At 56.8% G+C, this 57338-nt stretch carries 56 protein-coding genes (2 of these 56 cut by a window edge); 27 read left to right on the top strand and 29 right to left on the bottom strand.

Translation table 11 applies throughout. The features are described from left to right. Positions 1-567, top strand: the 3' portion of a protein-coding gene (locus tag ACR0CW_RS06810) for an SH3 domain-containing protein (RefSeq protein ID WP_480787243.1). 111 nt of this gene lie to the left of the window's left edge; the window shows 567 of its 678 coding nt (coding positions 112-678); its start codon lies beyond the left edge, outside the window; it ends in the stop codon at positions 565-567. Here ACR0CW_RS06810 and mfd read toward each other — a convergent pair. Together mfd and ACR0CW_RS06800 are read right to left on the bottom strand one after the other, a co-directional pair. Further along, a complete protein-coding gene (mfd, locus tag ACR0CW_RS06805) occupies positions 564-4019 on the bottom strand; it encodes a transcription-repair coupling factor (protein WP_480787242.1) in 3456 nt (1151 codons plus the stop codon). The genes ACR0CW_RS06810 and mfd overlap by 4 nt on opposite strands. A gap of 18 nt (positions 4020-4037) precedes the next feature. After that, the gene (locus ACR0CW_RS06800; RefSeq protein ID WP_170331078.1) at positions 4038-4565 is read right to left on the bottom strand and encodes a component of SufBCD complex; all 528 of its coding nucleotides are present in this window, start codon (positions 4563-4565) and stop codon (positions 4038-4040) included. 119 nt (positions 4566-4684) lie between these two features. Between ACR0CW_RS06800 and hemB the strand changes: the two genes are divergently transcribed. From hemB to ACR0CW_RS06780, 4 genes are all read left to right on the top strand, one after another. Continuing rightward, complete coding sequence (gene hemB / locus ACR0CW_RS06795; RefSeq protein WP_480787241.1) at positions 4685-5683, top strand: porphobilinogen synthase; 999 nt, start codon at positions 4685-4687, stop codon at positions 5681-5683. A 141-nt stretch (positions 5684-5824) separates the two neighbouring features. Beyond that, a complete protein-coding gene (locus ACR0CW_RS06790; protein WP_480787240.1) occupies positions 5825-6397 on the top strand; it encodes a lipid-binding SYLF domain-containing protein in 573 nt (190 codons plus the stop codon). Between the two features lie 161 nt (positions 6398-6558). Further along, complete coding sequence (locus ACR0CW_RS06785; RefSeq protein ID WP_480787239.1) at positions 6559-9021, top strand: penicillin acylase family protein; 2463 nt, start codon at positions 6559-6561, stop codon at positions 9019-9021. Between the two features lie 111 nt (positions 9022-9132). Next, complete coding sequence (locus ACR0CW_RS06780; protein ID WP_480787238.1) at positions 9133-9528, top strand: SgcJ/EcaC family oxidoreductase; 396 nt, start codon at positions 9133-9135, stop codon at positions 9526-9528. Between the two features lie 18 nt (positions 9529-9546). Here ACR0CW_RS06780 and ACR0CW_RS06775 read toward each other — a convergent pair whose 3' ends face one another. From ACR0CW_RS06775 to trkA, 5 genes are all read right to left on the bottom strand, one after another. Further along, on the bottom strand, positions 9547-9852 hold the full coding sequence (locus ACR0CW_RS06775) for a putative quinol monooxygenase (protein ID WP_480787237.1): 306 nt from the start codon (positions 9850-9852) through the stop codon (positions 9547-9549). 49 nt (positions 9853-9901) lie between these two features. Continuing rightward, positions 9902-11173, bottom strand: a complete 1272-nt coding sequence (hflX, locus tag ACR0CW_RS06770) for a GTPase HflX (protein ID WP_480787236.1) — start codon at positions 11171-11173, stop codon at positions 9902-9904. Beyond that, positions 11173-11412 (bottom strand): RNA chaperone Hfq, encoded by a 240-nt coding sequence (hfq, locus tag ACR0CW_RS06765; RefSeq protein ID WP_010440340.1) that lies wholly within the window; start codon positions 11410-11412, stop codon positions 11173-11175. The genes hflX and hfq overlap by 1 nt, the downstream gene beginning before the upstream one ends. Before the next feature lie 130 nt (positions 11413-11542). Then, complete coding sequence (locus ACR0CW_RS06760; RefSeq protein ID WP_170330675.1) at positions 11543-13081, bottom strand: TrkH family potassium uptake protein; 1539 nt, start codon at positions 13079-13081, stop codon at positions 11543-11545. After that, complete coding sequence (gene trkA, locus ACR0CW_RS06755) at positions 13081-14457, bottom strand: Trk system potassium transporter TrkA (RefSeq protein WP_155147203.1); 1377 nt, start codon at positions 14455-14457, stop codon at positions 13081-13083. Before trkA ends, ACR0CW_RS06760 begins: the two co-directional genes overlap by 1 nt. A 96-nt stretch (positions 14458-14553) precedes the next feature. On the opposite strand from trkA, the gene ACR0CW_RS06750 reads away from it, so the two are divergent. Beyond that, on the top strand, positions 14554-15033 hold the full coding sequence (locus tag ACR0CW_RS06750) for a hypothetical protein (RefSeq protein ID WP_170330677.1): 480 nt from the start codon (positions 14554-14556) through the stop codon (positions 15031-15033). 18 nt (positions 15034-15051) lie between these two features. Here ACR0CW_RS06750 and ACR0CW_RS06745 read toward each other — a convergent pair whose 3' ends face one another. The 7 genes from ACR0CW_RS06745 to dusB form a co-directional block, all read right to left on the bottom strand. After that, a complete protein-coding gene (locus ACR0CW_RS06745) occupies positions 15052-16233 on the bottom strand; it encodes an MFS transporter (RefSeq protein ID WP_480787235.1) in 1182 nt (393 codons plus the stop codon). Positions 16234-16276: 43 nt separating this feature from the next. Next, a complete protein-coding gene (locus tag ACR0CW_RS06740) occupies positions 16277-16909 on the bottom strand; it encodes a helix-turn-helix domain-containing protein (RefSeq protein ID WP_480787234.1) in 633 nt (210 codons plus the stop codon). A gap of 43 nt (positions 16910-16952) precedes the next feature. Further along, positions 16953-18362 carry a nitrogen assimilation response regulator NtrX gene (gene ntrX / locus ACR0CW_RS06735; protein ID WP_155147211.1) on the bottom strand — a complete coding sequence of 470 codons (1410 nt, stop codon included), beginning with the start codon at positions 18360-18362 and terminating at the stop codon, positions 16953-16955. Next, complete coding sequence (locus tag ACR0CW_RS06730; protein WP_480787463.1) at positions 18359-20584, bottom strand: sensor histidine kinase NtrY-like; 2226 nt, start codon at positions 20582-20584, stop codon at positions 18359-18361. The genes ntrX and ACR0CW_RS06730 overlap by 4 nt, the downstream gene beginning before the upstream one ends. Before the next feature lie 162 nt (positions 20585-20746). Then, positions 20747-22114, bottom strand: a complete 1368-nt coding sequence (locus tag ACR0CW_RS06725) for a response regulator (protein ID WP_155147213.1) — start codon at positions 22112-22114, stop codon at positions 20747-20749. Between the two features lie 32 nt (positions 22115-22146). Then, positions 22147-23214, bottom strand: a complete 1068-nt coding sequence (locus tag ACR0CW_RS06720; protein ID WP_480787233.1) for a two-component system sensor histidine kinase NtrB — start codon at positions 23212-23214, stop codon at positions 22147-22149. Continuing rightward, positions 23211-24194, bottom strand: coding sequence for a tRNA dihydrouridine synthase DusB (gene dusB, locus ACR0CW_RS06715; RefSeq protein WP_480787232.1), 984 nt, complete (start codon positions 24192-24194; stop codon positions 23211-23213). The genes ACR0CW_RS06720 and dusB overlap by 4 nt, the downstream gene beginning before the upstream one ends. Before the next feature lie 183 nt (positions 24195-24377). On the opposite strand from dusB, the gene ACR0CW_RS06710 reads away from it, so the two are divergent. The 9 genes from ACR0CW_RS06710 to ACR0CW_RS06670 all read left to right on the top strand — a co-directional run bounded on the left by ACR0CW_RS06710 (position 24378) and on the right by ACR0CW_RS06670 (position 33168). Next, positions 24378-25508 carry a bifunctional 2-C-methyl-D-erythritol 4-phosphate cytidylyltransferase/2-C-methyl-D-erythritol 2,4-cyclodiphosphate synthase gene (locus ACR0CW_RS06710; RefSeq protein ID WP_480787231.1) on the top strand — a complete coding sequence of 377 codons (1131 nt, stop codon included), beginning with the start codon at positions 24378-24380 and terminating at the stop codon, positions 25506-25508. Then, on the top strand, positions 25505-26002 hold the full coding sequence (locus tag ACR0CW_RS06705; RefSeq protein WP_480787230.1) for a phosphatidylglycerophosphatase A family protein: 498 nt from the start codon (positions 25505-25507) through the stop codon (positions 26000-26002). The genes ACR0CW_RS06710 and ACR0CW_RS06705 overlap by 4 nt, the downstream gene beginning before the upstream one ends. After that, the gene (locus ACR0CW_RS06700) at positions 25999-26475 is read left to right on the top strand and encodes a CinA family protein (protein WP_480787229.1); all 477 of its coding nucleotides are present in this window, start codon (positions 25999-26001) and stop codon (positions 26473-26475) included. Before ACR0CW_RS06705 ends, ACR0CW_RS06700 begins: the two co-directional genes overlap by 4 nt. Before the next feature lie 202 nt (positions 26476-26677). After that, entirely contained in the window at positions 26678-27859 is a 1182-nt protein-coding gene (locus ACR0CW_RS06695; RefSeq protein WP_480787228.1) for an ammonium transporter, read from the top strand. Between the two features lie 144 nt (positions 27860-28003). Next, complete coding sequence (locus ACR0CW_RS06690; RefSeq protein WP_480787227.1) at positions 28004-28681, top strand: orotate phosphoribosyltransferase; 678 nt, start codon at positions 28004-28006, stop codon at positions 28679-28681. Positions 28682-28883: 202 nt separating this feature from the next. After that, the gene (locus tag ACR0CW_RS06685; RefSeq protein ID WP_155150612.1) at positions 28884-30374 is read left to right on the top strand and encodes a replicative DNA helicase; all 1491 of its coding nucleotides are present in this window, start codon (positions 28884-28886) and stop codon (positions 30372-30374) included. A gap of 237 nt (positions 30375-30611) precedes the next feature. Next, positions 30612-31646: an alanine racemase gene (alr, locus tag ACR0CW_RS06680; protein ID WP_480787226.1), complete on the top strand. Its 1035-nt coding sequence runs from the start codon at positions 30612-30614 to the stop codon at positions 31644-31646. Further along, positions 31643-32425 (top strand): MlaE family ABC transporter permease, encoded by a 783-nt coding sequence (locus ACR0CW_RS06675; RefSeq protein ID WP_480787225.1) that lies wholly within the window; start codon positions 31643-31645, stop codon positions 32423-32425. The genes alr and ACR0CW_RS06675 overlap by 4 nt, the downstream gene beginning before the upstream one ends. Then, positions 32422-33168, top strand: a complete 747-nt coding sequence (locus ACR0CW_RS06670; protein WP_480740437.1) for an ABC transporter ATP-binding protein — start codon at positions 32422-32424, stop codon at positions 33166-33168. Before ACR0CW_RS06675 ends, ACR0CW_RS06670 begins: the two co-directional genes overlap by 4 nt. Here ACR0CW_RS06670 and ACR0CW_RS06665 read toward each other — a convergent pair. Beyond that, a complete protein-coding gene (locus ACR0CW_RS06665; RefSeq protein WP_480787224.1) occupies positions 33165-33578 on the bottom strand; it encodes a hypothetical protein in 414 nt (137 codons plus the stop codon). The two genes, ACR0CW_RS06670 and ACR0CW_RS06665, sit on opposite strands and share 4 nt — an antisense overlap. A 126-nt stretch (positions 33579-33704) precedes the next feature. On the opposite strand from ACR0CW_RS06665, the gene ACR0CW_RS06660 reads away from it, so the two are divergent. The 7 genes from ACR0CW_RS06660 (at position 33705) to ACR0CW_RS06630 (ending at position 40665) form a co-directional block, all read left to right on the top strand. Beyond that, on the top strand, positions 33705-34157 hold the full coding sequence (locus ACR0CW_RS06660) for a paraquat-inducible protein A (RefSeq protein ID WP_155150627.1): 453 nt from the start codon (positions 33705-33707) through the stop codon (positions 34155-34157). Between the two features lie 289 nt (positions 34158-34446). Further along, complete coding sequence (locus tag ACR0CW_RS06655; RefSeq protein ID WP_480740432.1) at positions 34447-35091, top strand: kinetochore Spc7 family protein; 645 nt, start codon at positions 34447-34449, stop codon at positions 35089-35091. A 132-nt stretch (positions 35092-35223) separates the two neighbouring features. Next, complete coding sequence (gene radA / locus ACR0CW_RS06650) at positions 35224-36588, top strand: DNA repair protein RadA (protein WP_480787223.1); 1365 nt, start codon at positions 35224-35226, stop codon at positions 36586-36588. A gap of 41 nt (positions 36589-36629) precedes the next feature. Beyond that, on the top strand, positions 36630-37250 hold the full coding sequence (locus ACR0CW_RS06645) for a CvpA family protein (RefSeq protein WP_480787222.1): 621 nt from the start codon (positions 36630-36632) through the stop codon (positions 37248-37250). Positions 37251-37915: 665 nt separating this feature from the next. Beyond that, a complete protein-coding gene (purF, locus tag ACR0CW_RS06640) occupies positions 37916-39439 on the top strand; it encodes an amidophosphoribosyltransferase (protein WP_155150639.1) in 1524 nt (507 codons plus the stop codon). Positions 39440-39729: 290 nt separating this feature from the next. Next, positions 39730-39978: a hypothetical protein gene (locus ACR0CW_RS06635; protein ID WP_480740427.1), complete on the top strand. Its 249-nt coding sequence runs from the start codon at positions 39730-39732 to the stop codon at positions 39976-39978. 42 nt (positions 39979-40020) lie between these two features. Continuing rightward, entirely contained in the window at positions 40021-40665 is a 645-nt protein-coding gene (locus tag ACR0CW_RS06630; protein WP_480787221.1) for an SDR family NAD(P)-dependent oxidoreductase, read from the top strand. Positions 40666-40718: 53 nt separating this feature from the next. Here ACR0CW_RS06630 and ACR0CW_RS06625 read toward each other — a convergent pair whose 3' ends face one another. From ACR0CW_RS06625 to ACR0CW_RS06610, 4 genes are all read right to left on the bottom strand, one after another. Next, on the bottom strand, positions 40719-41561 hold the full coding sequence (locus ACR0CW_RS06625; protein ID WP_170330713.1) for an ATP-binding protein: 843 nt from the start codon (positions 41559-41561) through the stop codon (positions 40719-40721). A gap of 117 nt (positions 41562-41678) precedes the next feature. Beyond that, complete coding sequence (gene tatC, locus ACR0CW_RS06620; RefSeq protein WP_480787220.1) at positions 41679-42560, bottom strand: twin-arginine translocase subunit TatC; 882 nt, start codon at positions 42558-42560, stop codon at positions 41679-41681. Continuing rightward, on the bottom strand, positions 42557-43015 hold the full coding sequence (gene tatB, locus ACR0CW_RS06615) for a Sec-independent protein translocase protein TatB (protein WP_155150650.1): 459 nt from the start codon (positions 43013-43015) through the stop codon (positions 42557-42559). Before tatB ends, tatC begins: the two co-directional genes overlap by 4 nt. A 6-nt stretch (positions 43016-43021) precedes the next feature. Next, positions 43022-43237 carry a twin-arginine translocase TatA/TatE family subunit gene (locus ACR0CW_RS06610; RefSeq protein ID WP_155150653.1) on the bottom strand — a complete coding sequence of 72 codons (216 nt, stop codon included), beginning with the start codon at positions 43235-43237 and terminating at the stop codon, positions 43022-43024. A gap of 221 nt (positions 43238-43458) precedes the next feature. Here ACR0CW_RS06610 and ACR0CW_RS06605 point away from each other — a divergent pair, with 221 nt between their 5' ends. Then, positions 43459-43764: a hypothetical protein gene (locus ACR0CW_RS06605; RefSeq protein WP_480787219.1), complete on the top strand. Its 306-nt coding sequence runs from the start codon at positions 43459-43461 to the stop codon at positions 43762-43764. A gap of 30 nt (positions 43765-43794) precedes the next feature. Further along, positions 43795-44466 (top strand): helix-turn-helix transcriptional regulator, encoded by a 672-nt coding sequence (locus ACR0CW_RS06600; protein WP_480787218.1) that lies wholly within the window; start codon positions 43795-43797, stop codon positions 44464-44466. A gap of 61 nt (positions 44467-44527) precedes the next feature. Here ACR0CW_RS06600 and ACR0CW_RS06595 read toward each other — a convergent pair whose 3' ends face one another. The 8 genes from ACR0CW_RS06595 to ACR0CW_RS06560 form a co-directional block, all read right to left on the bottom strand. Further along, positions 44528-45691, bottom strand: coding sequence for a LysM peptidoglycan-binding domain-containing M23 family metallopeptidase (locus tag ACR0CW_RS06595; RefSeq protein WP_170330723.1), 1164 nt, complete (start codon positions 45689-45691; stop codon positions 44528-44530). Between the two features lie 63 nt (positions 45692-45754). Then, the gene (locus tag ACR0CW_RS06590) at positions 45755-46405 is read right to left on the bottom strand and encodes a protein-L-isoaspartate(D-aspartate) O-methyltransferase (RefSeq protein WP_155150663.1); all 651 of its coding nucleotides are present in this window, start codon (positions 46403-46405) and stop codon (positions 45755-45757) included. After that, positions 46402-47184 carry a 5'/3'-nucleotidase SurE gene (gene surE / locus ACR0CW_RS06585; RefSeq protein WP_480787217.1) on the bottom strand — a complete coding sequence of 261 codons (783 nt, stop codon included), beginning with the start codon at positions 47182-47184 and terminating at the stop codon, positions 46402-46404. The genes ACR0CW_RS06590 and surE overlap by 4 nt, the downstream gene beginning before the upstream one ends. 123 nt (positions 47185-47307) lie before the next feature. Further along, on the bottom strand, positions 47308-48393 hold the full coding sequence (locus ACR0CW_RS06580; RefSeq protein ID WP_367646920.1) for an ABC transporter ATP-binding protein: 1086 nt from the start codon (positions 48391-48393) through the stop codon (positions 47308-47310). Between the two features lie 80 nt (positions 48394-48473). After that, the gene (locus ACR0CW_RS06575) at positions 48474-49520 is read right to left on the bottom strand and encodes a methyltransferase domain-containing protein (protein ID WP_480787216.1); all 1047 of its coding nucleotides are present in this window, start codon (positions 49518-49520) and stop codon (positions 48474-48476) included. A 102-nt stretch (positions 49521-49622) separates the two neighbouring features. Continuing rightward, positions 49623-50741, bottom strand: coding sequence for a hypothetical protein (locus ACR0CW_RS06570; RefSeq protein WP_480787215.1), 1119 nt, complete (start codon positions 50739-50741; stop codon positions 49623-49625). Between the two features lie 2 nt (positions 50742-50743). Next, positions 50744-51523, bottom strand: a complete 780-nt coding sequence (locus tag ACR0CW_RS06565) for an SDR family oxidoreductase (protein ID WP_480787214.1) — start codon at positions 51521-51523, stop codon at positions 50744-50746. 75 nt (positions 51524-51598) lie between these two features. Beyond that, on the bottom strand, positions 51599-51961 hold the full coding sequence (locus ACR0CW_RS06560; protein WP_480787213.1) for a SnoaL-like domain-containing protein: 363 nt from the start codon (positions 51959-51961) through the stop codon (positions 51599-51601). A 109-nt stretch (positions 51962-52070) separates the two neighbouring features. Here ACR0CW_RS06560 and ACR0CW_RS06555 point away from each other — a divergent pair, with 109 nt between their 5' ends. The 3 genes from ACR0CW_RS06555 to ACR0CW_RS06545 all read left to right on the top strand — a co-directional run bounded on the left by ACR0CW_RS06555 (position 52071) and on the right by ACR0CW_RS06545 (position 56222). Next, positions 52071-53678, top strand: coding sequence for a peptide chain release factor 3 (locus ACR0CW_RS06555; RefSeq protein WP_480740407.1), 1608 nt, complete (start codon positions 52071-52073; stop codon positions 53676-53678). 64 nt (positions 53679-53742) lie between these two features. Further along, positions 53743-54687, top strand: coding sequence for a glycosyltransferase family 2 protein (locus ACR0CW_RS06550; RefSeq protein WP_480787212.1), 945 nt, complete (start codon positions 53743-53745; stop codon positions 54685-54687). A gap of 185 nt (positions 54688-54872) precedes the next feature. Next, entirely contained in the window at positions 54873-56222 is a 1350-nt protein-coding gene (locus ACR0CW_RS06545; protein ID WP_480787211.1) for a DEAD/DEAH box helicase, read from the top strand. Here the strand turns inward: ACR0CW_RS06545 and ACR0CW_RS06540 are convergent. Both ACR0CW_RS06540 and ACR0CW_RS06535 read right to left on the bottom strand, forming a co-directional pair. Next, on the bottom strand, positions 56219-57121 hold the full coding sequence (locus tag ACR0CW_RS06540) for an EamA family transporter (protein WP_480787210.1): 903 nt from the start codon (positions 57119-57121) through the stop codon (positions 56219-56221). The two genes, ACR0CW_RS06545 and ACR0CW_RS06540, sit on opposite strands and share 4 nt — an antisense overlap. Positions 57122-57142: 21 nt before the next feature. Then, positions 57143-57338: the 3' end of a fatty acid desaturase gene (locus ACR0CW_RS06535; RefSeq protein WP_480787209.1), read on the bottom strand. The gene runs 707 nt beyond the window's last position; the window shows 196 of its 903 coding nt (coding positions 708-903); the start codon falls outside the window, past its right edge; its stop codon occupies positions 57143-57145.

The raw sequence follows: 57338 nt of genomic DNA, 5'->3' as shown, positions 1-57338 counted from the left end.
TTCAGAACCGAGCTGTTGGCCAGTGTCACGGCCCGGGATATCAACCGTGTCGTCGGCTCTAGCTGCCCAGATATCTACCTCAGTCACGGCGGTTCAGGTGGACCTGACGAATTTCAGGCAAACCTGACACTGGATCCTGAAACGCTGGACGAAAGCCTGCGTGATCATGCGGATGAAATCCGGGACGCCTATTGGGCTGCCCTCGAAGACACTCTGTCTCAGCCAGGGTATTTTGATGACCAGGGCGAGTTCTGGATGCCGTATCAGTGGAAACTGACACTCCCCGCCTCGCTTGACCCTTTCGTCGCCTATTACGTCACGGGCGAGAACGTCACATTGCGTCAGGGCCCATCCCGTTCGGACAGCGTGCTTGGCCAGATCAGCCACGAGGTCGTTATCATTCCGGACTATCAAGAGGGCGCGGACTATCAACTGGTGCGCCTGACAGACGGCACACCCGGCTACATGCACAGCGATTTTCTTTGGTCCATGGTCGGCTACCGAGCCGCATTGGTGAAAGCCGAAAACGGAGACTGGCAGCTTTGCACCTTTGTGACGGGTGACTAGGCGCTGGCCTTCTTCTTTTCGGCCACCACCTTCTCGGCCAGATCACGAGCGATGGCAAAGGCGCCCTTGATCTTGTCACTGTCCTTTTTCCAGTCACGGCGCACAACGATCTTGTTGTCCTTGACCTTCGCCAACCCGCGCTGGTTCTGGATGAACTCGACCAACCCCTGAGGCGAGGCAAATTTATCGTTGTGGAACTGAATTGTCGCGCCTTTCGGTCCACCGTCAAGCTTGGCGATCCCGGCCCGTTTGCACATGGCCTTGATGCGGACGACCAGCATCAGCGTATTCACCTCTTTCGGCAGTGTACCAAAACGGTCGATCAATTCGGCTGCAAACCCTTCCAGTTCCACCTTGGTCGAAAGCGATGACAGGCGTCGATAGAGGCCCAGACGGACATCCAGATCGGGCACATAATCCTCGGGGATCAGGACAGGTACGCCCAGATTGATCTGCGGGGCCCATTGATCGTCAGCATCCGATAACCCTTCCATCTCGCCCGCTTTGATTTTGGCAATCGCCTCTTCCAGCATCGACTGGTAGAGTTCATAGCCGACGTCGCGCATCTGACCGGATTGCTCTTCGCCCAGCAGGTTGCCCGCGCCACGAATATCGAGATCCTGCGAGGCAAGCGTGAACCCGGCGCCCAGCGTATCCAGTGAGCCCAGAACACGCAGGCGTTTTTCGGCCGTTGCCGTGAGTTTCTGGCGCGGTTTAGTGGTCAAATAGGCGTATGCGCGTGTTTTCGAACGCCCTACCCGGCCACGGATCTGATAGAGTTGTGCAAGCCCGAACATATCAGCCCGGTGCACGACCATCGTGTTCGCCGTCGGAATATCCAGTCCGCTTTCCACAATCGTGGTGGCCAGCAGCACATCGTATTTTCCGTCATAGAAGGCATTCATCCTGTCATCGAGTTCGCCCGCAGCCATCTGGCCATGCGCCACGACGTAGGTGAGTTCAGGCAATTGCTCTTTCAGGAATTCCTCGATCTCGGGCAGGTCCGAGATGCGCGGCACCACATAGAAACTCTGCCCGCCGCGATAATGCTCGCGTAGCAGTGCCTCACGGATCGTGACCGCGTCGAATTCACTGACATAGGTGCGGATCGCCAGACGATCGATGGGCGGGGTTCCAATGATCGACAGATCACGCACTCCGGTCAGACTGAGTTGCAGGGTGCGTGGAATGGGTGTCGCGGTCAGCGTCAGAACGTGAATATCGGAACGCAGTTGCTTCAGACGTTCCTTATGCGCAACGCCGAAATGCTGTTCTTCGTCAATGATCAGCAGACCGAGGTTGTTGAAGCGTATCCCCTTCGCCAGCAAAGCGTGCGTACCGATAACAATATCAACAGTTCCACGCGCGAGCCCATCGCGCGTTTGCTGCGCTTCTTTTCCAGATACAAAGCGGGAAAGCTGCCGAACCTCCAGCGGGAAACCCCGGAAGCGTTCCTTGAAACTGGCTGCATGTTGTCGGGCCAGCAGTGTTGTCGGCGCGACGACCGCCACCTGGACACCGGACATCGCTGCTACAAAGGCTGCCCGCATTGCAACCTCGGTTTTGCCAAAGCCTACGTCACCGCAGATCAGGCGATCCATCGGCGCGCCTGAATGTATGTCCTCCATCACCTCGGCGATCGCACGCAGCTGATCGTCGGTTTCCTGATAAGGGAACCGGGCGCTGAACTCCTCCCACGCATGCGGCGGCGGATCCATCACGGGCGCCTTGCGCAATGCACGTTCGGCAGCGATACGGATCAGCTTGTCCGCCATCTCGCGAATGCGCTCTTTCAGTTTCGCTTTCTTGGCCTGCCATGCACCGCCGCCAAGTCTGTCCAACAATCCTTCTTCGTGACCGTATTTCGACAGCAGCTCGATATTCTCGACAGGCAGGTACAGTTTGGACTGCTCGGCATATTCCAACAGCAAGCATTCATGTGCCGCGCCCGCTGCAGTCACGACCTCCATGCCCATGTAACGACCAATACCGTGATCGACATGCACCACCAGATCACCAGGACTGAGCGATTGGGTCTCGGTCAGGAAATTCTCGGCCTTCCGGCGTTTCTTGGGCTGCCGGATCAGGCGATCGCCCAGAACATCTTGCTCGGCGATGACCGTAAGATCAGGCGTCTCGAACCCATGCTCCAGTGCCCAAACTGCCAGATGCAATCCGCGCTTGCCAATCCGCTCGCCGCCTGCGACGGGGATCGCTTCGGCCAGCCCCTCATCCTCGATCAGACCGGTTAAACGCTCGCGTGCACCTTCGGAGTATGAGGCGATCAGAACCGGCCCCTTGTCCAGCTTGTCTTTAATGTGTCCGGCCAGCGCACCAAACAGGCTAATGCTTTCTTGCTGACGTTCGGGGGCAAAGTTGCGCCCGATCCGCCCGCCTGCATCGATCACACCGGGACCGCTGGCTTGGGGCAGCGGGCTGAACTGCATGACACGACGTTCACCGACCGCTGTCTCCCATGCGGCGTCATCAAGATACAGCAAACCCGGAGGAGTTGGTTTGTAAACCGTATCCATCCGCGACCGGCTCTCGAGGGCAAGACGCCGCGTTTGGTATTGGTCTTCAATACTCTCCCAACGTGCCAGCCGCGCCGGGGTAACCTGATCATCCAACGAAATCGTGGCACCGGGCAGATAGTCGAACAATGTCTCGAGCTTTTCGTGAAAGAAGGGCAGCCAGTGTTCCATGCCCTGATGCTTGCGACCGGCACTTACGGCCTCATACAGCGGGTCATCGGTCCCCGCTGCACCAAACTCAATTCGATAGTTCTGACGGAACCTTGTAATCGCGGCATCGTCTAGAATGACCTCGGATACCGGAGCAAGCTCTACGATCTCCAATTTTTCGGTCGTGCGCTGAGACACCGGATCAAATCGGCGGGCCCCATCCAGAACATCGCCAAACAGATCCAACCGGACCGGACCGGTTTCGCCGGGCGGGAATATGTCGATGATCCCACCCCGAACGGCATAATCGCCCGGCTCCATCACCGTCGGGCTTTGTGTGAAACCCATCCGTACCAGGAACTTCCGCAGCGCGTCTTCATCTACGCGTTGGTTTACGCGCGCGGTAAATGCCGCCTCGCGCAGAACATCGCGTGCTGGGATTCGCTGGGTTGCAGCGTTGAGTGTTGTCAGCAGAACGAACTGCTGGGGCATCTGGTGCACCAACGCGGCCAGAGTCGCTACACGCGCCGCCGCAATATCCGGATTCGGAGAGACCCGGTCATATGGTAGACAATCCCACCCCGGGAACACGAACACTGGCATATCCGGTGCAAAGAAAGTCAATGCAGCCCGCATTGCCTCCATCCGCTTGTCATCGCGCGCGACATGACAGACTGGGCCTCCAGAACGAGAGACCTCGTTCAGGACAAGCTGTGCATCATACCCTTCAGGGGCGCCGCCAACTGTTACGTGGTTCGGAGCCTTCATCGCCTCGCCTTTCCGGTTTTACCAACCCAGAACACCTATGGAAAAGTTCTGATACATGCCCCAGAGCGAAGTGACCAGTATGGCAAACATGCCAATGATCTGTGTGTACAGTCTGCTGCGCGTCAGCGCCTTGGAAACGATCTCCAGCGTCATCTCCTGTTGCTGCAGGCGACGCGCCATGGAAACGTTGATCAATGCCACGATCGTCATCGGAAACAGCAACAGAAAAACGGCCTGTGCAAACTCCACGTGATAGTAAAACCCCATCACGGCAAGGCCTGAGAAAACAAAGCTGGTCAAAGCAAAGATAACCGCGCCCGAGATATCCACGATATAGAGTATCCGATTGGCGTTGATCCGAACGATGTCCAATAGGTCGATTTCGGCTTGCCCGCCGATCCGGCGCGCGCGCACAAGCAGATCATAAGGCACCCCCATAACCCAGTGGCTGGCCGAAGACCAAACGACAGCAAGTACAATCCAGAACCACAGATTCGAGAAACTGCGCATGTCGATGATCTCGAAAATCGTAGCGTACCAGTCCAAACCCAGTCCTTTATTCAAAATCCTCAGTGGGTTCTATCGGACTGGCGCGTCCATTGGTACCCTTGAGACCACGGCAAATTCATGCCACCCAATGCGCGATTGTTCAAGGAGAACGCGCCATGAAACCGACCAACGCCCCCTATCCTCTTGCCCGTTTTCGTCGCGCACGTCAGTCCGAGGCGATCCGGGGCCTGGTTCGTGAAAACACGCTGACAGTGGATGATCTGATCTGGCCGGTGTTTGTGCGTGATGGCGAGGGTGTGGAAGAGCCCGTCCCATCAATGCCAGGAGTGATGCGCCGTTCGGTAGACCTGATCGCAAAGGCCGCTGTCGAGGCTCAGACGCTAGGCATTCCCGCAATCTGCATTTTTCCTTACACCGACGCGTCGCTGAAAACCGAAGATTGCGCGGAGGCATGGAATCCCGAAAACCTGTCGAACCGCGCCATCCGCACCATCAAAGAAGCGGCCCCCGACATCGCTGTTATGACAGATGTTGCGCTCGATCCGTACAACATCAACGGTCATGATGGTTATGTTGTTGATGGAGAGATCGTTAACGATCAGACCGTCGAAGCGCTGGTGAAGATGACGCTGGCGCAGGCCGAAGCCGGAGCCGACATTATTGGCCCTTCGGACATGATGGATGGCCGTATCGGCGAAATGCGCCGGGCGCTTGAGAGTGCAGGCCACCAGAATGTGATGATCCTCAGCTATGCAGCCAAATATGCCAGCGCCTTTTATGGACCTTTCCGTGATGCTGTGGGGGCTTCGGGCGCGCTGACCGGCGATAAGAAGACCTACCAGATGGACCCGGCCAACTCGAACGAAGCACTCCGCCTGATCGAACGCGATCTCACCGAGGGTGCCGATATGGTCATGATTAAACCCGGCATGCCATATCTCGACATCTGCCGGCGGGTCAAAGACACGTTCGGCGCACCGACATACGCCTATCAGGTTTCAGGTGAATTCGCGATGATCCGCGCTGCGGCACAGAACGGCTGGATCGACGGAGAAAAGGTCATGTTAGAAAGCCTGCTTGCATTCAAACGCGCTGGCTGTGACGGCATCCTAACCTATTTCGCCCCGGAGGTTGCCAAGATCCTTCAGAGGTAAAACCCCAAACTATCGCAATTTTTCGCCGATTGCGCCGACTTGCCGGGCAGCTTTCCCGTGACATGGAAAGGCAATCGGCGTATTCTTGCACACAAGATCGGGATCACCCGACAAATCAGGCACTCTACAGAGACAGGAAACATGAGCAGTTCCCAATCCCCACGACTTAGCCGTCGCGGCTTTGCTTTTGGCATGGCCAGTCTAACCGTAACCGCAGCTTGCGGAAATGGCGTCGGAAACTCGAACGCAGCCACGATTGACGCTCGCGTCGATGCCACGCTGAATGAAATGTACAGCAAGTACCCCAACACGGTCGAAATCGCCAACAAGGCGAACGGCATGCTGGTCATGCCGCTGATCACCGAGGCTGGTTTCATCTTTGGTGGTGGCTTCGGCCAGGGCGCACTGCGTATTCAGGGCGCAACGGTCGACTACTATTCGGCGGTGAAAGGCACAGCCGGCCTGCAGATCGGCGCGCAGCAATACGCGCATGTTCTGTTCTTCATGACCGAAGATGCGCTTAACGAATTCCGCCGCTCCAGTGGTTGGACCGCGGGCGCTGATATTGGTTATGTCGTTGATGCGACAGGCAGCACACTCTCGACCACCACCACCACGCTGCGTACGCCGGTTGTGGCCGCCATTTTTGGTCAGGCCGGATTGCTATTCGGCGCCACCGTCGAAGGCACCAAATACACACGCATCATCCCCTAAACACGAAACGAGCACCCCCGTGCAGACCTCGTCACACGCAGTTCGGCAGTGGCGAGGTCTTTTTGTTTTCTACTAAGATTCTCGGGCTGTTCCTCTTTCGGTCATGCGCGCCATGATTTAACCTCAGCGCAATCTGAAATGAACGATTTGGTAAGGTGCCGATGGGTCTTGTCTTTCGCTGGCTGATGCGTATTGCCTCGGGTCTTATCCTGTTGTCTCTGGCCGCTATCGGGCTGGCCTATTTTTTGGCCAATCAATCCCTGCCGGATTACAATCAAACTCTTGAGGTTAAAGGGCTTAACGCACCGATTGAAATCGTGCGCGACACCGCCAACGTCCCACATATCCTGGGTGAGAATGACCCCGATGTGTTCTTTGGCCTCGGCTATGCCCATGCACAGGATCGCCTTTGGCAAATGACAGTTTTGCGCCGCACGGCGCAGGGCCGCCTGTCAGAGGTTTTTGGTCAGCGAACAATCCACATCGACAAGCTGTTGCGACGTCTGGACTTGTATGGCCTGGCCCACAGATCAGTCGAGGTTCAGGACGACTACACCAAAGCCGCGCTTCGGGCTTATTCGGCAGGGGTCAACGCACGTCTTGACGAAATAAACGAGATGGCGCTGGGCCGAGGCGCGCCCGAGATGTTCCTTTTCAACGCTCCGGTTTCACCCTGGCAGCCCGGTGACAGCATTGCCGTAATCAAGTTGATGGGGCTGCAACTATCGGGCCATCTTGAGGACGAAGTGCTACGTGCCAGAACTTCGTTGATGCTGAATGATCCGGCTCGACTGGCGGATATCCTTCCAAATGTTCCCGGCCCCGGAATTGCAGCGCTGCCGGAATACGCTTCGTTGTTTCCGGGCTTGCCGCAATATGCAGCCGGAACCCCAATGCCCGACACGCCGCTATCGCCATTTCCCAAACGCGGTTTGGCTGGCGCTTCCAACGCGTGGACGGCGGCACCCTCCAGATCGGCCAGCGGTGGAACACTTTTGGCCAACGACCCGCATCTGGGCTTTACGGCACCCGGCGTCTGGTATCTTGCCCGGCTTGAACTGGCCAAAGGCGGTGTAATCGGTGCAACGATCCCCGGCATACCCGCCGTTATGACTGGTCGCAGCGACCGTCTGGGATGGGGGCTGACATCGTCCTATCTGGATGACCAGGACGTTCACATCGAAAAGCTAAACCCTGAAAATCCGGAAGAATACCTCACACCGGAAGGGTTCAAGAAATTCAGAACACGCCCTTCGATCATTGATATCAAAGGTACCGCCCCGATCACGTTGACCTTGCGGTGGACCGAGAATGGCCCGGTTCTGCCCGGCAGCCACTATAACCTTGAAACGATCACACCTCCGGGTCATGTGGCCTCATTGTCCTGGACTGCACTCAGCCCGCGCGACACATCGATGACCGCATCGATGGCTTTGATGAATGCCGATAATGTCCGTCAGGCAATCTCTGTGGCTGAGGATTTCATCGCACCTTCGCAGAACCTGTCTTTGGTCGATACGAACACCATTGCGATGAAACTGATCGGCGCGATGCCCAAGCGCGATCTCAACAATCAAAGTCGCGGGCGTATTCCAACACCTGGTTGGCTGGCCGAGAATCGTTGGCAGGGCCGCCTGCCCTATGCAGACAACCCGGAATTTGTCGCACCGGCTGGCGGTGTTCTGGGCAACACCAACAACAAGATCATCGACCGCCCATTTCCTGATCATGTGTCCTATGAATGGGGCGATACGCAACGTGTGCATCGGTGGGAGCGTCTGATGCAATCCCGCGAAGTTCACACGCGCGACAGCTTTATCGAAGCGCAGCTTGATACCGTCAGCTTCACTGCTCGCTCTTTGCTACCGCTCATCGGCGCAGACCTTTGGTTCACCGGTGCTTCCGCGCCCGAAGGCACGATCGAACGGCAACGTCAGGTCGCGTTGGGGCTTCTGGCGGAATGGAACGGCGAGATGAATGAACATCTGCCGGAACCTTTGATCTATGCTGCGTGGTTGCGAGCCCTGCAAATACGGTTGATCTCGGACGAGCTCGGTCCGCTGGCCAATGAATACAAGCATGTTGAGCCATTGTTCATCGAGCGTGTTTATCGCGATATCGATGGGGCTTCGGTCTGGTGTGACGTTCGACAAAGCGCGCCAGTGGAAACCTGCACCGATATGGCGCGACTGGCGCTGGACGATGCCCTGATCTGGATTTCCGAACGCTACGGTGGTTCGCTTGAATCTCTGCGCTGGGGCGATGCTCATCAGGCGACGCATGATCATCCGGTACTTGGTTCTGTTCCTGTCCTTCGGTACTTCGTCAACATCCGCCAGTCGACCAGCGGCGGAGACAACACCCTGTTGCGCGGCCGGACATCCGGCACCGGACCGGACCCGTTCCAGAACGTACACGGCGCAGGATATCGCGGCGTTTACGATTTTGCAGACCCGGACAGCTCGGTATTCATTACGGCAACCGGGCAATCCGGCCACTTCCTTTCCCGCTATTACGACGATCAGGCTCAGCTTTGGCGACGTGGTGAGTACATTCCGATGTCGCTCGATCTTGATCTTGCGCGCGCTGCAGCAGTGGGTGTCACCGTCCTCAATCCGCGATAATCCGCGACATGTCGGCAATTCCCCGCCCCCAATCCGGGGCGGCGTGGACGAGTACCCGCGTTTTCGAATAGCATCGACAGCGCTGACGCACCGACATCAAGGGGGAAATTCGTGGGCAGCGTTCGTGATACCCTGAACAATCTGGCACGTGACTATGCTATAGCATGGAGTTCCGGCGACCCTGACGCCGTAGCCGCGTTCTTTGCGCCCGATGGCGAGATCATCATCAACCGAGGTGAACCGCTGCAGGGACGCGCGGCAATCGCCGAGATGGCGCGAGGCTTTCACTCAGATTTCCCCGATCTTGAAGTGCGGTGTGACATGCTGCGCTGGGCTGGCAGCCATGCCATCTTTGTCTGGACCCTTGAGGGGCACCATGCCGAAACCGGAAATCGCGTTGTGACACGCGGCTGGGAGGAATGGGAGCTTGGCCCGGACCATAAAATCCTGTCATCGCTGGGATGGTTCGATGCCGAGGACTATCAACGCCAAATTGACGGGCAGTGACTAACTTGAAAGCCTTATTCAGCCTTCAGTATCTCCGCTCGTGATCGAGTATTCCCGAGGGATACCTTCTGTTACCTTAAACCAATCAGATGCTTTGGTGCGGTTCTGATGTTCCTCGAAAGCCTTCTGGCTTTCAAAGATTTCTGACACATTGAAGCGACCAGTGTGTGCCGCATCCTCGACAACCTCAAATGAGATGCAGCCCCTCTCAGCACGGGTCAAAGAGATATGCTTCGGCAACGCAGCCCGCACCTGTTCCAACCTGTCGCGCGGCACATCCAGAAAGCCGGTCAGAAATACCTTGGCAGTTTCAGCACCCGTCACCGTTCATACCTCCACGCATCGTCGCCGTCGTTGTTCGGTTACAAACCGATCAAAGCCCGCGGAAATGAGCCGCCTGTTTGTCAGTCCATAAAACGGTGATCTCGAATCCGCTTTCCGTTTGCTCTTCCGACCGCACAACATCCTGACGGAATAGCCAGGCACGTTTGTCGCCCTGAGAGAAGTCCAGTGTCAGCTTCTCTTCATGCCGCACGCCTTGCAGCTTGGTCGCAATCTCTGCCAGTAAAGGCTCGACACCTTCGCCGGTCACGGCGGATATCGAGAAAATTTCCGGATCACGGTCAGAACGGGCCAGCGCACCGGCGCGATCCTCATCCGACAGCAAATCGATCTTGTTCCAGACTTCCAACCGCACACGCGTATCATCCACGCCGAGAGAGGTCAGGATGGTTTCAACATCCCTCGCCTGCTCTTCGGTTTCCTCATGATTGATATCACGAACGTGTATGATCAGGTCAGCGCCAAGCACCTCTTCCAAGGTAGCCCGGAAAGCCGCCACCAGCTCGGTCGGCAAGTTGGAAATGAAACCCACCGTATCGGACAGGATAACCTCGGGACCATCGGGCAGTTCAACTCTGCGCATGGTCGGATCGAGCGTGGCAAACAACATGTCCTTGGCCATGACTTCGGCACCGGTCAGGCGGTTGAACAAGGTGGATTTTCCTGCGTTCGTGTATCCGACAAGCGCCACGATTGGATAAGGTACCTTTGCCCGCGCAGCGCGATGCAACGTCCGCGTTTTGACCACCTTCTGCAGCTGGCGCCGGAGGCGGACGAGTTGTTCATCAATTGCGCGACGGTCGGCTTCGATCTGCGTTTCACCCGGACCACCCACAAATCCTAGCCCACCCCGCTGTCGTTCCAAGTGGGTCCAGGCGCGCACCAGTCGCGTTCTCTGGTAGCTCAGGGCTGCCATCTCGACCTGCAGCACACCTTCACGGGTACGCGCACGATCCGAGAAAATCTCCAGGATCAATCCAGTCCGATCGAGAATCTTGACCTTCCAGGCCTTTTCCAGATTGCGCTGCTGAACTGGTGTTACGGGGCCATCAATCAGAACCAGTTCAATCTCATTCTCATAAAACCGTTCACCCAGTTCCTCGATCTTGCCGCTGCCGAACAATAGACCCGGCTGCGCGCGTTGCAGGCGCACAATCTCGGACCCGATCACATCCAGATCGGGCAACGCGGCAGCCAGTGCCACCGCTTCTTCCAGCGCCGGTTCAGGGACACGGCGCTGTTCATCTGATTTGATTTCGGGATGCAGCACCCAAGCCCGGGTGCGCGCCCTATCGTGTTCCATCAAGAGGCGTCTTCGCCCTCATACAGGCTGATCGGCTGCGATGGCATGATTGTCGAAATCGCGTGCTTGTAGACCAACTGCGACTGTCCGTCGCGGCGCAACAATACGCAGAAATTGTCGAACCAGGTGATCACACCCTGCAATTTGACGCCATTGATCAGGAAAATGGTGACCGGGACCTTTGCTTTCCGTACATTATTCAGGAACGCATCCTGAAGATTCTGTCTGTCCGAAGCCATATTTTATTATCTCGCCGTTGTTCTTGCTACGCGCTGCGGACCAACGCGCTCCCTCTGCGTGAGTATGGAGTGGTGCGCAAAGATATTCCAGATGAAAAATCAGGCACTAGGATAAGCCAGTGCAAGCAGATCACCCTCGCCAAAGTGCCGGTGTGATCAACGCGATGATCGCCAGTGTTTCCAAACGCCCAATAACCATCGCCGCGCACAGCGTGAGTTTGGCCCCCGCAGACAGATCAATTAGCCGGATCGGTACATCAGTCGCCAACTCGATCAGGGGTCCGGTTGTACTGAGTGCTGCCACGCTCAGGACCATCGCCTGTTCGAATCCCACGCCCATTGCTGCCAGCAGAACATCAAACAGACCCAGCGTGATCGCGAACATCATCAGGAAGATCCATGCGATGAAGGCACCATCGCTCTGAATCCGACGATTGCCACCCCCTGCACCGCTAACGGATGAGGGATAGATCAGACGGTCAATCTCACGCGCGCCATTCAGATACAACGCATAGACTCGCAATAACTTGACCCCACCAGCAGTGGTCGCCACCCCGCCACCGATCAGCGCAAGACCCATCAGCACCAAGCCGGGCGTTCCCAGCCCCGAAAGTTGCTGGGCATCATTCCAGTTTGCACTTTCAAAGCCAGCAGTGGTGAGGAACGACATGACGGTAAACACCATCCCCCAGATCACAAACAGGGCCTGCCCGGCATCCATCTGGCCACCAATCTCACTCACCCCGGCCAGAACCCGGAAAAACAAAAGCAGCGCGACAGCGATAACAATCATCAGACCAATTCGAAACTCGGGGTCTTTATCAAGTCTTGAATAGCCCGATGCAGCGGTGTCGGTGGAAAACGTCAGTCGCGACAAGGCGAAGAACAGGAACAGAAACAGAATTGCCTCACCAGTGAACCCGGCAGTCGATCCCTCCAGCCCGCCGACCGGAGAAATTCCCGATGTCGCCATGACCGACATCGCATGACAAATTGCTGTAAGCCCCTGCTCTCCTGCGACCAGCAGCAGGATCCAGATCACCGACGTCAGGCCTGCGTAGACAGGTGTTAATGTACGAGTCACACGGATCAGGCGACCGCGCGGATCAACCTTTTCGCTCTGAGCCACGCCCGAGACCGGTCGCCCCGGCTGACCCCGCGCGGTAATCTCGAATCCACCCAATGACAGCGGCGCAAGTATGGCTGCAGCAGATATCCACATCAGCAATCCGCCCAGCCATCCAACCAGTGCTCGCCATAAATGCAGGGGCGCAGTTAGTCGCGTCGGATCAGGGAACATGTCGGCGCCAGTCGTGGTCAGCGCACTGACCATGTCAAAGTAGGCATTCAGATATTTCGTGTTGCCCAGTGCATCATGCAGCGGCACTGCCAAAAACAGAGGCAGAACCGTAAATGATGCAAACAGCACGGCCAATTGTCCCAGCGTACCGCGCCTTGGTTCTCGGTTTGACATCGCCAATCCGATGACCGTGACAAAGAACAGTCCGACAATCCCTGAATAGAAGAACGAGCGTGAGGTGGGATGATCATCCAGGGCCAGCGCATAGATCGCAGGAATCCACATCGCCAGAGACGCAAATCCCCAGATCAGCAGAAACAGCGGCAATCGCCGCATCAATCCGAGCTGCTGTTTGCGCGCGGTCACCATCAGAAGAAATCAATCGAAACCTGCATAAGCCGCTCGACCTCAGGCACGTCCTTGGCCATGGCAAAGATTGCGACGACATCCTTTTCATCAATGCGCAAACTGCCTGTCGGCCTCAGAACTTCATCGCCTTTACGCACAGCTCCCACCAGAACACCTTCGGGGAAGTCAATATCGCGTAGTTTTTGCCCAGCCATAGGTGATGTCGAAAGTACTTCTGCCTCGATCACTTCGGCTTCGGCATCCCCGATGGAATAAACCTGACGCACGCGTCCATGACGGATGTGACGAAGGATCGAGCTGACAGTGGTTGCACGTGGATTGATATAGGCATCAATTCCAAGCGGTCCCATCAACGCCACCATGCTGGGATCATTGATCAGTGCAATCGCCAGAGCGCATCCTTCCGCCTTGGCGCGAACGGCCGCCAGCATATTGGTCCGGTCGTCATCCGTGACCGCCAACATCGCATCGGCCCGTTCTATACCCGCTTCGCTCAGAAGCGCAGCGTCCAGCCCGTCGCCATTCAGGACAATCGTTCGTTCCAACGCCTCAGCAGCCACTTCAGCACATTTACGGTCGCGTTCGACCACTTTGGCCCGGACCCGACTTTCGCGTTCCTCCAAAGTGCGGGCAACCTCGAGCCCCACATTACCGCCGCCGACGATTACGACGCGGTCCTGTTTCTTTTGGGCCTTACCAAAGACCTCCATCGTTCGGTCGACATCTTTGACGTTGGTGAAGACATAGCATTCATCGCCAACAAACAGCTGATCCTCGGATTCAGGGGCAAACAATGACCCTTCACGACGCACGCCCACCACAATCGAACTGAGTGTCGAGAACAGATCTGTCAGCTGCCTCAGCGGTGTATTCACAATCGGGCAGTCTTCGTCCACGCGAATGCCAAGTAACTGTGCCTTACCGTCCATGAAAATTTCGGTATCGAACGCTGATGGCGCGGACAGGCGACGCATCGCGGCAGCCGCAACCTCGCGCTCAGGGCTGATCACCACATCAATCGGCAGATGATCTCGGCGATAAAGATCCGAGTGAATCGCTTCGAGGTAAGATTTGGACCGCAAACGCGCAATCTTACGCTGGATGGAAAACACCGAATGCGCCATCTGGCAGGTGACCATATTCACCTCGTCCGAATGGGTTGCGGCGATGATCATGTCCGCATCGCGCGCACCTGCCTTGTCCAGCACGTCCGGATAGCTGGCGAAGCCTGCGATTCCCTGTACATCCAGCGTTTCTGTCGCGCGACGCACCAGATCGGGATTGTTGTCCACAACCGTTACGTCATTCAACTCGCCCGAAAGGTGCCGTGCAATCTGCCAGCCAACCTGACCAGCACCGCAAATGATGACCTTCATGTTTTTGGCCCTTCTGCCTGAATTCTTTGAATGACAGATGCCCCCAAAACGGTCAATTGAATTGTCATGGACAGACAGGTGAGGCAAGATAAGCATATGAAAACAGTGCTTCGTTTGCTTATCCCCCTGATGGTGCTCGCCTCGTGCGGCCCGCTTTCGCTGTATTATCGCGAAGGTGAATCCGTATCTCGTATGCAAACGGAAACCACGCAATGTCAGGTGCAGGCGCTCAAGGACGCACCGGTAGCAAACCAGATCAGACAGAATCCACCGGTCTATTGGCCCGGCAGAACCTATTGCGATGGAAGAGGCTATTGCTATCGAACACCGGGTTGGTGGCAGCCCGGCAATGTTTACACAGTCGACGTCAACCAAGACTTGCGAAACACGGTCGAAGCACAATGCATGGCACAGAAAGGCTATCGCCCTGTCAGCCTGCCGCCCTGTAAATCTGGGGTGAAATCCAAGGTTGCGCCGGTTCGAACAACCAAGCTACCGCCACTCAGCAGCGCCTCATGTTTCGTGAAATTCGACGACGGTTCATTCCAAATCATCACGCCCGGACAAGCCGGATAGGTTTCCCGGAGTGGTCACTTAGCCCAAAGCGGCCAATGCACGCTTGCGTCGCTGCGCCAGTATGATGTGCAAAATGACTGCAGCTGCATAGAACCCAGCGACCGCAATAAACATTCCCGCCTCATCCACGCGCCAAAGCACCGCCAATAGGACCGGAGTGCCAAGCAGATTGCCCGCATTTCCCATCTGGGCCATCGCGCCATAGCTCAGCGCCTGATCCTCGGCGGCTTCATTCAGCTCTGGAACGGCTGCAAAACTGCCGCCCTGCACTAACCCAAGCACTGCAAACAACGCGATACAGATCAGTGCCAGCGGTGCCCCCACAAACAGGGAAAGAATGGCCACTATGCCCAGTCCAAAACCAAGATTGACCACGGTTACGCAAGAAAAAACTGTCAACAGGATCGGCACCAGCAACCATGACAAAACGATCCCGGCCAGCGGCATCAAGGCTGCGACTGACGCACCCTGCTCTTCTGGCAATCGCCCGGGCAGGATCGCCAGGAGTGATACGAAGGTCAGCGTGTAGAAAAACCATCCGAGTGCAGGGGCTGAGATAAATGGAGAGCGATACGTCCGCAGATGAGCGTCGACAAATGCGGATAGCCCCCAACTCGCGCCTTCCGGCGATCCTATACTTACCTTCAGGCGACATAAGCCAATCAATCCGGCCATCACCAACATGAGAGCACCGTGTAGAGCAAAGTAAGCGGGTAAACCGAACTGATCTACAAATGGCAGCCCGAACCAAGCATTCATCGCGAACGCTACGCCAAAGAAGGTACTCCACAACACCATCGCTACGTTTCGTGCTTTGCCTTGCGTGATCTGGGCGATCAGAGTTGGTGCGGCAACAACAATGGCCAGATGAGACAATCCCTCGACAACTCGGCTAGCCAACATCAACTGAAATCCGGGAAGCGTGGCCTGAACCAATGAGATCGCACCACCGAGCACGAGACCGGCAATCAACAGACGCACGGGCCCGACCCAACCGGTGATAGCCCCCGAAGTTGCACCCAGCACAGCACCCATCAGGCTGATGATCGACAACAGCCACCCAATCGCATCTGCATGTGCGGGATAAAGCAGGCCGACATCAGCAAATGGCACCGCGATCTTGGCGAACTGGGTTGCAGCACCCAGTCCCGCGCACCAAAGCAGAATGACCTGCAGGAATATTCGAAGCGATGGATTCATATGGCAGGTCTACAGCGTCCATCGGGCTGCAGGAACGCATAAATTATGCGCCGCTGATCCGAGCCCCGCTGACCAGCCGAACGGGCGTGCCATCCGATAGGTAAAGGCGCTCCCAAATGATCTGCCCGGCGCTGATCCTGATTTCATCATGCAGCGCTTCGGACGTCAGAAACGCTTTGGGCGCTGGTGTTTGCAGATCCCACCACCCTTCGTCTTTCAGTTCGGCCTCAGCTTGCTGAATTTCGTCTGTAGCGAACTGCCAAAGAGATACCCCTAGCAACGCACGCTGGCTGGTTTTCCAATCATTGGCGCGACTAGCCGAATATGCGAGGCAAATGTGGCTGGCTTCTTCTACCAGATGGATGCAGTCCGAGGAATTCATGACCAGTCGCTTGAGGGCAGCATCTTCCGATCTTGTTGGCCCCAGTGCCGTGAAAACCGCCTGCTGAACATGAGGGGCCGGCGTCTGCTGTCCATTCTCCCATCTCGAAATCGTGGTTTGGTCGACCTCAAGCAAGTCGGCAAGCGCCGACTGTTTCAGCCCGACAGAACGACGAAGCCGTTTGAGACGGCTTCCAAATGCGGGGTAACCCACCGTTTTGGCCATCCCGATCTCTGCCATATTTGCAACCATTGGTACCAAGCCTTTCGAAACGATGCAGGTGGGTGCAGCCATCAATCGAGTTGCACCAAACCTGATCGCGTAAAAGCCCGTCCAGTTACTCTGCTGGCTCGGGCTCATCCATATGCGCGACCCGCGCACCGGATTTGTTCGACGTGACAACACCCAGCGACTTAAGTTTGCGGTGCAGCGCACTGCGCTCCATGCCGACAAAGCTTGCGGTCCGACTGATATTGCCACCAAACCGGTTGATCTGGGTCAGCAGATACTCACGCTCAAATGCCTCGCGCGCCTCACGCAATGGCAGCGTGGCCAATGCACCGGACAGGACAACGCGGCCCGAGTCTTCGGCTTTTTCCTCTTCATTCGGCAATTCGCGTGCCTCAATCGGGCCAGTACCGTCACCAAGGATCAGAACACGCTCGATCAGGTTTTTCAGTTGCCGCACGTTTCCGGGCCAAGTCATCGTCTGCAACAGGGCGACCGCCTCGTCCGACAACTCGCGGATCGGCAGGCCTTGGGTTTCATTGCACATTTCGATGAAATGCTGCGCCAGAACCGGAATATCCTCGCGCCGTTCTTCCAGCGAAGGTACGGCTACCGGTACCACATTCAGACGATGGTACAGCTCTTCCCGGAACCGTTCGGCTGCAATCTCGTCATCAAGATCCCGGTTGGTCGACGAGATGACCCGCAGGTCTACCCGCACCTTGTCGGTTCCACCTACCCGCTGGAACTGCTGATCCACCAATACCCGCAGGATCTTGGATTGCGTTCCCAGCGGCATATCGGCCACTTCGTCAAAGTAGACGACACCGCCATGCGCCTCTTCCAGCAACCCGGATTCTACCCCGCGCTCTGAGGATTCGCGTCCAAACAGAACTTCTTCCATCCGTTCTGGCTCAACACCCGCACAATTCACAGTGACGAACGGAGCATTTGCCCGATTGGAATGCGCATGGATGTATCGCGCAGCAATTTCCTTGCCCGAACCGGCCGGACCGCTCAGCATCACGCGACCATTGGACTTCGTGACTTTGTCCAGCTGGCCCTGCATTGCACGGAACGAGGCCGATTTGCCGATCATGTCCGAGCTGCTGACCTCTTTCCGCTTGAGCGACGCGTTTTCGCGGCGCAGGCGCGAGGTTTCCATCGCGCGGCGGATGACCACCATGAGCTGGTCGATATTAAAAGGCTTTTCGATGAAATCGTAAGCGCCCTGCTTGATCGCAGCGACGGCAATTTCAATGTTGCCATGCCCCGATATGATCACCACCGGCACATCCGGGTTGTCGCGCTTAACTGCCTTGAGAATATCGATCCCGTCCATACGGCTGTCCTTCAGCCAGATATCAAGGATCAGGAGCCCTGGTGGCTCGGAGTTGATGGCGGCCATGCACTCGTCCGAGTTGCCAGCCAGGCGGGTGGAATAGCCTTCGTCCTCCAGAATGTCGGACACCAGTTCGCGAATATCGCGTTCGTCATCTACGATCAGAATGTCGCTCATCTTTGGCCTGCTTTCAGCTTGTTTATATCAATTGCCTGCTTATGTGGCGCGACGGCGGGGGAAATACTGGCCCCCGGCAAACGGATCACGGCCATCGCGCCAAAATGGTCCTGTCCGTCAAATACGGGCGCATCTTCCAACGTCAGCGCACCGCCATGTTCTTCGATAATTTTCTTCACGATGGGCAGGCCCAAACCGGTCCCCTCATCGCGTGTTGTCACATAGGGTTCGAACAACCGAGCCCTGTCTTCAGGTAGACCTATTCCGTTGTCTGCTATGGTGATTATGGTTCCAGCCTCATCGCTGGACACTACGACCTTGATTTGCGGCGCCAGATTATCGGGCGCTCCTTTTTCTTTCAGTGTTCCAATGGCTTCACCGGCATTCTTGATCAGATTCGTCAGCGCCTGATTCAGCATCGTCGCATCGACATCGGCAAGAATGGGCTCTTCAGGCAGATCTGCATCAATCTGAACATCCGGCTGCCCTGCCTGCTGCAATAGAACGGCCTCACGAACCAGATCAACCACATTCGCCTCGTGCCGATCCGGCTCGGGCATCCGTGCGAATTTCGAGAATTCGTCCACGATCCGGCGCAGGTCGTTGGTTTGCCGAACGATGACATCGGTCATCGACTCGAGGCTTTCGCAATCCTCCTCATCAAGCTTGCGAGAGAACTTGCGCTTGATCCTTTCTGCACTCAACTGGATAGGTGTCAGGGGGTTCTTGATCTCATGCGCGATGCGACGGGCAACATCCCCCCACGCGGCCATCCGCTGGGCGCTGACCAGATCGGTCACATCATCAAAGGCCACAACATAGCCTTCCAATCCGCCGTCTTCTCCACGACGTGTTGCCATACGGACCAGTAGATTTTCCAGCTGACCTTTGCGGGTTACTTTCACCTCGCCCTGAACAGCTTCTTGTCCGCCTTCAAGCAGAGATTCAAACAGCGGCAAAAATTCCGGGACGGCGATCCCGATCGCGAGATGCTGCTCACCCCCTGACCAGTCCAGCAAACGTTCAGCCGAACGGTTCACAAACGTAACACAGCCGTCGGGATCGACCCCTACAACACCAGATGTCACCGAGCTGAGCACCGAGTCAAACAAGCGCCTGCGGCGTTCAATCTGCCGCGTATTTTCAAGCAGTGTATCCCGCTGGCCCTTCAACTGGCGGGTCATCTGGTTGAAGTAGCGGCCAAGCATGGCGATCTCGTCGTCATTGGCCTCTTCGATCACCTGAACACTCAGATCGCCTGCCCCCACGCGCTGAGCCGCTGTGGTCAGGCGCCCAACGGGGCGCGACAGGCGTTCGGCAAACCACATGCCCAGCGACATAGCCGCAAGGATCAGGATCAACGCAAATCCAAGGTACAAAAGACCGAACTCGAACAGCACCCTGCCCCGTTCACTCTCAAGTTGCTGGTAGAACTGTGCGGTTTCTTTGGTGTCGTCCAGCAAAGTCAGCAGCTGGCCGTCCACATCGCGACTGACGTAAAGGTACCGGTCGAGGTAGGCTTTCAAAGGAACCAGTGCGCGAAATTCATTGTTCGACCAATCCGCGATAATCAGCAGGCCTTTGTCGTCTGCCTCAACTATCTGTTCAGGCGTCGGGGGTTCGAAATTAAACAGATAGGAACGGTCTCCACGGGACCGAATCTCGCCACTACCGTCGATGACATAAGCCTCACGCAAACCACGCTGGATTTGCGCCTGCCCTTGCGCCAGAACCTCGCGCAGCTCTGCATCTGAAATATAGAAATCCAGCGTTCGTGCATTATCAAGGAATCGAGCAAGCACCGTCGCGTCCTGCGTCAAACCCTGTCGGTGCTCCAGTTCATAGGCCTCGGCAGCCGTCAACGACGAACCCACCACCTGCCTGACGCGATCTGAAAACCAGCCTTCAAGGCCAATGTTCACCGTCAGCCCGGCAAATATTGCCACTGTTACCGTCGGCACCAGCGCAAGCAGCGTAAATGCACCGATAAGACGCAGGTGAAGCCTTGATCCCGCTGATTTTGCGCGCCGCGCGGCGATAAGACTGCCCAATTGCCCTAGAACCAGCGCAGCGACCACCAGCACGTAAACGAGGTCGGCAAGGAGAATCAGACGCAATGTCGGCGCAGTCGCGCCCAGATCGAACGGTCCGATTACGAGGTACGTGGCCAATGCAAGCGCAGGTCCAAGAACCACAAGGCCCAAGGTGCCGAAATTGCGCATCTTTCGGGACTTACGCCACCGATTAATCGATAGAATTGGCCGGTTCTGTGCCCGGGTTGCCACCGTCTGCCCTCATCCTGATGTGCCGCTCTCGCGGCTTACCGCCATATATCGTGGTCCTTGCCGGGTACGAACCCGGATGCCACGGTTTGTGTGGCGATATTACATCAGTTTGCGTCGGCGTGTCACCTGAATATCGAGATCTGTAATCTTTTTGCGCAGCGTATTTCTGTTGATCCCCAGCAAATCGGCACATTTCGCCTGATTTCCGCCAGTTGCCTCAAGTGCAATTTCGATCAGAGGGGCCTCAACCTCGCGCAAAATGCGTTGGTACAAACCCGGCGGGGGAAGAATGTTGCCGTGAAGATCGAAGTAACGCCGCAGATGACGCGCCACCGAAGACGACAGTTTTTCCCGCTCACCGTCCCCCAGAACCGGTTCAGCTTCGGGCTGGCTGCCCAATACCATTTCCACCTCGGCCTGCGAGATTTCGTCAGCGCGGCTAGTCAGGCTGAGCCTGCGAATGGCATTTTCCAACTGACGTACGTTTCCAGGCCACGAGTAGCGGCGCACCAATTCCACAGCCTCAGGACTGAGCCAACGTTTTGTACCGCTCTCACGCTCTTCCCGTGACAGGAAGTGCTCAGCCAGAAGCGTGATGTCATCCACTCGCTCTCGCAGGGATGGAACATGAACCGTGGCCCCACACAAGCGATAGTACAGGTCCTGGCGAACCCGACCGCTTTCCATCGCTTCAGTCAAATCGGTCTGGCTGGTCGCCATAAAACGCGGAACATGATCGCCGGGCGTATCCATCATTCGCACGATACGCGCCTGCACTTCGTCATCGATATCAGCGATCTCATCAATCAACAGCGTCCCGCCACGAACCCGCGCCATCACGCGCGCCGGTCCTTCCAGATCCCGCAAATCAGCTGCCGTTGCAGTTACAAACGGCAATGTACGCCTGTCAGAGAAATCGTGAATAGCACGCGCAATCAGTGATTTACCCGTCCCACTTTCACCAGAAATCATAACTGACAGATCAGTATTCATCACCCGTGCAACCAGACGATACAGCGCCTGCATGACCGGCGTACGGCCAACCAATGGCAGTTCATCAGGGCTGTCTACGCGATCATCGGCTGCTTCGGGATGGGCGCGCTGTTTCTGCTCAAGCGCACGCGCTGTTCGCTTCATCAAATCGGGCAAATCAAACGGCTTGGGCAGATAGTCATAGGCATCTGCCTCAGCCGCTTGAATCGCCGTCATGATCGTGTTTTGGGCCGAGATCACGATAACCGGCAACCCGGGTCGATCCTGAGAGATTTTTGGCAACATCTCCAAACCGTTACCATCTGGCATGACAACGTCCGAGATTACGACATCCCCTTTGCCCTCACCTACCCAACGCATCAGTGTGGTCAGCGAAGATGTTGCATGCACTTTGCACCCCGCCCGCGTCAGGGCCTGTGTCAGAACGGTGCGGATCGTGCGATCATCATCTGCAACCAATACTGTACCATCCATCAGGTGCTCTCCTTTGTTTGCCGATTACGGCTCTATTGTTCGTGACGCGGTGCCCGCCGCAGTGACAGTTTGAAAACGGTTCGGCCCGGAACGGATTCCGCCGAAATCCAACCATCGTGGTCGGAGATGATCTTGCTGACCAATGCGAGACCCAAACCCGTGCCATTTTCTTTGCCTGAAACAAACGGGTCAAAAATATCGCTTATGATATCTTCGGACACGCCCGGTCCATCATCTATGATCTCAATCTGCAATGGCAGCGAGTGCCCCGATCCATCGCTGCGCCGCAAACGGAACGAATGCTCGAAATACGTGCGCAGGCGGATGGTACCACCGCCGGCACCCGCGGCTTCTGAAGCGTTCTTCAGAAGGTTCAGCACAACTTGCAGAAACTGATCCGGATCACCGTAGGCCAATGGCAACGAGGGATCATAATCCTCGATGATCGTCATATCAGCGCCAAATCCCAGCAACGCAGATCGACGTGCGCGGTCCAGAACGTCATGAATGTTAACTGGCTTGAAGTCGGGCCTAGACAGGTTTCCAAATTGCTCAACCTGCTCCAGAAGCTTCACGATCCTACGGCTCTCTTCGACGATAAGATCTGTAAGTTCAAGGTCTTGAGGCGCAATATTCATGCTCAACAACTGAGCCGCACCCGTGATCCCGGCCAAGGGATTCTTGATCTCATGCGCCAGCATCTCGGCCATGCCAATCGCCGATTGCGCCGCGGATTTAACGGTGTTTCCCCGCGTCATCCGCCCGGCCAGTTCCCGGGGAGAAATGATCATGATCATCGAACCGGGATGCCCGACCATCGGTGCGATCTGCAAAGCACATTGCAAAGGTGCGCGATTGCCCGATCCCACATCAACATCATTGACGAAAAGCGGTGTGCCCTGGTCTCGTGCCCTCAGGAACGCCTCCTCCAATGGGGCATCCACTGCGATCTGATCCCAAACCGGATGCCCAACAACGGATTTGCGGGAAGCATTCAGAAAGCCCTCAGCTGACGAGTTCACATCCGCGATGCGATCGTCGCCATCGATGATAAAAGCCGGAACCGGCAGAGAGGCCCAGATTTCCTGATCCGACGTCACGCCGCCACCTCTGCTTTGCAAGACAACGCATCCCCTAGCAGGTGCAATACCTCGTCAGTGTCTCGCGAGGTCAATACAGATCGGCGTAGCGCAGGTAGTGTCCCGGCCCCATCCATGTACCAGCCAAGATGCTTACGTGCGACGCGCAGGCCCAGATCGGTTCCGTAGAACTCTAGCATTGCCTGATAATGCGCGCGGACCATCTCGATCAGATCCTCACCCGACGGAATCTCTGGCGCAGGGCGACCGTAAAGATCGTGACAAATTTGCGCCAAAAGCCATGGCTTTCCTTGTGCGCCACGTCCGACCATCACACCGTCTGCGCCAGAACGGGTCAAAGCGGTGCGGGCCGCTTCGGTATCAATGATGTCTCCATTGGCAATCACCGGGATTGAAACTGCGTCTTTCACCGCTCGGATTGCCTGCCAATCTGCGCGCCCCTTGTAGAATTGACATCTGGTGCGGCCATGAATGGTGACCATGCGAATACCCGCATCCTGGGCCCTACGCGCCACGTCCGGGGCGTTCAGCAGATTGTCATCCCAACCCAGCCGCGTTTTCAGCGTGACCGGCACGTCCACGGCATCAACGACCGCCTCAATCAGGGTCAACGCGTGATCCGGCGTTTTCAACAGGGCAGAGCCTGAATACCCATTGGTGACCTTCTTGGCCGGGCAACCCATGTTAATGTCGATCACCCGCGCACCCCGATCAGCAACCTGTCGCGCAGCTTCGGCCATCCAGTGGGCCTCTCGCCCCGCCAGTTGTACGGCCGTGTTTTCCACGTCTGCCGACAGCTCAGCCCGCTCACGCACGCCGGGTTTGGCCTGCACCATTTCCTGGCTGGCGACCATTTCGCTTACGACCATCCCTGCGCCAAAGCGCATAACGAGATCACGAAATGGCCGATCCGTGATTCCGGCCATCGGCGCCAGCAGGACCGGCGGGTTCAGATCTTTGTCAGCGAGTTGCAGGGTCAACGTGCTTAATCCTTGGGCAGTTGCAGATTTGATATCGAATTCTGCGCATATGAACAACAAAACGGCGACCCGCAAGCCCGCAAAATCATCATATGCCTAATTTTTAGGCAGGTTTACGCAGGTGATTGCCTCTGCATTCACCGCCCCCTAAACAAAGCGCATCAAACAGGAGAGTTTTCGTACATGACCACCGCCGCCATAATCGTCGCCGCGGGACGCGGACAGCGCGCCGGAGGCGGCACGCCCAAGCAATGGCGAGCTCTGGCCGGGAAAAGGGTGGCCGATTGGACCTTGAGCCGGTTCAAAGGATTGGTGGATCATATTGTTCTTGTTCTCTCGCCCGACGATACCGAAGCATGGGAAGAATTCCGGGACAGCAATCTATTGCTGGCCTCCGGCGGTCATGATCGTGCGGGTTCCGTACGCAATGGATTGCAGGCACTGGCGGACAAGAGCGTCTCACAGGTTTTGATTCACGATGTTGCTCGCCCTTGCGTCAGCGAGGAAACCATCCGCAACGTTCTGGTGGCGCTGGAAACTCACGCCGCTGCCGCACCCGGCCTTGTCGTAACGGATGCGCTTTGGACGGGTGACGAGAACATGGTGACAGGAACGCAGGATCGTTCAGGCCTGTTTGCAGCCCAGACACCGCAAGGCTTCCGATATGATGCGATCGTCGCAGCACACACCGCACATCCGGGCGGAGCCTCAGATGATGTCGAAGTCGCACGTGCGGCAGGTATCGAGGTGGTGATCGTGCCGGGTGACGCAGACAATCTAAAAATCACAAGGCCCGAGGATTTTGCCCGGGCAGAACGCATAATGGGAACGGATATGGATGTAAGGTTGGGCAACGGGTATGACGTGCATCGTTTTGGCGATGGTGATCACGTGGTTCTGTGCGGCGTGAAGGTCCCGCATGATCGGGGTCTGCAGGGTCATTCGGACGCCGACGTTGGTATGCATGCGGTAACGGATGCTATCTACGGCGCCTTGGCGCAGGGCGATATCGGTCAGCACTTCCCGCCATCCGATCCACAGTGGAAAGGTGCTGCCAGCGAGATATTCCTGCGTCACGCGGTCGAGCTTGCCGAGCATATGGGCTATCGCATTTCCAATGTGGATTGCACGCTGATCTGCGAATACCCGAAGATTGGTCCCCACGCGCAAGAAATGCGTGAAGAAATATCCAGAATCATGGCGTTACGCGCCGATCAGGTGTCGGTGAAAGCAACAACATCCGAACGCCTAGGCTTTACCGGTCGCAGTGAGGGCATCGCTTCGGTGGCCACTGCCTGTTTGGTGAAATCATGAACGCGGCGCGCCTGGTCGGTACTGTCGGCGGCGTCGGATATCTGCGCCCAGCACCGGGGACTTGGGGGTCACTTGCCGCACTGCCTATGGTCTGGGTACTGCACACGATCGGAGGGTTTCCTCTGCTGGCTCTGGCAACCATCGCCGTTATAGTCGGCGGCATCTGGGCCACCGGTGTTATGACGGCAGGACAAGAGGATCATGACCCCTCGGAAATCGTGATTGACGAGGTCGCAGGCCAGTTCATCGCGCTTTGGGCAATTTCCTACCCGTCCTGGGCACATGGGATCGACATCACTGCCCTTTGGCCCGGTTGGGTTGCCGGTTTCATCCTCTTCCGCCTGTTCGATATCACTAAACCCGGTCCGATTGGATGGGCCGACCGGCGCGGCGACCCATTGGGTGTCATGCTGGATGATGTCATCGCCGGGATCTTCGCTGCGATTGGTGTCATGATCCTTGCAGCCATCGCACATGGAGTATTGGGCCTGTGACCGTAGCGGATCTGTTGGAACGCGCCAAAGCGTTGAAAGTCATGATCTCGACTGCGGAAAGCTGCACGGGTGGCATGGTTGCTGCAGCCCTGACAGACATCCCAGGCAGTTCCGCTGTCGTTGAACGCGGCTTCGTGACCTACACTAACACCGCCAAACAAGAGATGTTGGGGGTCAGCGCCGAGACGCTCGCCGACCATGGCGCCGTGTCCGAAGAAGTCGCCAGAGAAATGGCAGATGGCGCGTTGAGGCACTCGCAGGCACAGCTTTCGGTTTCGATCACCGGTATTGCCGGACCGGGCGGATCAGAGTTCAAACCCGAAGGCCTCGTTTGTTTCGGACTGGCCGTACAAGGGCACCCAACCAGAACAGAAACCGTCGAGTTCGGCGCACTCGGCCGGGATAGTGTACGCAAGGCTGCGCGCGATCACGCACTTGATCTGATCTCCAAGGGCCTTTCCGACATCGATTAAAAATCAGGCGACCGCCGCAATATTGCGCGGAAATTATCGCCATTTAAAAAAAGGGCGTCAAAACAGGCGCGTTTTAAGCTGCTCGCCTCTTTTTTCCTCGTCTCCTGTTCGCTTCAACGCTTCGCACCACCACTCACTTAGCGCCGGTTCGTGACTAAACGTCATGAGCCGGCGCAACTGAAGCGAAAGAGGAGAGCGGCCCATGAACGGAGCCGATACAGCCTGGATCATCGTCGCAACCGCGCTGGTCCTGTTCATGACATTGCCGGGATTGGCGCTGTTTTACGGCGGGCTCGTCCGGGCACGCAACGTGCTCAGCGTGTTCATGCACTGTTTTTCGATTGCCTGCCTGATGAGCATCTTGTGGCTGGTCGCCGGATACTCCATCGCATTTGGCGATGCCCAATCCGGAGTGTGGGGCGGCCTCGACAAGGCTTTCCTCAATGGCGTCGACGCAGACAGCTTGGCGGGAACCCTGCCCGAGGTTCTGTTCTTTGCCTTCCAGATGACGTTTGCCATCATCACCCCTGCACTGATCGTCGGAGCGTATGTAGAACGCGTGGGCTTTGGGTTTGTCCTGACCTTCTCGGGTCTTTGGATGCTGTTGTGCTATGCCCCCGTCGTTCATTGGATTTGGGGCGGAGGCATGTTGTCTGATGGCGGCATATTGGGTGAGATCGGCGTTCGCGACTTTGCGGGCGGTATCGTCGTCCATGAAACCGCTGGTCTGGCAGCCCTGATCATAGCTGTTATCCTTGGCCCGCGTCGCAACCGCACAACCCCACCACACAACCCCGGTTACGTCATGATCGGCGCGGCAATGCTGTGGGTGGGCTGGTTCGGCTTCAATGGCGGCTCGCAACTGGCCGCCGATGGTGGTGCTGCCATGGCAATGACCGTTACACACCTGTCAGCCGCCACTGCATCCCTGAGCTGGGCGCTGTGGGAGCGTATCAGGTTCGGTAAGGCCTCGATGGTCGGGCTCGTCACCGGCACGATCGCTGGTTTGGCGTCGATCACTCCGGCCTCAGGTTTTGTCGGACCGGTTCAGGCACTGATCATCGGCGCAGTGGCCGGTATCCTGTGTCAGGAAGCCGTCTATGTCATGCGCAACATGCTCAAGATCGACGATACTCTGGACGTATTTGCAGTACATGGCGTAGGTGGGATCTTCGGTACAATCATGATTGCACTGTTCGGCTTGGGAACCTGGACTGCACAGTTGGGCGGGCTGGTTATCGTGGGTGCCTTTACGGCAGTTGTCACGATTGTGTTGGTCAAGGTGGTTGCACTGATCACCCCACTTCGCGTAGACGCGGAGACCGAAACAAACGGGCTCGACCTCGCGGTACATGGGGAACGCGCCTACGATATGAGCAGCTAAGCCCACCTTGGCGTGCTCTACTGCCCGCAAGGGCACAAGCGGGTCTCTTGGGAGGCCCGCTTTTCTTTTACGCCGAACCCTCTCGACACCACCTGCAAGGACAGGCTATCAGCCCGCAACGCCATTTAGCCCAGAGGTCTTGCCATGATCCCCAGTTCATTTCCCGATAGCACCGAAATCGCCCGCCTGACCGCGCGGATGCTGCTGGAGATCAAGGCCGTACATTTCAATTCGCGTGAGCCGTTCACGCTGGCCTCGGGCCTGCCAAGCCCAACCTACATTGATTGCCGCAAACTGATCTCGTTCCCGCGCATTCGATCGACACTGATGGATTTTCTGACCGTCACGGTCATGCGTGATGCTGGGTTTGAGGCTTTCGATAACGTTGCAGGCGGTGAAACCGCAGGCATTCCTTTTGGCGCGCTGGTTGCAGAACGCATGGCACTGCCGATGACCTATGTGCGTAAAAAACCCAAAGGTTATGGCCGCAACGCACGGATCGAGGGCGAGATGAGCGAAGGTCAGCGTGTCCTGCTGGTCGAGGATCTGACCACCGATGGCGGCTCAAAATTGTCCTTTGTTGATGCGATCCGTGAAACCGGCGCGACCTGCGGCCATACCGCAGTGATCTTTTACTACGGCATCTTCCCGGAAACCGAAAAGACACTTGGCGATCACGGGGTGAAGTTGCACCACCTTTGCACATGGTGGGATGTGTTGGCCGAGGCAAAAGCACAGGGCGCCTTCGATCAGGAAACGCTGGATGGCGTCGAGGCGTTCCTGAACGATCCGCGTGGCTGGCAGGAAGCACACAAGGGCTGATGCTGCGAAAACTGTTTACCGATCGGAAACACTGATCTTTAAAACAGACTTTAGCATACAATATGTTGACGCCCCGCCCCGTCATACTTCAATATGATGGGGCAGCGAGATATGCACAGCATATCCCCAGAAAACATACAATTTGCCCCGACTCGCGGGGCCGGGCTATGGACTCTGTCCCAAGGGGATGGTGAGAGCAGCAATGAACGAGATCAGCAGTATCGAGCAGGCGGCAGCTCAGATTCAGAATGCCGAAACCATGCCGCATTCCATTGAGGCCGAGCAGCAGCTTCTGGGTGCGATCCTGACCAATAACGATCTGTATGACCGTGTCGCGTCGATCATCGGTTCCGAGCATTTCTATGACCCGGTGCATGCGCGCATTTATGAAGTCGCAGCCAACCGGATTGCAAAAAACGCTCTCGCCTCGCCCGTGACACTCAAGTCGTTCATGGCCGAGGATGAAGGCCTGAAAGAACTCGGCGGTCCGGCCTATCTGGTTAAGCTGGCTGGCGCCTCAATCAGCGCCTTTGCAGTGCACGACTACGCCCAGATGATCTATGACCTGGCGATCCGGCGCGAGCTGATCCGCCTTGGTCGGGACATCTCGGACAAGGCGGCCCGGGTCGATGTATCGAGCGAGCCGAAAGAACAGATCGTCGAAGCTGAACAGCAGCTTTATCAACTGTCCGAACAAGGTCAGACCGAACAAGGTTTTCAATCCTTCCTCAAAGCGGTCACAGAAGCCGTCAACGTAACCAATGAGGCTTATCAGCGTGGGGGCGGGATGGCCGGCATCTCGACCGGTCTGGCCGATCTGGACAAGCAACTGGGTGGGTTGCATCCATCGGACCTGATCATTCTGGCCGGCCGTCCCTCTATGGGTAAAACCTCGCTTGCGACCAACGTGGCGTTTAACGTGGCCAAAGCTTACAAGCGAGGGCAAAAATCCGACGGCAGCGAAGGCGCAATCGATGGCGGTGTTGTGGGCTTCTTCTCGTTGGAGATGAGCGCCGAACAGCTTGCGGGTCGTGTTCTGGCCGAAGCCTCCGAAATCTCCTCGCACAAAATCCGTCAGGGTGACATGACCGAGGCCGAGTTCCGCCGGTTCGTGGACGCCGCTAAAGAGCTCGAGGCATGCCCTCTGTTCATCGACGACACCCCTGCACTGCCCATCTCACAGCTAGCCGCGCGGGCGCGGCGGTTGAAGCGGACGCACGGGCTGGATCTTCTGGTGATCGACTATCTGCAGCTTTGCCGCGGTATGTCCGACAACCGGGTCAACGAGATCGCCGAAATTTCGATGGGTATGAAAGCCATCGCCAAGGAGCTAAACATTCCCGTCATCGCTCTGTCTCAGCTCAGCCGTCAGGTTGAAAGCCGCGATGATAAACGCCCGCAACTTTCTGACCTGCGGGAATCAGGCTCGATCGAACAGGACGCCGACGTCGTGATGTTCGTGTTCCGCGAGGAATACTACAAGGAACGCGAAAAGCCCGGCGATCACGAGTTGGAAAAGATGGAAGAGTGGAAGCAGGCCATGGAACGCCTACACGGCAAGGCCGAGGTCATCGTGGGCAAACAGCGTCATGGTCCCATCGGTACGGTCGAGCTTTCCTTCGAGGCCCAGTTCACGCGCTTTGGCAATCTGGTCAAACCCTGGCAGCAAGACGGTCAGATCGAAGGATACTGACGAGGCACGCTTGGCCTGCCCCCTGCGTAAACGATGCGTCACAGGGGGCAGGTTTGATCCTTGAACCAACACAATCAAATACCTGCAGATTTTCTCCGCGTTCACGGACGAATTCCCTGCTTTACTTGCCGGTTTTTCAGCAAATCCAGCCATATGTCGCTTATACCGCAGGTGATCCACGCAAGTTTCAGGTTATTCCCCCTTGACCTCGTCCTTCCCGATGTCATGAACAGTGCCATGAGTACTGCACGTTTGACGATCAATCTTCAGGCGCTTGCCAGCAACTGGCGGGCGCTCGACGCAAAAACGGATGTCGAAACCGGCGCCGTGGTCAAGGCCGATGCCTACGGTCTGGGCGCAGGCCCTGTTGCCAATGCGCTGGCCGAAGAAGGCGTTCGGAAGTTCTTTGTTGCTGCAGCCGAAGAAGGTGCCGATGTACGCGAGGCGGTGGGCCCGGGACCGACAATCTGCGTCTTTTCCGGCCACATGGAAGGCGACACCGATCTGCTGCGTGCACATGACCTGACTCCACTGATCAATTCGCCCGAACAGTTCCAGCGACATGTCGAGGCACTGCCAGATCACGCTTTGGGCATTCAGCTCGACAGCGGCATGAACCGGTTGGGGCTCGAGCCAGCCGATTGGGCAGAACTGCGCCCAAAGGCCGAGGCCCTGAACCCCGTGGTCGTGATGTCTCATCTAGCGTGCTCGGACGAACCAGATCACCCGATGAACCGTCAACAGCTCGAGACCTTCCGCGGGATGACCGAAGGTGTCACTGCACCCAGATCGCTTGCTGCCACCGGGGGAACCCTGTTGGGATCTGAGTTCCACTTTGAATTCTGCAGACCCGGGATCGGGTTGTATGGCGGCATGCCGTTCGACGGTGCCAAGCCGGTCGTGACCGTCGATCTTCCGGTCATTCAGGTGCGTGATGTCGAAGTGGGTGAAACCGTTGGTTACGGCAACAGCTGGACTGCCCGACGCCCGTCTCGCATTGCGACCGTTTCTGCAGGCTATGCTGACGGTCTGCACCGCGCCATTGGCGGTGGCATCGATACCTTTTCAGGCGATCAGCCCTGCCCGGTCGTCGGTCGCATTTCGATGGATCTGATCACTGTCGATGTCACTGACCTGCCCCACACGCCAGAACGCCTGCGTATTTTGAACGGCCATCAGACCATCGATGATCTGGCCGAAGCAGCCGGTACGATCGGTTATGAAATCCTGACTTCGATGGGCAGCCGTTATTCCCGGGGCTACGTGGAATGAACCTTCTGAGCCTGCTTGGAGGTCTGGGACGAGCGGTACTCAATATGCTCGCCGCCTTTGGCAGAGTGGCCCTGTTCGCACTGGATGCGATCTCACATATCTTTCGCCCCCCATTTTATCCACGCGAGTTCGGCATCGCACTGCTGAACATCGGCTGGCTATCCCTGCCGGTCGTCGGACTGACCGCTATCTTCACCGGCGGTGCACTTGCGCTGCAGATTTATGCGGGCGGCGCTCGTTTTAACGCCGAGGCCGTTGTGCCCCAGATCGTGGCTATCGGCATGGTGCGCGAACTTGGCCCTGTGTTGGTTGGCCTCATGATTGCTGCGCGTGTGACATCTTCGATAGCGGCCGAAATCGCGACGATGAAAGTGACCGAGCAAATTGATGCGCTTGTCACGCTTTCAACCCATCCAATGAAATACCTGACAGCCCCGCGCGTTCTGGCTGCCCTGATTACTGTCCCGGCACTGGTTGCCGTAGGTGACGTGATCGGGATCGCAGGCGGCTATGTGGTTGCGACCCAAAACCTTGGCTTCAATCCTGCTACCTATCTGCAAAATACCGTGAATTTTCTTGAGACTCGCGACATTGTCTCTTCACTGGTCAAAGGCGCAGCATTCGGCCTGATCGCCGCGATCATGGGCTGCTACTACGGCATGACATCAGGCCGTGGCGCACAAGGTGTTGGCCGTGCCACCAAAGGCTCGGTCGAGGCAGCCGCTGTTCTGATCCTGGCCGCCAACTTCGTTCTCACAGGGGTATTCTTCTCGCTATGATCCGGATGGAGAACGTACATAAAGCCTTTGGCGACAACCATGTCCTGCAGGGCATGAACCTGGAGATCCCCAAAGGTACCTCGATGGTGATCATCGGCGGTTCCGGCACCGGGAAATCAGTGGCGCTGAAGTGTATCCTCGGGCTGATTAAGCCTGACAGTGGCATGATCTATGTCGATGGCAAAGACGCAACCAAAGGCGACCGCGACGCATTTCTGGCTCGGTTTGGAATGCTGTTTCAAGGCGGTGCATTGTTCGATTCCCTGCCCGTCTGGCAAAATGTCGCCTTCCGGCTGCTGCGCGGACCAATGAAGCAGCCCGCCGAGTACGCACGTGAGATCGCCATCGATAAGCTGCGTCGCGTCGGTCTGCGGGCCAAGGTCGCCGATCTCTACCCCTCTGAGCTGTCAGGCGGCATGCAGAAACGCGTTGGCCTCGCCCGAGCAATCGCTGCCGAGCCTGAGATCATCTTTTTTGATGAACCAACCACGGGCCTCGACCCGATCATGTCCGGTGTCATCAATGACTTGATCCGAGAGATCGTGACCGAGATGGGTGCCACGGCAATGACCATCACTCACGACATGAGCTCGGTCCGCGCAATCGCCGACAACGTCGCGATGCTGCATGACGGCGTTATTCAATGGACCGGCCCGGTCGGACAAATGGATGCGTCAGGTGATCCCTATCTGGAACAATTTATCAGTGGAAGTGCCGAAGGGCCGATTGAGGCAGTGCGTTAGTCACGATTTTCGGTGGTACGGACTGCCTTCATTCTATCGTAGGCTCTTTGCCCATAATCCACACGTAATAGATACTGACCGGATACTCCCACAAACTCAGGTGTTTCTATCCGTAAAACATTGAAAACCTGAATCAAATGAGTACCCGATACTGGAATATAGTCCGGGTCCTGCCCCGAAAGCCGATTGTAAACGCGCCCTCCAAGCCAACCACCCCGACGACGCGCACGATCAGCCTCGTAAAGCCTGAAATGCAAAACGCCGAAGAGCTGCTCACTATCCAGTGGCAGCCGGTCGACTGCTGCACCAATTGACGAGTACGCCACGGACAGCCCCGACGTAACTGCATCCGATACCCCGCGACTGGTAGCCGATGGACCTTTGATGATCTTGATAATGGGGTTTCTCATTTAACCTCATGGCTTTCTGCATTTCTCTGTCCGGGTCTAAGGTAGAGATGCACCAAAACCCACCAAAAACTTGAATGGTCTCATGTGCCTGACTAGGTTCGGAACCTGTTTCCTACGGATATTAAAATGACCCTTCGCCTCATCACCCTGTCTCTGCTGATCCTCTACCCCATCGCGTGGTTTGCCCCACTCATGCGCGCGGGTTTGCTCCCGATCTTCGGCCTCAGCGAGATCAGCGTGATCACCGGCCTGCAGTCCCTATGGCACTCGGATGTGTTCCTCGCGCTCGTCGTGACCGCCTTCGCTCTCTTTGCGCCTTATCTCAAAACCATCGGTACAGCGCTGATCCAGTGGAACCTGTTGGACCCGCGAGTACAGCCCGCGTTGCACATCCTCGGCAAGCTTGCGATGGCCGATATTTTCCTTATTGCTCTGTACATTACGCTGGCCAAGGGCATCTCGTATGCGACCATCGAAACCGCGTGGGGTTTGTATCTGTTTACAGGTTGCATTCTGGCCTCGATCGCATTGGGTCACATTACCGAAGTGCAACTTAAATCACGAAATTCTCAGACCTAATTGATTGAAAACATTAATTTGAGTATCATGTTTAATATTCGAGCAGCTAAGTTTTGTTAGTTTACGGGTCCGCAGCGGATCGTCGTTTGTGTTAGATGGTATCTCCGCCTCGGGTCCGGTCTAAGCCGGTTTCGAAAGGAGATGGACTATTATGGCCGCCCTCCACAACATCACATTGCAATTTCAAAATGTTTTCTTACGCTTAACTTTTATTCTTATCTGTACCGCAGCCCTATTCGCGGTGTTAGCAACCCTGATGTCAGCAGCGGGCGTTTGGCCGTGGTTGTCAATGCAGGCTGCCATCGGAAACAACCCTGCAATTGATGCAGGACCCTATTTCCAAGTTGGATTGACCTGCCTGATTCTCATGCTGGCCTTCTACCTGCCTTCAAGTGCGCGCATGATGGCGCTTGAGAGCACGCATCGAAAGTTCTCGCTCAACATGCAGGATATCGTAGATGCCTACCGCGTTGCGCATGCCTCTGACCGCAGCGGCGTTTTCGCACTCGCGTCCGAATTTGATGCGGTCAAGGAAAGGATGCACTTTCTGCGCGATCATCCCGACCTGCAGGCGATGGAGCCCGAAATTCTGGAGCTTGCAGCACAGATGAGCCAAGTCAGCCACGAACTGGCCGAAACCTATGGTGAGGCCAAGGTCAAACGAGCGCGTGGTTTCCTGCAGCAACGTCAGGAAGAGGTTGAACTGTTCCAGCAGCGGATAGAGGACGCTCAGACTATCCTGCACGAACTGCGGCAATGGACACGTGACATCGAGATCGAGGAATCGATCGCCAAATCACAACTGACACGGCTGAGAGATGAGCTTTTCGAGCTTTTGCCGGAACTCTCGGCGCAACTGCAAACCCCGCCTGACGACAGCGATCCCAGCGCATCCAGCGTTATCGCGATGTCGCCACCGCGGGCAGCTGAATAACCACTCACCCCGGCGCGTCAGCGCCCGTCGCAGAGAATGGCCTTAAGGGCCTGACGACGCGGCATCCCAGCTGCGGTAATGATTGGCCACAAGGGCTTGAAGAACCGCCCAACCTCGGGCACCAAAGGCCGCATGGCAAAGACGACTTCTTTCTCCTGCTCGGCCTGTGGTGCCACGCATACCCGTTGGTCCGGGCGATGCGATGCCTGCGGCGAATGGAACACCATCACGCAGGACGCACCACTCTCCGCCGGACCGGCCAAGAAATCTCTGGGCGGCAAGCGCGGCCAGTCCATAGTCCTGTCCGACCTGTCGACCGAAGAAACACCCCCTCCCCGCACACTCTGCGGTGTCGAGGAACTCGACCGCGTACTTGGTGGCGGTCTTGTTCCGGCCTCGGCGCTTTTGGTTGGCGGTGATCCGGGTATCGGCAAATCCACTCTTCTGCTTCAGGCGGCAGCACGGTTCGCCCGGACCGGTTTGAAAACCATCTATGTCTCGGGTGAGGAAGCCAGCGCGCAGGTTCGTATGCGCGCTCGTCGCCTTGGCCTCGAAGACGCACCCGTCCAACTGGCGGCAGAAACAAACCTGCGCGACATCCTCACGACTTTGGAAGCCGAAAAACCGGGCTTGGCCATCATCGACTCGATCCAGACCATGTGGGCCGACAATGTCGACAGTGCGCCGGGATCGGTGTCTCAGGTCCGCGCCGCAGCACATGAGCTAACATCGTTCGCCAAACGCCATGGTGTGTCGATCATCATGGTCGGGCATGTGACAAAAGAAGGTCAGATCGCCGGCCCGCGCGTGGTTGAACACATGGTCGATACCGTCCTTTACTTCGAAGGCGAGCGTGGCCATCAGTTTCGCATCCTGCGCGCGGTCAAGAACCGTTTCGGCCCCGCCGATGAGATCGGCGTGTTCGAGATGACGGGCAAAGGTCTGGCGCAGGTCACCAACCCTTCTGCGTTGTTTCTGTCGGAAAGGGGCAAGCCCAGCCCAGGTTCAGCAGTGTTTGCCGGTATCGAAGGCACGCGCCCTGTGCTGGTCGAACTGCAGGCCCTTGTTTCTCCTTCCCCTCTTTCACAACCCCGCCGCACTGTCGTCGGCTGGGACAGTGGCCGTTTGGCGATGATCCTGGCCGTGCTCGAAGCGCGCTGTGGCATCCCGTTTGCAGGCCTGGATGTCTATCTGAACGTCGCAGGCGGCTTGAAAGTCAGTGAACCTGCGGCCGATCTGGCGGTCGCCGCCGCGTTGCTGAGTGCCCGAGAAGACACAGCCCTGCCCGCAGATACCGTTGTTTTCGGAGAAATCTCGTTATCTGGGGCACTTAGACCGGCCCCGCAGACCGAAAATAGGTTGAAAGAAGCGCAAAAACTTGGTTTCACATCGGCAATTGCTCCGGCAGGTGGCAAAACCGGCACTGTGGCAGGTCTGACACTCACCCGACCCAGTGATTTGGTTGGGTTTGTTGGCGAAACCTTCGGAGCAGGTTAAGATCGCGCCTCGAGGGGCAGAAAAAAGAACAGGCGAGGGCCATGGAAGGTTTTACAATAATTGACGGGGTGGTTGCCCTGATCATCGTGCTGTCGGGCATATTGGCCTATTCGCGCGGTTTCATGCGCGAGGTTCTGGCCATCGCTGGCTGGGTTGCGGCCGCCATTCTGGCCTTTATCTTCGCGCCGCAGGCCGTTCCTTTGGTCAAAGAGGTTCCGGTTGTCGGAGAGTTCCTGCGTGACAGCTGTGAACTGTCAGTCATCACAGGATTTGCTGCGGTGTTTGCGATTGCTCTGATCATCGTCAGCATCTTTACGCCACTGTTTTCATCGCTCGTGCAACGTTCAGCACTGGGCGGTCTGGATCAGGCACTGGGCTTCTTCTTCGGTATCGCGCGCGGCATCCTGCTCGTTGCCATCGCCTTCTTCGTCTACGACACCGTTATGACCGGCCAGTCCTACACGATCGTTGATGAGAGCCGTTCGGCCAAGGTCTTTGAACAGTTCAGCGACCGGATCGAAGAACAGAACCCTGAGGCCGCTCTGGGCTGGATTACATCTCAGTACGAAGAGCTGGTTGCAAGCTGCACCGCAGACTCGGGCAACTCGGTAGATACAAGCAACACCGAGAACACTGAAAGCACCGAAGGCACCGGCAACTGAGCTGACCAAATCTGGAATTCAGGTGAAAGCCCGGTTTCGACCGGGCTTTTTTGTTGCTGACGATCAAAAAACTTGAACTGTCAGGAAAACCCCTCGCCACCGCACACGGCACATCGCGTCGATTTTAAGCCAAAGCACCCGTCACATCGGCTATATTCCGGCTTTCCAAACACATCTCTGCTTTTGACGACCTCGCCAGCTCCATTGCAGATTGGGCAAGGCGCACGGCCCATGCCACGGCACCGGTGACAACGACGTTTTGCCTGCTCTTCTTTCTTAGAACCCTGCTTATGTTGCCACATACGCTTTACCCATCCGAAACCTCGATTTCTGTTATCGCTCGGAACTTTTATCATCACAGCATATATGTCTGATCATGTCACCTGTATTGGCCTAGATGCTCAAAATCAGCCTGCGGCAAAACGCGAGTGTGATCCTTTGATGACAGCGGCGACATTAGGCATTATGTGGAAGCCAGACCGCCACGGAATCGGAGCTACCGATCTTGTTCTTTCTGTTTTCCTTCGTGATCGCCGCTGCGCTGCTAGCGCATATGGCATCAGGAAAAGCAGTACCTGCGCGAATGAAAATCCGCGTTCATCAGAACCATTCCGCGGCACGAAGTACCCTCTACGTTAAAACGTCATAGAAATTGGAGCCCGTACATGTGTGGGATTTTGGGGATCGCAAGCAGGACGCATGATGTCTTTGCGGAAATCTATGACGGGCTGCTGATGCTGCAGCACCGGGGTCAGGACGCCTCGGGCATCGTCACCTACAACGGCGAGTTCTTTCGCGAGAAAAAGGCCAATGGTCTGGTCAAGGATGTCTTCAACGCACAGGATGCCGAGACGCTTTCGGGTAAGATCGGCATTGGTCATGTGCGCTACCCCACTGCAGGATCGCTCAGCGCGGCCGAGGCGCAGCCGTTCTTCGTGAACGCGCCTTATGGGATCTACCTCGTCCACAACGGCAACATCACCAACACTGCTGAACAGCGCGAGAAGGTCACGGGTAAATACAGCCGCCACCTGCGCACCACATCGGATTCCGAGATTCTGTTGAATGTGCTGGCCGATAAAGTGGCCGATGCAATTAAGGTGAACGGCAACTCCGATCCGATCCGCAACATCTTTGCTGGTGTGAAGATGACAATGGAGCGGGTTCAGGGCGCCTATTCCGTGATCTGCCTGATTGCGGGCGTGGGTATGCTGGCCTTCCGTGACCCGTATGGCATCCGCCCCCTGTCAGTGGCCAAGCGCGTGGCCGAAGGGCAAGGCGACGATTACGCCTTTGCCTCGGAAGACGTTGCTTTCGGCATCAATGGTTTCGACAAGCTGCGCGATCTGCGCGCTGGCGAGGCGATCCTGATTGATCTGGACGGCAACATGCACGAATTTCAGGCGGTCGAAGGCAAGCTCACCCCCTGCATCTTTGAATATGTCTACCTCGCGCGCCCGGATTCACTTCTGGACGGTGTGTCGGTCTACAAAACCCAAATGCGTATGGGGCAAACACTGGCCAAGCAGATTCAGGAGTCCGGACTGGAAATTGATCGGATCATCCCGGTGCCCGACAGTGCTCGTCCTGTGGCGCTTGAGGCGGCAAAGATTACTGGCATCCCCTATCGCGAGGGTCTGGTAAAGAACCGCTATGTGGGCCGAACCTTCATCATGCCAGGTCAGGCCGAGCGGCAAAAGTCTGTCCGGCGCAAGCTGAATGCGGTTCCGCTGGAGTTCGATGGGCACAACGTCCTGCTGATCGACGATTCAATCGTACGCGGCAATACGATCAAGAAAATCGTGCAGATGTGCCGCGAGGCCGGAGCGAAAAAGGTCTATATCGCCAGCGCATCGCCGCCAGTAAAATACCCTAATGTCTACGGCATCGACATGCCCACCAAGCATGAGCTGGTCGCCAATGGCAAAGAGATCGAGGAAATCCGCGAAGAGCTGGGCGCTGACGCGCTGTTCTATCAAAATCTCGATGATCTGATCTGGGCCGCCAAGGAAGGCAATCCCGAGATCGAGCAATTCGACTGTTCCTGCTTTGATGGCAACTACATCACGGGCAGCGTCAGCGAGGATTATCTGGATAGCCTGGAAAACAGCAGCCGCGTCAGCAAAAAGCGTGAAGACATGCAGGTCGTCGGAGGATCCTGGAACTCGGCGAAGCTCGCTTCAGGGTAAACAAGATCGGGCAGCGCAACACCGCTGCCCCCGGCGAATCAGCTATGCATTAGTGGCGCCTGAGGCGCACATTGTTCGCTCTAGCGGGGCCATACCGCCTGTTCACTGGTGAGTTTTCGCCTACAACCAGCCGGTGAACGATCTGCGATTGCAAAGGCTTCGTCAGACCGGTTTTGCACCCACGTTTTCGTGACGCAGTGGCATACTTCAATTTCAGCGATCGGTTTGATAGCCCGCATGCCACCAACCGCTCACAACAAAGGGGTCGGGATTTTTCCTGACCGCGATCTATGTCAAACGCCACTGTTAAAAGTGCGGCCACTAAAAAGGGCGCGCTCAAGAAGAATTCCGTATCGGTGCTCGGCGTATTTGGACCCAAGGCCAATATGCGCGCCCTGATGCGACTGTCGTCGGGACGGGTTAAAGAGGTCAAACCGGGTAGCCGCGTCGCCTCGGGGACCGTAGTTGCCATCGATGAAGACGGCATCATGCTGCGACAAAGCGGCCAGACCAAGCGGATCGCCATCCCCGGCGGCTGATCTTGGCTTGACGACCCGTGCGCAGGGGTTCAAACCGCTCCCATGATCGATCAGACCAAAATTGCCCTCATCACAGGGGCCTCTCGCGGATTGGGTGCAGCACTAGCCGAAGCGCTGGCGCCCGAGTATCACATCGTCGCCGTCGCCCGCACCACTGGCGGGTTGGAAGAGCTTGACGACCGCATTCAGGCCAAAGGCGGCAGCGCCACTTTGGCCCCGATGGATGTTACTGACCCCGACGCCATGGCAACGCTGTGCCGCGGAATTCACGACCGTTGGGGTAAGGTGGATCTTTGGCTGCATACCGCTATCCACACTTCAGCTTTAACGCCCGCGCATTTCGTCGACCCGAAAGAGTGGACTAAGGCGGTAAACACGAACGCAAACGCGACCTCGGTTCTGATCCCCTACATCGCCCCCCTTCTTGGCGAAGCTGGCCATGCCGTGTTCTTTGATGATCCGAAGGCTGGCGAGAAGTTCTATGGCATCTATGGTGCCACTAAGGCTGCTCAGATGGCTCTGGCGCGGAGCTGGGCAACCGAAACCGAGCGCACGGGCCCTCGCGTTTCCATCATAGAGCCTGCACCGATGCCAACAGCAGTTCGTGCACGTTTTCACCCTGGTGAGGACCGCGAAGCGCTGACGGCCACCGCAGATGAAGCGGCACGCATTCTAACTCTTCTTTGAATTCTCTCTATTGAGAAAGCGAAACAGCGCCCTCAAAACCCGGGCGCTGTTTTTTATGCGATGTGCACCCCTGTCCGTCCGGCCAGATCCACAAAGAACTGCCATGCTACACGGCCTGAGCGCGATCCGCGCGTTGCCTGCCATTCAATAGCCTCGGCGCGCAGCGTTTCGGCATCGACAGTAACGCCATATGCGGCACAATACCGGTCGATCATCGCCAGATACTCATCCTGATCACACGGATGGAAACCCAGCCACAGGCCGAACCGGTCCGACAGCGAGACTTTCTCCTCGACCGCCTCGGATGGATTGATGGCGCTGGAGCGTTCATTTTCGATCATGTCCCGCGGCATTAGGTGCCTGCGATTTGAAGTGGCATAAAACACCACATTCTCGGGGCGTCCTTCGATACCCCCATCCAGAACCGCCTTGAGCGATTTATAATGCTGGTCATCGTGGCTGAACGACAGGTCGTCACAAAACAGAATGAATCGGTGTGGCGCGGCGCGTAGGTGGTTTAGCAGGCGCGCGACCGAGCTCATGTCTTCACGTTGCAGCTCCACCAGCTTCAGATCAGGATGCTCGTCCTGCAACGTGCCGTGCACGGCTTTTACGAGGCTGGATTTCCCCATTCCCCGTGCGCCCCATAGCAGCGCGTTGTTGGCCTTGTAGCCAGCTGCAAACCGGCGGGTGTTATCCAGCAATGTGTCGCGAGACCGGTTGATGCCCACCAGCAAGTCAAGATCGACGCGGTTAACCTGTTCGACCGGTTCCAGTCGGTCCGGTTCAACCTGCCAGACAAAAGCCGGTGCTGCATTGAAATCAGGGGCTGCCAATGGTGCAGGCGCCATGCGCTCAAGTGCATCTGCGATACGGTTCAGGGCTTGGTCGTCCATCGGCTCCTCCGGGTATTTTGCAGGTTTTCAATCATGTTCCGCCTCGCGCAACAAGAGCCGCACATGAAAAAGGCGCGCCAAACTTGGACGCGCCTTATCCTTGAATGTATCCGCAGGTTACTTGGTGTCTTCGTAATCCTGCATCATCTCTTCATCTGCCTCGGCCTCTTCATCATCGTAGTAGCCGTCAGCACGCAACTGCTCTTCACGCTTCTTCTCAACACGCGCGACAAGGAAGATCGAAATCTCGTAGAGACCGTAGACCACGATGAACAGGATGATCTGAGTAATCACATCCGGTGGCGTAACGATCGCTGCGAGAACCAAGATGCCCACAACCGCATATTTGCGTACGGCGCCCAAACCTTCGGCACTTACCAGCCCTGCCTTGCCCATAAGGGTCAAAAGAACCGGCAATTGGAAGCAAAGGCCAAATGCGACGATAAACTTGATGGTCAGGTTCAGATATTCCTGCGCCGAGCCTTGGAAAACCACGCTCAGTGGCGCCGCAGCGGTGCCATCCACGACAGCTTCACCCTCGGTTCCGAACTGCTGGAAGCCCAGGAAAAAGTCATAGGCAAGCGGAGTGACAACATAGAAGGCAAAGCTTGCACCCAGAAGGAACATGAACGGCGATGCCACCATAAATGGTAGAAACGCGTTTTTTTCTGACCGGTAAAGCCCCGGTGCCACAAAGCGCCACATCTGCATCCCGATATACGGAAACGCCAGAATGAAACCGCCCAGCAACGAAACTTTGATCGCAACAAAGAAGCCTTCCTGCGGCGAGATGAAGATCAAGCCACAGTCCTGACCGCGTTCTGTCAGAACCTCACACAAGGGTTGCGTCAGAAAGTTGAAGATCGGCGTGGCCACCGAAAAGCAGATGATCATGCCGATCAGAAACGCCACGACGCAGTGAATCAGCCGCGTGCGTAGTTCTGCCAGATGTTCGATCAATGGGGCCGAGGAATCCTCGATCTCGTCGGTCTTGGTCATGTCTTGCTTTCAGTATTCAGCGCAGCTTCGGCCTCTTCAGCCTTAGCCAACGCTTCGGCAGCTTCTTTGGCTTTCCGCTCGGCAGCAGCGCGAGCGGTTGAAGCCTGAATCTTCTTGGCCTGTTCAGCCCGATCAGCAGCCAGTTTTCCTGTCTCGCTTTCAGGGTCGAACTTGGTCGGATCAATGCTCTTCGCCATGTCCTGGGCAGCGTTTTTTACACCGTCCATGGCTGTATTCATCGGGTTGGTGGCGGCTTTGATGCCCTTCTGAATCTCACTCACACCGGCTTCGTCAGCGGCTTGATTCATCGCATTGCTGAACTCGCGCGCCATTCCGCGGGCCTTGCCAATCCAACGACCGGCATTGCGAAACAGCACCGGCAGGTCCTTTGGCCCCACCACGATCAAGGCGACGATGCCGATGACCAGAAGCTCGGTCCAGCCCAGATCAAACATGGCCGATCAGACCTTGTCTTTGTCGGTCTCGGGCGTGACGTCCTTGGCCAGCTCGGACGCATCCTGTTCGATTTCTTCCGAACCTTCCTTGATGCCTTTCTTGAACGAAGTGATCCCTTTGCCAACTTCGCCCATCAACGAACTGATCTTGCCACGACCAAACAGCACGAGAACAACAACAGCAATAAGCAGGATGCCTGGAAGGCCGATATTGTTGAGCATGTCTCTTCTCCTTATGCGTCGGCGCGATGCGCGCCGGATATTCGATTTCGCATCGTGTTTACGCCTTGTGGGCTTTCCACAAAAGACAAGCAGAACGGTTTGGCGATCAAAATCACGGTAAATCTACGAATTTAAGGGGGTCGCTTTTCTCAACTGACAGGTTTATGTCAGTTGTAGGCGACTAGAACTACGACATCGAAACCTAGTCAATGGAGATCCAAATGACGCATGTCGCAGAAATCGTAACCTTCACGCTCGCCAATGGCACAACGCCGGAGGAATTCGTGAAGCTCAGCCAGGCCTCTGAGAGTTTTGTCAGGTCAGCACCGGGTTTCACCCATCGTCAGCTCAGTCAGGGCGAAGACGGCCGCTGGACCGATTATGTCATCTGGAAGGATATGAAAGCGGCGCAGGACGCAGCCGCCCAATTCCCGCAACAGGATTTCGCACCGGCCCTGATCGCGGCGATCCAGCCCGACAGTATCCAGATGCGCCATGAGCATGTGCTATGGAATATGACTGCATGACGGTTGGCGCGGCGCAACAGGGTAAAGCCGATGCGCCGCACTGATCGATTGTTCGATATCATCCAGATCCTGCGCGACGGTAGACTGCATCGCGCACAGGACATCGCGGACCGGCTCGAGGTGTCGGTCCGCACGATTTATCGTGACATGGATACACTGGTTGCCTCGGGCGTACCGGTCGAGGGTGAGCGCGGTGTCGGGTACATGGTACGTGAACAGATCACCCTGCCCCCGCTTAACCTGACCCCCGCCGAACTGGAGGCGTTGAACCTCGGAATGGCAATCGTTGCCGAGGCCGCTGACCCCGATCTCAAAGCCGCTGCCGAGTCATTGGCTGACAAGATCGATGCCGTATTGCCTACTCAGGTGGTTGCCGAGGCTGATACCTGGAAGTTTGCAGTCTACCCCTTTGCCGATGCGGCACGTGGTCTGGCGCATATGGCTCCAATCCGCGCAGCCATAAAGTCCCGGCAAAAACTTCATCTCTCGTATCGTCGGATCGATGGCGTCCTTACGGAACGGACCATCCGCCCACTGCATATGGAATATTGGGGCCGCGTCTGGACCCTGACCGCATGGTGCGAACTGCGCGCTGGTTTTCGGGTGTTCCGCATCGACCTGATCGAAACAGTCACACCCCTGCCCGAGATTTTTTCGGACGAGGTGGGTAAACGCCTGAGCGACTACGACCCAAACGCCTGACTAGCCCCATCTTTTCAAAACTACTTCTGCCAGAGGCACGGCCCAAAACGGGCCATCTCGATCACTTCAGATAGGGTTCCGGATCAACGGATTCGAAGCCCTTGCGCACCTCGAAATGCACATAGGCATTGTCCCCGCCGCGCAGGGCCGCGATCTTTTGGCCACGACGAACCCGGTCGCCTTTTTTGACGGTAATATCCTGCACATTCGCATAGACCGTCAGCAGATCATTGTTGTGTTTGACCACAATGATCGGAACCTGGTCCGCATCTGATGTAATTGCGGCCACGGTACCCGCCTCGGCCGCGTTCACGGCTGTACCCGGAGAGGCCGCGATGTCGATACCTTCGTTCTTGCCTTTGCGATACGGGCGCACAATCTTGCCCGAGACCGGTAACGCCAGTGCCGAACTTCCTGAATTTGTCGGAGCCTCGGCAGTCACATCAGGCGCGGGGGTGACCGGCGCGACCTTCTCATCCGGCAGCGGCTGTGTCGCACTGGGCGGTGTAGGCGTTGGTGAACCCTGCCCCGGCTGGGTCACAGCCGTCGCACCGGTTGTCGATGCGGCTGCGGTATTGCGCGGCGCTGGCTGATCCTTGACGGGGATGAGCAGGAATTGACCTTCACGAACAGTGAAGTCCGGACCCAAACCATTCCATTCAGCCAACGATTCCACCGGAACCTGATACAGGCGCGAGATGGTGTAAGCTGTTTCGCCACGCTTGACCTTGTGACGGATCGGCTCGGGGCCCGCTGCCACTGGTGCTGGGGCTGGCTTTGCCGGTTCAAGTGTCGAAGTCTGAACTGAACCCGTAGCCGGAGCCTCATCAATCGCTGATCCTGCAATTGCGGCGATGTCTACATTGCTGCTAGCCCCGACCGAACGCGGCAGCGCCAGAACCTCACCCTCGCGCAGAGGGTCATTGGCATTCAAACCGTTGTAGCGGGCCAGTTCTGCAGCGGGTAAGCCCACACGCGATGCGACTTGGGTGACGGTGTCACCTTTCTGGGCAACGGCAACCTGATAGGTCGGATAAGTAATGACACCACGCGCATCCGGTGTGGGACGGTTCGCCGTCGCTGCCAGTGCTGCGTCTGCGGTGGAAAACCCGCCTACCTTGCCTCGCAGGTCATAGTCGATCGGCCCCTCGCATCCCGCAAGAACGACCAATGCGGCAAAACCCGTTGCGCAGCGGCGCATAGTAGATTTGGAAACTGCTCTCATATCTCTGTCCTCAACACCTGCCCCTGTTTACCGGGGTTCCGGTGCACAATTCGGAAACGTCCTTTACGCCTCGTCCTTCCCAAGCCCCTCCAGCAGGGGCACAAAACGGACAGGCAACAATTCGTCATAGTCCAGACCATCCTCAGTACGTCGAACCCTGATCAGGGTTTGCACCGCATCCGACTGTCCCACGGGTAAGACCATGATACCGCCGATTTTCAGCTGCGCCAAGAGCGGCCCTGGCGGGTCTTCGGCAGCCGCCGTAATGATGATGCGATCAAACGGTGCCTGCTCGGGCAAACCGTGGGATCCATCGGACAACATGGCCGTGACATTGGTCAGTCCCATATCACGGAAAAGCTGCCCGGTTTCCCGAACCAGACGCTTGTGCCGCTCAACGGTATAAACACGCCGCGCCAGCTTGGACAGGATTGCGGCCTGGTAACCCGAACCCGTCCCGACTTCGAGGACGGTATCGCGCGGACTGACCTGAAGCGCCTGCGTCATCAGACCAACGACCGAGGGCTGACTGATCGTCTGGCCGCAGGCGATTGGCAGCGGCGTATCTTCGTAGGCACGATCAGCAAACAGACCTTTGACAAACAGACCCCGGTCAACCTGTTCCATCGCTGCCAACACGCGCGCGTCCGTCACCCCGCGCGAGCGCAAGGCAAATAGGAACTGCATTATGGTTTCAGGGCTTGGTCCGGTCATTCGATCGTCTTCAAAGCCTCAAGCGCGTCATGCGCGGTCAGGTCGGCCCGCATCGGTGTAACCGATATATAGCCTTCCAGATTGACAGCTGCATCCGTCCCCGGAGCAGTCGGGTTGTGCTGGTAGCCACCCTTGATCCATAGGAACCGACGCCCCGAAGGTGAGCTGTGTGGCTCAACCCCGAAATGGGTATCCCGACGGTATCCCTGCGGTGCAACACGAGTGCCCAGCACTTCATCTGCAGATACAGGCGGGAAATTCACGTTGTAAAACAGGCGGTAATCCACATCTTCATGCGGTGTGGCATCCAGAATGCGCCGCACCAGATCGGCACCATAGCGCGCCGCAGCCTCGAACGGATCTTCCAGCCCCAGATTGCGTGGACCGAAATACTGCGACAATGCGATTGCCGGAACACCCTGCAAAGCTGCTTCCATCGCACCGCCGATGGTTCCGGAATACAGCGTGTTTTCTGCCGAGTTGTTTCCTCGATTTACGCCAGACAGCACAAGATCGGGCTGCGCATCCTTCATCACGTCATGCAGCCCGGCAAGCACGCAGTCGGCTGGTGAGCCTTCGGCAGCAAACCGTCGCTCGTCCAACTTTGCGACCATCATCGGATGGGTATAGCTGATGCAGTGTCCGACGCCCGACTGCTCAAACGCAGGTGCTACAACCCAGACCTCACCATCCGGACCAGCCAGATCGGCCGCAATCGCTTCGAGCGTGATCAAGCCTGGTGCGTTGATCCCGTCGTCATTTGTCAGAAGAATTCGCATGATGCCTGCACTACCCCCACGTTTCGCCCTTGATAGACGCGCCCCCGCGCTGCGGCAAGCAAAGCGCGTATGCAATCTGCGGCATTCGCGCACCACTCGGGCGGAAACTGCACCAATCAGAGATCAGGTTGGGAAAACAAAGCAACGATCCCGGCGGATCGTAAGCCACATGGCGCGACCGGGCTGAGGCACAAAGACATTCGGGACGGTCACCTTCAGGATCGATCCATCGTGATCCATCCTGAATTCCACCAGGCTTTCATTGCCCAGAAACCGCGCCCGTTCCACTACGCCCCGGGCGGCGGTTCCAGCACTAGGGGTCGGCGCCGGACCTTTGCCGTTGCGATCAAAGTCCAGTTTGACGTGCTGAGGTCGAAACACGATCTCGACATCCGTACCGTCCGGAACACCCGGAGCCAGAAACTGCCCGAACGGGGTGTCCGCCAGAGCACCGTTAACAGTGGCAGGCAAGATATTGACATCACTGAAGAAAGCAACAGCTGCTTTATCCGCAGGTCGGGTATAGACGTTGTACGGCGCGCCCTGCTGAACGATCTTACCACCACGCATCAGAGCGATTTCATCCGCCATCCGCATAGCCTCTTCCGGTTCATGCGTGACCAGAAGAACTGCCGCGTCTTCTTCTTTCAGAATGGCCAGGGTCTCATCCCGGATACCATCCCTCAACCGGTTGTCGAGACCCGAGAAAGGTTCATCCATCAACATGATGCGTGGACGCGGCGCAAGCGCACGCGCGAGCGCAACGCGCTGTTGCTCACCCCCGGACAACTGATGCGGAAAACCATCAATGAACCGCATCAGATCGACCTTGGTCAGCAGCTCTTCAACACGGGCGCGCTTTTCTTCTTTGCTGCTTCTCAGCCCGAATGACACGTTATCGGCAACACTCAGATGCGGAAACAGCGCAAAGTCCTGAAACATCAGACCGATCTCACGCCGTTCGGGCGGTACGCGAAAGATGGTGTCGCAGATCAGCTTGCCATCCACATAAATCTCGCCCGAGTCCTGCATCTCGACACCGGCAATCATCCGCAATGTCGTGGATTTACCGCAGCCAGATGGCCCCAGCAGACAGGTCACCTGCCCGGCTTGAACGCTTAGCGAGACGTCGTCAACAACAGTCCGTCCTTCGAACTGGCGGACAATATTACGAATTTCCAGACGAGGAGGAGCTGCGTTAACTGTCACCGATAGACCCCGTTGCCTTTCCCGATCAAATTCATCGGGCTTGGGCGGGGATATCAACCCCGCCTCTCAGGCGCAAGAGATCAGCAGCAACCGGTCGACGCTGCCTCACCTTCGACGACAAACGGGCTATCCCCTCCACACCCTTCGAAAATTCCGTAGTGGGTCGAGAAATCGCCGATGAACTCAAAATGGCGCGCGAAACGCGTATCCTGAAGCATCATCCATGTATTGCCGCACACGGGGAACACCTTGCCGGCTTCGATAAAGTGGTGATCATCCAGCGCAAACATATGCGGTGCATGCGGGATCGTTCCCTTGTAGATCACCGCCTGCCCATAATCTTCGCACGCGGGCTCGAGCTCGGGCAGTTTGAACAGACGGTAAGTCGCTGAAATGAAGCTCAGCGGCGCAACACGTTCTTCGAGGACCGGATTTTCAATAGTCAGCGGACGATGCGTAACCCGGCGCGGGTCACCAAATCCGGCGGCACGTGACAGCGTCAGGAAGTCGTTCCAATAGAGCGCGCCTGACAGGCACTCCCCATACAGAACCTCATCCTCGGCCATGGCCTTGGGCACACGTCGGTCAGAATAGACATCCGAGAAATACATCTCTCCACCGTCCTTCAGCAACCGATGCGCACCGCGCAGAACAGCCGCCTTGTCAGTGGCCAGATTGATGACGCAGTTGGAAACGATGATGTCGAATGAGCCGGGCTCAAGATCCAGTTCGTCCAGCTTTTCGATGTAGCCGTGATGAAACTCGACATTGCTGGCCGCATAACCAAATGCATTCGCGTGATAGTCCTGATGAGACCGTGCAATTTCCAGCTGCGCGGGCGTCATGTCCACGCCAACAACGCGGCCCGTTTCGCCCACCATAGCCGACAGAGCATAGACGTCCCGGCCAGCACCGCATCCCAGATCAAGAATGTGCATACCTTCCAGATCCAGAGGCGCGATCAGGCCGCATCCATAATATCGGGTCAGCACATCATCATGAATTCGCGACAAAATCTGCTTGACGTGATCAGGCATGTCGTCGGGGGTGCAGCAAGCGTTCGTCTGCAAATCCGTGCTGCCCTGCAGGACCTCACCATAATAATTCTGCACAGCCTCATGCTTCATCAGAGCTTTCCTTTTCATCACGAACTGAAAAGCAGCTAGAGCAGCCCGGGTTGCCGTGCAATCCGGGACCGTCCCATCTGACGAAAGCGTGAATCGGTGTGTTTAAGATTTCTCCAGCAATTCGAAATCAACACCGCCGCGAACCTGCCCGTTCACCTGAATCTCCAGCCGATGCGCACCAGGGACCAGTTTAAACGTTGTGGCATTACCCTTGAGTTTGTGGCGCTTGGACAAGGTCAGAGACCCATCCTTCAGTTCAGCCTGTTTCAGCTTATGAACCTTAGGTGAGATCTTCCCGCCAGGCCTCTGGAAATGAATGATATAATCAACCAGAACAGGTTGTTTTTCCTGTCCAGAGATCGCAACAGAAAACTCCAGCGCGCCATCGATAATGGCTTCGCCCTCAACCTTGATCGAGACATCCAGATCTGCATCGGGATCATATCCCAGCATCTTCATTGCGCCTGCATGGCCAGACTTCACCAGCCCGCGCAACGCATGAGACGTCATCCACTGCAGTTCTTCGGCATCCTGTGCACCGCTATCCTGCCAGTCCTGCAGGCGCTGCAACACCAGTTCCGGCTCTTTCTTTGTGATGTCGTTCAGATGATTGGCCACCGACCGGGTAACATAGCGAGTGTTGTCGCGATGCAGTTGATCCAGCAAAGGCAAAGGATCAGCCAGATCCAGCCCAACTGCCTGCCCCCAAGGCAATCTCGGCCGGGTTCCTTCGCTGACCAACCTGCGCACATGATAGCTGGAATGCCCACACCAATCCTGCATGCGCGTCACAACCTCGTCAGGCCAGCGATTGAGGAATGGGCGAATGGCCCATTCCATCGAAAACCGCTGCGTCAGTTCCGCCAGAACATCCAGCGCCAGTTCCGGATGTTCCAATCCGACGGCAACTACCCAATCACCAAGCGATGCAAAGATGAAGTCGCCGAAATCATCGTCTGTCTTACCCGGGTCCAGTGGCTCGGGCAGCGCACGCAGGATCACCGGTGCAACAGTCGGAAGATCGCCAGGAATGGCCTGTTGCAGGCATTCTGCGATCCAGGTCATGCGCTCTTTCAGCTCAAGTTCCGGCAGTTTGGCCATCACCGCCGCCTCAAATGCGGGCGCGTCAAATGTTGGCTGAGCATCGGCAAAAAGCCCCGCCAGATAGCGGGTCTTTTCTGCGTTGAACAACTGATCTTTCAGCGAGAATCCCTGCGACATGATTACATCGTCAGATTGGTGCCGCCACCGTCCAGCAGAATGTTCTGCCCAACGATGAAACCAGCATGTTGAGAGCACAGGAACGCACAGGCAGCACCAAATTCCTGCCGCGTGCCATAACGGCGCGCAGGAATTGTCGCCGCGCGTTCGGCACGCGCCTCGTCCATGGAAATCCCTTTTTGTGATGCGACCCCGCCATCCAGCGAGTCTGCACGATCCGTGGCATGGATACCCGGCAACAGGTTGTTGATCGTTACACCGTGCGGGGCCACCTGGCGCGAGGTTCCAGCGACATAGCCAGTCAGGCCGGTCCTTGCGGCATTCGACAGCCCCAAGGCCGGGATCGGCGCGCGAACGGATTGAGAGGTGATGTTGACCACCCTTCCCCAGCCCGTGTGCATCATGCCCGGCAGTAGCGCTTTCATGAAGGCTATCGGTGTCAGCATGTTTGCATCCAGCGCCTTGATGAAATCCTTACGCTCCCAGTCCGACCACAGGCCCGGCGGTGGGCCGCCGGCGTTGGTCACCAGAATATCGACCCCATCGGCCGCCTCGATCACCTGCGCTTGCCCTTCGGGTGTCGTCACATCACAGGCCACGGTCAGCACCTGAACGTCATGATCCGCGCGAATGCGTTCGGCTGCTGCTTCCAAAGCATCCGACCCGCGCGCGTTCATCACCAGATCAACACCCGCCGCTGCCAAAGCCTCGGCGCAGCCCAGACCCAAGCCCTTGCTGCTTGCGCTTACCAGCGCACGTTTTCCCTGTATTCCCAGATCCATACGATCCTCCCTGTCAGTCGTTGCCCGCTTGTCTAGCACCGGCCAGACAGAGAAGACCAGAACGGCAGCGTCGCCTCAGTAAAAGAACTCTTCGCGGACGATCTTGCCATCAGCGACGTGATAGATCGCAACTTCGCGCATATCGAAGCTGTCGCCGCTTTCCTTCATGGTACCCTGCACCTCGAAGATCACAGCAAACCGATCATCGCCATGCAGGAATGGATCGCTGACCGACCCGCCGGTTACTTCGGTAGAGCTTTCCCACCATTCGTGTTTTCCACGGATCGCATCCAGTCCACGCGCCTCGCGCCCCATGCCCTGCATATCCGCTGCTTCGACCGAAACGGCGTCTGAGGCATAGAGTTTATCCAGATTGGCTTTGGCTCTGTTATCGCGACAACCAGTGACCAGTTCTTCTGCAATTTCTTTCAAATTCATTGGTCCACTCCATCATTTGTTCACTATATGTTCTTTTTATCGCAACCGTACGATTCGAACCACCCCCTTTGCCTTGCCTCGGCAGGATTCCCCGCCTATACGCGCGCTTATGCTTGATACCGCCTCGAACCAACCCGTATTGCCGCCCGAGATCGCCCGACGCCGGACCTTCGCCATCATCTCGCATCCGGATGCCGGCAAGACGACGCTGACTGAAAAGTTCCTTCTTTATGGGGGTGCTATTCAAATGGCTGGTCAGGTGCGCGCGAAAGGTGAAGCACGGCGAACGCGTTCGGACTTCATGCAGATGGAAAAAGATCGGGGCATCTCGGTCTCTGCATCGGCCATGTCGTTCGACTATGACAACTTCCGGTTCAATCTGGTGGACACACCCGGCCACTCCGACTTCTCGGAAGATACATATCGCACCCTGACCGCTGTGGACGCGGCCGTGATGGTGATCGATGGCGCAAAAGGTGTGGAAAGCCAAACGCAGAAACTGTTCGAAGTCTGCCGCCTGCGCGATCTGCCGATCCTGACCTTCTGTAACAAGATGGACCGCGAAAGCCGCGATACGTTCGAGATCATCGACGAAATTCAGGAGATGCTGGCCATCGACGTCACGCCCGCCGCTTGGCCCATTGGCGTGGGCCGCGATTTCATCGGCTGCTACGATATGCTGCGCGACCGGCTAGAGCTGATGGACCGCGCTGACCGCAACAAGGTGGCGGAAAGCATCGAAATCAATGGTCTGGACGACCCCAAGCTTGCTGAACACGTGCCCGAGCACCTGTTGGAAAAACTGCTGGAAGAGGTTGAGATGGCGCGCGAATTGCTGCCCAAACTCGACCCGCAAGCAGTACTTGAAGGGCACATGACCCCGATCTGGTTCGGATCGGCGATCAACTCGTTCGGTGTAAAAGAGTTGATGGAAGGCATCGGAGCGTATGGTCCACAACCGCAGATACAATCCGCTGAACCACGTCAGATTTCACCGGATGAGAAAAAGGTCGCGGGTTTTGTCTTTAAGGTGCAGGCCAACATGGATCCCAAGCACCGTGACCGGGTGGCCTTTGTCCGCATGGCAAGCGGTCACTTCAAACGTGGCATGAAGCTGACCCACGTGCGGTCGAAGAAACCGATGGCGATTTCCAACCCGGTTCTGTTCCTGGCCTCTGATCGCGAACTGGCCGAAGAGGCCTGGGCCGGCGATATCATCGGTATCCCTAACCATGGTCAACTGCGCATCGGTGACACCCTGACCGAGGGCGAAGCGCTGCGCGTTTCGGGTATCCCCTCCTTTGCGCCGGAACTGCTGCAAGGCGTGCGCGCGGGCGATCCGATGAAGGCCAAGCATCTGGAAAAGGCCCTGATGCAATTCGCCGAAGAAGGCGCGGCCAAGGTTTTCAAACCCTCAATCGGCTCGGGCTTTATCGTCGGCGTCGTTGGCGCACTGCAGTTCGAGGTGCTGGCCAGCCGGATCGAGATGGAATACGGCCTGCCGGTTCGCTTTGAAGCATCGCAGTTCACCTCAGCCCGCTGGGTCAGCGGTGACAAGGCCGAGGTCGACAAGTTCGCCAATGCCAACAAACAACACATTGCGCATGACCATGACGGCGACGTTGTGTACCTGACACGGCTTCAGTGGGATATCGACCGCGTCGTACGCGACTATCCCGCAATAAACCTTTCTGCGACAAAGGAAATGATGACGTGATCGATCGCGTCATCTAACTTTCGCAGGATGATTTGTCAGTGTTCTTCAGAGTATCAACTGCACGATGTCAGACTCAGATGATGTGACCTGGGGCATTGTCTCGACCGTTCGGGGTGACGCCTTGGACATCCTGCGCTTTGCAGCCTATCACCTCGATCTTGGTGTGGATCGTCTCTACATCTATCTGGACGAACCGAACCCTAAGGCCTTTGAGGCATTGGACGCTCACCCAAAAGTAGATGTCTGCAATTGCGACGATGCGTATTGGGGCAAGCGAAATCGCGAAAGGCCCGAAAAGCACCAACTGCGTCAGACCGCAAACTCCTCCTTTACCTACAGACGCTGCGAACAGGACTGGCTGGCCCATATCGATCTGGATGAGTTTCTCTGGCCATCAGAGCCGATTTCCAGCCTGCTCGGATCCGTGCCAGAAAATTACCCCTCTGCACGCGTCCGTCCGGTTGAGTCGATCGCAGAAGCCAAGGACCTATACAAGGCGTTCATCCCGATCGGACCAGATCGCGAAGCTCTCATACAAGACCTTTATCCGAATTACGGTGCCTTTGTGCTTGGCGGTTTCTTAAGCCACGTTCAGGGCAAGCTCTTTGTGCGCACGGGCATGAGGAAAATCAGCTTTCGTATTCATAACCTGTTTCAGGATAAGAAGCCGGTGCATAAAAAGTTCGAATTGCCACAAATCGATCTTTGTCACAGGCACGCGCCCGACTGGGACCATTGGCTGGCACATTACCGGTTCCGCATGGAGCGCGGTTCGTATCAGCCCGGAATGTCACCCAATATCCCTCGTGAGCTTGGCGGGTTGAACAAGAACGAGCTGTTCAACTGGATCGAGGAAGAAGGCGGAGAGCCTGGTTTGCGCGCCTTTTATGATGAGTTGAGCGGCTCGGACCCGGATGTACGCGCCCGCTTGCAAGTGCACGGCTTGATCAAGCACCGCCCCTTGGAGCTGGATTCAAAGCTACGGAAACACTTCCCCCAAAGCGTCTGAATTGTTGCACAAAATCGAAACCGTGGCCTCGCGGACACAAGATAAAGGGCTCTTCATTTGACCATGCCCCACGTTTTTGTTATGTCCCCGCGCAAGCCGAAATGCGCACGCTGTGCATGGCCATCCGGGCCCGGCAGAACTCAGACGCGCGGGCCAGGTCTAGTGTCCGCATGAACCGGACATACATGACAAAATTTAACGAACTGAACCTGAACCCGAAGGTCCTCAAAGCCATTGAGGAAGCCGGATACGAAACCCCCACCCCAATTCAGGAGGGCGCGATCCCTCCCGCGCTTGAGGGTCGTGATGTTCTGGGGATCGCCCAGACGGGAACTGGCAAGACCGCCAGCTTTACCCTGCCGATGATCACCTTGCTGGCCCGTGGCCGTGCACGAGCACGTATGCCGCGTTCGCTAGTGTTGTGCCCAACGCGTGAATTGGCGGCACAGGTTGCCGAGAACTTCGACACCTACACCAAACACCTGAAACTGACCAAAGCACTGTTGATCGGTGGCGTCAGCTTCAAAGAGCAAGAGGCTCTGATTGATCGTGGCGTGGATGTTCTGATCGCCACTCCTGGCCGTCTGCTGGACCATTTCGAACGCGGCAAGCTGTTGCTGACGGGCGTTCAGATCATGGTGGTGGACGAAGCCGACCGGATGCTGGATATGGGCTTCATCCCTGATATCGAACGCATCTTCTCGCTTACGCCGTTCACGCGACAGACTCTCTTCTTCTCGGCCACCATGGCGTCCGAGATCGAGCGCATCACTGACACGTTCCTGTCCGCCCCTGCCCGGATCGAGGTTGCTCGTCAGGCCACCGCTTCCGAGACCATCGAGCAAGGTGTGGTCATGTTCAAAGGTGGTCGCCGTGACCGTGAGGCCAGCGCCAAACGCAAGGTTCTGCGCGCGCTGATCGACGCCGAGGGCGACAAATGCACAAACGCGATCATCTTCTGCAACCGTAAGACGGACGTGGATATCTGCGCGAAATCGCTGAAGAAATACGGCTATAACGCTGCCGCGATCCATGGCGATCTGGATCAGTCACAGCGCATGAAAACGCTGGATGGGTTCCGGGATGGATCCCTTCGCCTTCTGGTCGCTTCGGACGTGGCTGCGCGTGGGCTGGACATCCCGTCGGTCAGCCATGTTTTCAATTTCGATGTTCCTGGCCATGCCGAAGACTACGTGCACCGCATTGGTCGAACCGGACGCGCCGGGCGCGAGGGCAAGGCCATTACCATTTGCTCGAACCGCGATGAAAAGGCTTTGGATGCGATTGAAAAGCTGATCCAAAAGCAGATCCCGCGCATCGAGAACCCGATCAAGGAAGAGCCCAAAGCCGAAGCGCCGAAGCCTGAGAAAAAGTCAAAGCCATCGGACCACAAAAGGAACGAAGGCAAGAAGGACAAAGAACCCAAGGGACGCGGTCGTGGTCGTAAAGATGACAACGGTCCTGCGGTCGTTGGAATGGGCGACCACCTACCCAGCTTCATCGCGCTCAGCTTTGATGAGCGGCGTGCCGGCTAGATTGCCAGCACAAGCACCAGTATCGACAATCCCAACAGTGCAATCCCGGCGATCTCTCGCCGGGTTATGTTTTCGTGGAACACCAGCGTCGACGCCATCAGGCTAAAGATCAGTTCCACCTGCCCCAGCGCCTTTACATAAGCCGCGTTTTGCAATGTGAAGGCCAGAAACCAGCAAAACGATCCACCCAAACTGGTAAGGCCAACGAAAACCCCGGTGCGGCGCGTTTCCCAAACCGCACGCAATTCGGCCCGGTCTCGCCAAAGCAGCCACAGCCACATGCTGATGAACTGGAACGTGACCACGGCAGCCAGAGTGACCAGCGCCCGGAACCAGGCATCAATATCGCCCAGTTGCAGCGAAGCCCCGCGATAACTGACCGCTGAAAACGCAAACAGCACCCCTGATCCCAGCCCGAGCTGAGACGCGCGGTTGGTCAAATGATGCCACCATGCGCCATCCCCACCAGGTGTTTTGGACAGCAACAGGACCGCCAGCAGCCCCAAAAGGATAGCCGCAAAGGCGCCAAATGAGATGCTGTCGCCAAGGATCAGGAAACCAACGATTGCAGTCTGTATCACTTCGGTTTTCTTAAACGTGATACCAACAGCAAAGTTGCGCTGCTTGAACAGCGCGACCACGCACACCGTCGCCAGAATTTGTGCTGTTCCACCGATGGCAACGAACAACCAGAACTTTGCTGACAGTAGTGGAACGGACAAGTCCGTGAATTGCAAAGCGACGATCAGCCCAAGAATGGCCAATGGCGCAGAATAGGCAAACCGGGCAAAAGTCGCACCGGCAGCCGACAATTTCACACTGCTCAGCGATTTCTGAAGCATGAACCGCACTGTCTGAAATGTGGCGGCAGCGATGGTGACGGGAATCCATAAACTCATGGATTCCCTTCTGTCCTTAAATCACTCGTTTGGCCAGAGCGGATGCGCAACCGGATCCTTCGCACGCCAGAAGTAGCTGCGAAAAATCTCACCATAGGATCGGTACACATAGGATTCGTTACAGGCCAGATACCGGTCCTTACCGGCGCGATAAAGTGCAGGCAGACGATACCATGGTGCCGATGGGTTCATGTGATGAACGACGTGCAGATTGTTG

It is taken from the genome of Ruegeria sp. CH6 (assembly GCF_056537005.1).
This window is presented reverse-complemented; position numbering and strand designations above follow the sequence as displayed.

Bases quoted from the DNA above. Each gene is read 5' to 3' on its own strand.
- mfd (WP_480787242.1), bottom strand. From the start codon at position 4,019: ATGAAGGCTCCGAACCACGTAACAGTTGGCGGCGCCCCTGAAGGGTAT.
- hemB (WP_480787241.1), top strand. From the start codon at position 4,685: ATGAAACCGACCAACGCCCCCTATCCTCTTGCCCGTTTTCGTCGCGCA.
- ACR0CW_RS06790 (WP_480787240.1), top strand. From the start codon at position 5,825: ATGAGCAGTTCCCAATCCCCACGACTTAGCCGTCGCGGCTTTGCTTTT.
- ACR0CW_RS06785 (WP_480787239.1), top strand. From the start codon at position 6,559: ATGGGTCTTGTCTTTCGCTGGCTGATGCGTATTGCCTCGGGTCTTATC.
- hflX (WP_480787236.1), bottom strand. From the start codon at position 11,173: ATGGAACACGATAGGGCGCGCACCCGGGCTTGGGTGCTGCATCCCGAA.
- hfq (WP_010440340.1), bottom strand. From the start codon at position 11,412: ATGGCTTCGGACAGACAGAATCTTCAGGATGCGTTCCTGAATAATGTA.
- ACR0CW_RS06760 (WP_170330675.1), bottom strand. From the start codon at position 13,081: ATGGTGACCGCGCGCAAACAGCAGCTCGGATTGATGCGGCGATTGCCG.
- trkA (WP_155147203.1), bottom strand. From the start codon at position 14,457: ATGAAGGTCATCATTTGCGGTGCTGGTCAGGTTGGCTGGCAGATTGCA.
- ACR0CW_RS06750 (WP_170330677.1), top strand. From the start codon at position 14,554: ATGAAAACAGTGCTTCGTTTGCTTATCCCCCTGATGGTGCTCGCCTCG.
- ACR0CW_RS06745 (WP_480787235.1), bottom strand. From the start codon at position 16,233: ATGAATCCATCGCTTCGAATATTCCTGCAGGTCATTCTGCTTTGGTGC.
- ACR0CW_RS06740 (WP_480787234.1), bottom strand. From the start codon at position 16,909: ATGGCTGCACCCACCTGCATCGTTTCGAAAGGCTTGGTACCAATGGTT.
- ntrX (WP_155147211.1), bottom strand. From the start codon at position 18,362: ATGAGCGACATTCTGATCGTAGATGACGAACGCGATATTCGCGAACTG.
- ACR0CW_RS06730 (WP_480787463.1), bottom strand. From the start codon at position 20,584: ATGCGCAATTTCGGCACCTTGGGCCTTGTGGTTCTTGGACCTGCGCTT.
- ACR0CW_RS06725 (WP_155147213.1), bottom strand. From the start codon at position 22,114: ATGGATGGTACAGTATTGGTTGCAGATGATGATCGCACGATCCGCACC.
- ACR0CW_RS06710 (WP_480787231.1), top strand. From the start codon at position 24,378: ATGACCACCGCCGCCATAATCGTCGCCGCGGGACGCGGACAGCGCGCC.
- ACR0CW_RS06705 (WP_480787230.1), top strand. From the start codon at position 25,505: ATGAACGCGGCGCGCCTGGTCGGTACTGTCGGCGGCGTCGGATATCTG.
- ACR0CW_RS06695 (WP_480787228.1), top strand. From the start codon at position 26,678: ATGAACGGAGCCGATACAGCCTGGATCATCGTCGCAACCGCGCTGGTC.
- ACR0CW_RS06690 (WP_480787227.1), top strand. From the start codon at position 28,004: ATGATCCCCAGTTCATTTCCCGATAGCACCGAAATCGCCCGCCTGACC.
- ACR0CW_RS06685 (WP_155150612.1), top strand. From the start codon at position 28,884: ATGAACGAGATCAGCAGTATCGAGCAGGCGGCAGCTCAGATTCAGAAT.
- alr (WP_480787226.1), top strand. From the start codon at position 30,612: ATGAGTACTGCACGTTTGACGATCAATCTTCAGGCGCTTGCCAGCAAC.
- ACR0CW_RS06675 (WP_480787225.1), top strand. From the start codon at position 31,643: ATGAACCTTCTGAGCCTGCTTGGAGGTCTGGGACGAGCGGTACTCAAT.
- ACR0CW_RS06670 (WP_480740437.1), top strand. From the start codon at position 32,422: ATGATCCGGATGGAGAACGTACATAAAGCCTTTGGCGACAACCATGTC.
- ACR0CW_RS06665 (WP_480787224.1), bottom strand. From the start codon at position 33,578: ATGAGAAACCCCATTATCAAGATCATCAAAGGTCCATCGGCTACCAGT.
- ACR0CW_RS06660 (WP_155150627.1), top strand. From the start codon at position 33,705: ATGACCCTTCGCCTCATCACCCTGTCTCTGCTGATCCTCTACCCCATC.
- ACR0CW_RS06655 (WP_480740432.1), top strand. From the start codon at position 34,447: ATGCAGGCTGCCATCGGAAACAACCCTGCAATTGATGCAGGACCCTAT.
- radA (WP_480787223.1), top strand. From the start codon at position 35,224: ATGGCAAAGACGACTTCTTTCTCCTGCTCGGCCTGTGGTGCCACGCAT.
- ACR0CW_RS06645 (WP_480787222.1), top strand. From the start codon at position 36,630: ATGGAAGGTTTTACAATAATTGACGGGGTGGTTGCCCTGATCATCGTG.
- purF (WP_155150639.1), top strand. From the start codon at position 37,916: ATGTGTGGGATTTTGGGGATCGCAAGCAGGACGCATGATGTCTTTGCG.
- ACR0CW_RS06635 (WP_480740427.1), top strand. From the start codon at position 39,730: ATGTCAAACGCCACTGTTAAAAGTGCGGCCACTAAAAAGGGCGCGCTC.
- ACR0CW_RS06630 (WP_480787221.1), top strand. From the start codon at position 40,021: ATGATCGATCAGACCAAAATTGCCCTCATCACAGGGGCCTCTCGCGGA.
- ACR0CW_RS06625 (WP_170330713.1), bottom strand. From the start codon at position 41,561: ATGGACGACCAAGCCCTGAACCGTATCGCAGATGCACTTGAGCGCATG.
- tatC (WP_480787220.1), bottom strand. From the start codon at position 42,560: ATGACCAAGACCGACGAGATCGAGGATTCCTCGGCCCCATTGATCGAA.
- tatB (WP_155150650.1), bottom strand. From the start codon at position 43,015: ATGTTTGATCTGGGCTGGACCGAGCTTCTGGTCATCGGCATCGTCGCC.
- ACR0CW_RS06610 (WP_155150653.1), bottom strand. From the start codon at position 43,237: ATGCTCAACAATATCGGCCTTCCAGGCATCCTGCTTATTGCTGTTGTT.
- ACR0CW_RS06605 (WP_480787219.1), top strand. From the start codon at position 43,459: ATGACGCATGTCGCAGAAATCGTAACCTTCACGCTCGCCAATGGCACA.
- ACR0CW_RS06600 (WP_480787218.1), top strand. From the start codon at position 43,795: ATGCGCCGCACTGATCGATTGTTCGATATCATCCAGATCCTGCGCGAC.
- ACR0CW_RS06595 (WP_170330723.1), bottom strand. From the start codon at position 45,691: ATGAGAGCAGTTTCCAAATCTACTATGCGCCGCTGCGCAACGGGTTTT.
- ACR0CW_RS06590 (WP_155150663.1), bottom strand. From the start codon at position 46,405: ATGACCGGACCAAGCCCTGAAACCATAATGCAGTTCCTATTTGCCTTG.
- surE (WP_480787217.1), bottom strand. From the start codon at position 47,184: ATGCGAATTCTTCTGACAAATGACGACGGGATCAACGCACCAGGCTTG.
- ACR0CW_RS06575 (WP_480787216.1), bottom strand. From the start codon at position 49,520: ATGAAGCATGAGGCTGTGCAGAATTATTATGGTGAGGTCCTGCAGGGC.
- ACR0CW_RS06570 (WP_480787215.1), bottom strand. From the start codon at position 50,741: ATGTCGCAGGGATTCTCGCTGAAAGATCAGTTGTTCAACGCAGAAAAG.
- ACR0CW_RS06565 (WP_480787214.1), bottom strand. From the start codon at position 51,523: ATGGATCTGGGAATACAGGGAAAACGTGCGCTGGTAAGCGCAAGCAGC.
- ACR0CW_RS06560 (WP_480787213.1), bottom strand. From the start codon at position 51,961: ATGAATTTGAAAGAAATTGCAGAAGAACTGGTCACTGGTTGTCGCGAT.
- ACR0CW_RS06555 (WP_480740407.1), top strand. From the start codon at position 52,071: ATGCTTGATACCGCCTCGAACCAACCCGTATTGCCGCCCGAGATCGCC.
- ACR0CW_RS06550 (WP_480787212.1), top strand. From the start codon at position 53,743: ATGTCAGACTCAGATGATGTGACCTGGGGCATTGTCTCGACCGTTCGG.
- ACR0CW_RS06545 (WP_480787211.1), top strand. From the start codon at position 54,873: ATGACAAAATTTAACGAACTGAACCTGAACCCGAAGGTCCTCAAAGCC.
- ACR0CW_RS06540 (WP_480787210.1), bottom strand. From the start codon at position 57,121: ATGAGTTTATGGATTCCCGTCACCATCGCTGCCGCCACATTTCAGACA.